The organism is Mycolicibacterium peregrinum (genome assembly GCF_001665625.1).
Lineage (GTDB): Bacteria > Actinomycetota > Actinomycetes > Mycobacteriales > Mycobacteriaceae > Mycobacterium > Mycobacterium peregrinum_B.
In genome coordinates this window covers 1-56509 of the sequence record NZ_LZSY01000087.1, presented here as the reverse complement: position 1 = coordinate 56509, position 56509 = coordinate 1, and the positions used below count along the sequence as shown (strand labels likewise).

Genomic DNA, 56509 nt, shown 5'->3' with positions numbered 1-56509 from the left:
GCCCACTTCGCCGCCGACGGCTTCGACGCGTCCGACGCGTCCTCGCTGGCGGTCATGTGCATCGCAGCACTGGAGGGCGCCGTGGTGCTGTGCCGATCGTCGAGATCGGTCGAGCCCCTGCACGATGTCGCCCGCCAACTCGAATTCCTGATCAAGTCAAAGGAATTCGTCCTCCGTAACGGCGTCCCGCGGCTCAGCCGGCAGTCTGCGCCCTGACCCAGCGGGCGCAGACGAAATCGCCGTTGAGCGCACTCTCGGCCAATGCCCACTCGGACCGGACCGGCAGTACCGGCGACCCCGCACCCAGCGAACAGGGTGCGTAGCTGACGATCATCTCGTCGATCAGTCCGGCGGTGACGAACTGGGCAGCGACCTGCCCTCCCCCGACCACCCAGATGTCCTTGCCCGCCGCAGCCGACACCAGCTCGGTATGCAGCTCGGCAACGTCACCAGAGAACACCTGCACCGGATGCTCAGCAGCCACGATCTCGGGTCGGTGGGTCAGCACCCACGTCGGCTGCTCATACGCCCACTCATCGGGTTGGTTCTTCACGATCCATTCGTAGGTCGATGATCCCATCGCAAGGGCACCAATGGTTTTGATGAACTCGTCATAGCCGAACGGGCCCTGCTGGTCGATGTTCCGCGAGATCAGCCAATCCAGACTGGCCTCGTTGTCGACGATGAAACCGTCCAGGCTCGACGCGGTGTAGTACACAGTCTTCAACGGTCAGTCCTTTCTCATCCATTCGAGTGGGTCACCCCGGTCGACAGCGACACCGTGCCGGGCCAGCATGCCGCGCGCGAGGGCACGCCGGTGCGCGGAGTACGTCAGCACGTGCGCGATGATCCCGTACAGCTGAAAGGATTCCGGCGGATCGCACAGTGCGTCGATGACGGTGTCCCCCAGCCGTCCCGCCGCCGAGTATTCGGAGATCATTGTGGTCCAGCGCTTTCCGATGTCGGCGTGATGCGCCTCTAGCTGCTCGGCAGACGCCTGGCTGGTCGCGGTCCGGGCGGGGAAGTCCCGGCCTTCGATGGTGGCCAGCCAGACCTCCTTGGTCCACACGATCGCGCCGAGCACCGCGGCGACACTTCCTTCGGGTCCGTCCCAGTCGAGCACTACCTGCGCCGGTGAGATCTCCTGCCCCCATTGCTCTTCGGAGAGCTTGCGGGCGGCGCCGATCAGGTACTCGGTGTCGGCGACGTCGTGCACGAGCATGAACTGCGCGATGTCCGGACCGGTGGCCTCACTCGGGTCGGCGTCACACCACAAGGCCTGCGGCGGATGGAAGTGCACGCCGTTGGGCGCGGTGAGCCGAAATCCCACAGCGCCGGCACGTGACGGCGGCACCCCGAACGCGCGACGGAACGCCCTGGAGAACACCTCGGCCGAAGACCAGCCCTCGGACTCGGCCACCTCGGCCACTCCGGCCCCCTGCTGCAAACGCCACGCCGCATGCTCGAGCATGACTCGACGGCGCAACGCCGCGGGCGGTTCTCCGGTGAGTCTGCGGACCTCCCGGGAGAAGTGAAACTCCGACGCGTAACTGCTGCGCGCCATGTCACCGACGCCCGAGTTCGCGTCGTCGACGACGGCGTCGAGCAGTTCCCGCAACCGGTCACGCCCGTTCGGTTGTTCCTCCACGGTCACCGAGTATGGTCGGCTGCCCGTCCGCGGGACATGACATTTCCTGCTGCGCTCGCGCGGCCCTCAGCTGTCCAGCACCTGTGCCACCCGGGCCTCGACGTCGACGCCGTCGAGATCGGACAGGTTGATCCCGAACCGCCCGGTGAGCGCATCGAGCACCTGCTCGGCGGTGTCGAAGCGGATCTTCTCGGTCCCGTCGTGGTGGTGGATGGCCAGGTTCCGGCCGCGCAGGTTGATCCTGGCATCGTCGGTGACCAGGGCCGCGGTCAGCCCGACGACGAAGATTCCGCCGGGATGCGTTGACACGTACCAGCTTCCGACTTCGAGGTCGATGCGTGGTTGCGGCACGGCGGTGAATCGGTACAGCGGCTGCCACTGCCCGCGGACCTGTGCGGCCAGTTCGTATACCGGTGCGCCCTGGGTGGGCAATTCCATCAACCGGTAGGGCTCGTGGCGGGTCTGTTGCACCGCGGCGGTCTGCAAACGGATAGGGGACGACAATGTCTGCCCGCCGAAACCGACGTCGACCAGGAAGCGTCCGGCCTCTCCCGGCACCGTCACGGCGAGCACGTTGTGGGTGAGCGCGGGCAACGGCGCGTCGGGCTCCTTCATCCAGACCACCCGCCCGGCCAACCGGTCGACGCCGTATCCCAGCTCGTCCAGGACGTGGCCGAGCAGACCGTTGTGCTCGTAGCAGTAGCCACCGCGGCGCCGGGTGATCAGCTTGTCCGCCAACGCCTCTGCACTGAGGTCTGCGACCGGGATGCCCAGCAGGGGGTCGAGGTTCTCGAAGGGGATCGAGCGACCATGCGCGGCGACGACGTTGCGCAGCGTCTCCACATCGGCTGACACCGGACCCGCAAGGCCGATCCGGTCGAGGTACGCAGTGAGGTCTGATCCCATGATCGCAATGGTGCCTCAACGGTGGTCGTGGTCAATCTCGGAGGACACTGGCCCTATGGCTGCACATCTCACCGAGCGACTGCGGGAAGACCTGCTGGCCCGCTGGTCCGAATCGCACCGGAAGCACCACAACGTCGCGCACCTGCGGGAAGTGCTCGACGCGATCGGCGTCCTTGCCGAGGACGGACTGCAGTTCGACCGGGAAGCGGTCGAACTCGCGGCGTGGTTTCACGATGCGATCTACGAGATCGGTCGCGACGACAACGAAGACCGCTCCGCGGCGTTGGCCCGCCAACTGTTGGCCGAATCGCCCGACAGCGGCGAAGTCGCCCGACTCGTCCTGGCCACCAAGTCGCACAAGGTCGAGCCGGAGGACGTCAACGCGGCGGTGCTGAGTGACGCAGACCTGTCGGTACTCGCAGCGCCGGCACTGCGCTACCGGCAGTACGCCGACGCGGTCCGCGAGGAGTACGCATCGGTGCCCGACGACGTGTTCCGACCGGCGCGGGCGCGCGTGCTCGCGGCGTTGCTCGACGGACCGATCTTCCACACCGAGGCGGGCCGGCAACGCTGGGAAGCCCAGGCCCGGCGCAACGTCGGCGAGGAGATCAGTGAGCTGGACTCATAGCGACACCGCGGACCTGTGGTTTTGAGAGGATTGACCGCGGCTACTCGGCAGTAGGTGAACGACCCTGCGAAGCGAATGGGTTTTTCGCCCTCGACCTGGGTACACTAGCAAAAATAGAACACGTTCCAATCCACATAGGGGGACCCTGTGGCCGCGACCGACATCGACCCGTCCGAAATCACCAAGTGGGATCCGAGCCTGACCGAGAAGGTCATGGGCTTGCTGCGGCCGCTGATCAAGGGCTACCACCGTGCCGAGGTGCGCGGGCTGGACAGCTTCCCCAACGGGGGCGCCCTGGTGGTGTCGAACCATTCCGGTGGCCTGTTCGCCCTGGACGTGCCGGTGTTCGCGACGGGCTTCTACGAGAAGTTCGGTTACGAGCGCCCGGTCTACACCCTCAGCCACGACATGCTGATGACCGGCCCGACCGCGGCCTTCTTCAAGAAGACCGGCTTCATCCGGGCCAACCACGAGAACGCCGACGAGGCGCTGCGCTCGGGTGGCGTGGTCGTGGTGTTCCCCGGCGGTGACTACGACGTGTACCGACCGACCCTGTCGGCGAACAAGATCGATTTCGCCGGGCGTACCGGTTACATCAAGGCGGCGATCAACTCCGGCGTCCCGATCGTGCCCATGGTCGGCATCGGTGGCCAGGAGACCCAACTGTTCCTGTCCCGCGGCACCGAGATCGCCAAGGCACTCGGCCCGATCGCGCGGATGGCCCGCACCAAGATCGTGCCGGTGTCGTTCGGCTTCCCGTTCGGCCTGTCGGCGGTGTTGCCGCTCAATGTGCCGCTGCCGTCCAAGATCGTGATGAAGACGTTGCCGCCGATCGACATCGAGGCCGAATTCGGCGAGAACCCCGACATCGACGAGGTCGACGCGCACGTCCGCCGGGTCATGCAGCGCGCGCTGGACGAGCTGGCCGAAGAGCGCCGCTTCCCGGTGATCGGCTGAGCACCGGTGAATCCGCTTGATCTGCTGACTGGACCGGTGGACCGAGTGTCCGACGTCGCAGGCCTGGTGGCCACCATGCGCAGGGCCGGAATCATCACCGTGATGCGCCCGGACAAGTACCTGCGCATCGCGTCGGCCATGGCCCGCGAGAACATGAGTGTCACTTCGGGTTTCGCGGCCTCGGCACAGCGGTGTCCGAACCGGCCGGGCCTGGTCGACGAACTCGGCACGCTGACCTGGCAGCAGGTCGATCAGCAGGCCGATGCCCTGGCCGCCGGCCTGCAGGCGCTGCCGGGCGGTGAACCCAAAGTGCTCGGCATCATGGCCCGCAATCACCGCGGCTTCGTGCTGTCACTGATCGCGGCCAATCGCATCGGCGCCGACGTGCTGCTGCTCAACACGTCGTTCGCCGCGCCGGCCATGGCCGAGGTGGTCAACCGCGAATCCGTCGACGCGGTCATCTACGACGAGGAGTTCACCGACACCGCCGCCTTGGCCCTCTCCGACCGGCCCGAGGCCGCGCGGATCGTGGCGTGGACCGACACCCACGCCCACGACCTCACCGTCGCGAAACTGGTCGAGCAGCACCGCGGCGCCGAGCCGCGCCGTGCCACCGAGAAAAGCAAGGTCATCTTGCTGACCTCGGGCACCACCGGAACTCCCAAGGGCGCCAAGCATTCCGGTGGCGGCCCCGAGGTGCTCAAGGCGATCCTCGACCGGACCCCCTGGCACACCGAAGAGCGGGTCGTGATCGTGGCGCCGATGTTTCACGCCTGGGGCTTCTCCCAGCTGGCCTTCGCGGCGTCGATGGCCTGCACCATCGTGACGCGGCGCAAGTTCGATCCCGAGGCCACCCTCGAGCTCGTCGACCGGCATCGGGCGAAGGGCCTGTGCGTGGTGCCGGTGATGTTCGACCGGATCATGGACCTGCCCGAGAACGTCCTGAATCGCTACGACGGCCGCACGCTGCGGTTCGCCGCAGCGTCCGGCTCGCGCATGCGTCCGGACGTCGTCACCGCCTTCATGGACCGGTTCGGCGACATCATCTACAACAACTACAACGCCACCGAGGCAGGCATGATCGCCACCGCGACGCCTGCCGATCTGCGCGCCGCACCTGACACCGCGGGTAAACCGGCCGAAGGTACCGAGATCCGCATTCTCGACGCGGAATTCCGACAGGTTCCCGCCGGCGAGGTGGGCACCATTTACGTCCGCAACTCCACGCAGTTCGACGGCTACACCTCCGGCAGCACCAAAAACTTCCACGAGGGCTTCATGTCTTCGGGTGATGTCGGTTACCTCGATGAGGCAGGCCGGCTGTTCGTGGTGGGTCGCGACGACGAGATGATCGTCTCCGGCGGCGAGAACGTCTATCCGATCGAGGTCGAGAAAGTGCTGGCCGGCCATGCCGATGTCGCAGAGGCCGCGGTCATCGGTGTCGACGACGAGCAGTACGGCCAACGCCTGGTGGCGTTCGTGAGGGTCTCGGGCGCTGCCACGCCCGACGACCTGAAGGCGTATGTTCGGGAGAACCTCGCCAATTACAAAGTGCCGCGGGAGATCACCGTGCTGGCCGAGTTGCCGCGCAACAGCACCGGCAAGATCGACCGCCGTCAACTGCAGGAGATCGTGAGTGGCTGACCGCCAACCTGGACCAAGAAGGCGGCTGCTCCTTGCCGCCGCCGAGTTGCTCAACGCTGCCAACGCGGTGAAACCGCTCGGACGTAGGGGCTACACCACGGTCCAGTCCTTCGCGTTCGGCTGGCCGACCTCGGAGAATGCCCCGCTGGTGATCACCGTGTCGGCCCTCGATGCGCTGCGCCGCGCCATCCGCGGCGACTACCGCTCCGCGGGTGGCCGAATCTCGTTGCTGCTCAAGGCCATTTCCTGGGGCCTGCTGGTGCTGGTGCACCGGCGCGGTGTGCAATCACGGCCCTACTTCGAAAATCCGGTGCACGAAGCCCTGGCCGACGAATACCCCACGACAGTGCGGCCCCTGCGTCGGGGTGAGGTGTACTCCACCGCGATGAGCCGGCGCCGCTACGCCCGCAAGACCGTCCACTACGGCCCGCACCGGGCCAATCTGGCCGACATCTGGATGCGCCCGGACCTGCCGCGCGACGGCAAAGCACCGGTGCTGCTGCAGGTCCCGGGCGGGGCATGGATGATCGGGATGCGCAGGCCGCAGTCGTATCCGCTGATGAGCCACCTGGCCGAGCAGGGCTGGATCTGTGTGTCGATCGGTTACCGAATCAGCCCGCGCCACCCGTGGCCCAACCACATCATCGACGTGAAGCGCGCGTTGGCCTGGGTGAAGGAGAACATCGCCGAGTACGGCGGTGACCCGGACGCGGTGTGTATCACCGGCGGTTCGGCGGGCGGGCATCTGACCGCCTTGGCCGCGTTGACGCCCAACGATCCCAAGTGGCAGCCCGGTTTCGAGGACGCGGACACCTCGGTGGCGGCGGCGGTACCCGTCTACGGTCGCTACGACTGGTTCAGCACCACGGGTCCCGGACGTCAGGAGTTCATGGAGATCCTGGAGCGGCTGATCGTGAAGTTGCCGCTCGCCACCAATGATCAGGTGTACCGGGACGCCTCACCGATCACTCTGGTACACCCGGACGCACCGCCGTTCTTCGTCCTGCACGGGACCAACGACTCACTCATCCCGGTGGTGGAAGGCCGCGATTTCGTCGCCGCCCTGCGCCGGGTGTCGAATTCGCCCGTGGTCTACGCCGAGATCCCGCATGCACAGCACGCCTTCGACATCTTCGGCTCACCCCGCGGGCACTACACCGCCGATGCCGTCGCGGAATTCCTGACCTGGGCGCGGGCCCGGGCTCAGCTCACCGCGAGCTCCGCTGCCGGTCGGTAAGCTCCTGAAAATGTCCGCACCGGACACCGAGATCGCCACGCTGGCCGCCGACCTACCCGACGGCGCGGTACTCACCGACCCGGCCGTGATCGAGGGATATCGCCGCGACGCCGCTCTCGATCCCGAGGCTGGGGTGCCGCGAGCCGTGGTGCGGGCCACCAGCACCGAGGACGTGCAGGCCGTGCTGCGGTGGGCCAGTTCGCGCCGTGTCGCCGTGGTGGCCCGAGGCGCGGGTTCCGGGCTCGCCGGCGGCGCCAACGGCGTCGACGGCGGCATCATCCTCAGCACCGAACGGATGCGGCAGATCCACATCGACACCGCGAACCGCACCGCGGTGGTGCAACCCGGCCTGCTGAACTCCGAGGTGAAGAAGGCCGCCGCCGAGTACGGCCTCTGGTACCCGCCGGACCCCGGCTCTGTCGAGATCTCTTCGATCGGCGGGAACGCGGCGACCAATGCCGGTGGACTGTGCTGCGTGAAGTACGGGGTCACCAGTGATTACGTACTGGGCATGCAGGTCGTGCTGGCCGACGGCACCGCCGTCCGGTTGGGCGGCCCACGGTTGAAGGACGTCGCCGGACTGTCACTGACCAAGTTGTTCGTCGGCTCCGAGGGAATTCTCGGGGTGATCACCGAACTCACCCTGCGGCTGATCCCGGCACAGCCTCCGGCGTCGACGGTGGTCGCGGTGTTCGCCTCGGTGGAGGACGCCGCCGACGCCGTCGTGGCGATCACGGCCAAAGTTCGGCCCGCCATGTTGGAGCTGATGGATCACGCCACCATCAATGCAGTCGAGGACTACCGCCGCATGGGCCTTGACCGTTCGGCGCAGGCACTGCTGCTGGTCCAGTCCGATGCACCGGGCGCGGCGGCCGAGGAGATCGCCCACATCGTCGAGGCCTGCGAGAAGTCCGGGGCCACTGAGGTTTACGCGACCGACGATGCCGAGGAAGGCGCTGCCTTGACGGCGGCCCGGCGGCTGGTGGGCCTGGCACTGATGCAGCTGGGCACGTTCTATCTCGAGGACGTGACGGTGCCGGTACCCGACCTACCCGCGTTGGTGGCCGGTATCAAACACATCGCCGAGGATTGCGACGTGCTGATCTGCGTCGTCGCTCATGCCGGCGACGGCAACACCCATCCGGTGGTGGTGTTCGACGCCGACGATCCGGATATGAGCGAGCGCGCCCGTCAGGCGTTCGCCCGGGTGATGGAACTGGCCATCGCCATGGGCGGCACCATCACCGGCGAGCACGGTATCGGCCGACTCAAAAGGGATTGGCTGCCACTGCAACTCGGCGATGACGTGATCGAACTGACCCGACGCATCAAGGATGCCCTCGACCCGCTCGGCATCCTCAACCCGGGCTCAGTGCTGCGCTGAACCGACCTCCGCCGAGACTACGGTTTCTGATGCGGTCAGCCGAAATTGCGTCACAAACCGTAGTCTCGGCGGCGATTTCAGCTTTCGGCCAGCGCCCCGTGCAGAGCCTTCTTCGCCTCGGTGATCGCCGCGAGCAGGTTCGTCCGAACCTCACCGAGCTTGGCCTTCTGCTCGTCGGTCCCCGTGAACGCGATGGTGCGGGCCAGGCCCGCCACCTCGTGCAGGCCGGCACGGATCTTGATGACGTCGGCGAACTTTCCCACCTTGCCCAACAGCGCGTGCGCGGTCTCGCTGGTGACACCACGCCAGGCCAGCAGCTGGGTGCCGAATTCGGTCAGAGTGGCGACCCCGTCGGAGACGGTGACCACACCGCGGCCGGCCAGTCCTGAGATGGCCAGTTCGACGATGTCCAGCGGCGGGGTCAAGGCGCCGCCGGTGGCCTCGGTGGTGCGCTCGACGATCTGCTCGGCCGTGGCCGGCCCGTCGAGCAGCAGAGCCGCGGTGCCGATCGCCGCACGCTTGAGCGCGAAACCCGGGCCGAAACCCTTACCGAACCCACCGCCGCCGAAACCTCCGCCGAAGCCGCCCGCGCCGAACGCTCCCGGACCGAAACCGCCCTGTCCTTCATGGCCGCAGCCGCCGCCGAATCCCGCCGGACCCCAGCCGCCACCAAATCCTCCAAAACCCATGTCACACATCCTTTTCCAGGTTTAAGCCGGACCGCAGGAGTGCGGTCCAACAGGTGTATCAAGTTCCTTGATACGCTCGAGTCGGGGCCAATTCAATGAGATCTGGCTGAGAACTGGTTGAGCTGTGGGCGAAACGGCGCGGTCGATCCGGATGGCCGGCGGGGTCGGCGCATGTGAAGATGCCAGCTATGACTGCCTCGGACGGGGAGCCGCTGGGATATCTGCTGCACCGAGTGGCCGCGACACTGCGCCCGGAGGTCGCCGCAGTTCTCGCCCCGATCGGACTCGGACTGGCGGAGTTCGTGTGCCTCCGGATCATCTCGCTGAATCCCGGGCTCACCAGCGCCGAACTGGCCCGCTTCACCAATGTCAGCGCGCAGGCGACCAATCAGTTACTGCACCGACTGGAAGCCGCGGGCGCTGTTCACCGACCCGATACCGCGGCGGCAGGTAAAGCACTGCCCACCGAACTCACAGCGTCCGGCCGGGCGTTGCTCACCCGTGCCGAGGAGGCCGTGCACACCGCCGATCAGCGGGTACTCGACCGGCTGACACCCTCCGAACAGCGACAACTCAAGACGTTGTTACGCAAAGCCGGACGCGACGACAATGCGTGGTGTTGATCAACTCCTCACGCCCGTCACCGTGGCTTCGGAGCAGCCAGTTCTGCCAGTGCGGACAAGAACAACTCATCCATCCGCGGGCTCAGCTCCGACAACGTAGCGGCCCCGGCGTGACTGGCCGACCCGAAGACCCGATCGAGCGCGTCAGGATCGGCAGGTGCGCCGATGGACAGGCACAGGCAGGCCACGCCGTCGGCCCGCAGTTCTTCGAGGGCCTTGGCGGCATCGGCCTGGGCATATCGTCCCTCGTAGCCGTCGTCGTACGGATACCCGTCGGACAGTACGAGCAGCAGCCGGTGTGGCGTTCCCGCTTTGGTTTTGAGGATCTCACCAGCTCCACGGATTCCGGCGCCCAGGCGGGTGTAGCCGAAGGGCTGAAGCTGGCTGAGCCGGGACCGCTCGGCGGCGCCGAAGCGTTGACCGAAGGTCTTGACGGCGAGCAGGTGCACCGCGCGGCGGCCCTGCGAACGAAAACCGTAGACGGCCACGCGATCACCGAGTTCCTCTAGCGTCGCAGCAAGCGTCGCAGCGGCGCGTCGTTGGTGCTCATGGACGGCAAGGCCTTCGCCGTCGGCGTCGGTCGCCGATCCCGATGCGTCGACGAGGATGAGCACACCGAGATTGCGCGCGAGTCGACGGCGCTCGGTGTACACATGCTCGGGCGGTGAATGGCCTGAGCGCAGATCGACGAACAGGTCGATCATGGCCTCGATGTCCACGTCGTCACCGTCGGCGCGGGCGCGTAACACTTTGGTTCCGAGGCCGACTCGTGCCAGCCTGCGTCGCAGCACGGCGTCGCGCGCCACGCGAACGGCCGAGACATCCGCCGGGACGGTGATCGGATAGTCGATCACGCGGCACCAGTTCTCCCGATACCGGTCGCCGAAAACGTTCCATTCCGGATACAGGGCGCCGCCGACAGTGAGAGCCGAGCCAGGCCTGCCGGCACCGATGAAGTGGATCGGGGTCGGTGCCGGCCGCGCATTCACCCCGGCGTGCGAAGTCCGTCGTATCGAGCCGACCCCCACTTCAGCCCCGGCGCCCTCACCTCCGGGCGAGCGAGAGCTGCCGAAGAGCGTGCGCAAGAACTTCGCGGGCGCCTGCATACCGAGCGGAGCCTCGAAAAGTTTGAGAATCCAGCTCTTCTCGGACGGTCCGTCGTCGTCATCGTCGTCATCGTCGTCATCGATTTCCGACGCGTCGGGATGCTCGGTGATCATCGGGACATCGGTATCGGTCGCCGGAGAGCCAGATTCGCCGCGGCCGCGGATCAATTTGGTCGGTTTGATCGTCCCGAACCAATCGGGAGTCGCGTCTAGTTCGGTTCTGCCCAGGGCGATCTGCAGCGATTCCTCGCAACTGGCCGACTGTACCGCCGGGGCGGGGGCGACCGATGCCGCCAGTGCGATCCGCGGGCCGAGTTCGGCCAGGACACGATAGCCTTCGAGCCCCAGATAGCGGCGCGCAACCGACGGCCGCGCCCGCAGTCGCCTGACGTACTGACCATCGAGGCTTCCGGCTCCGAGGAGTGCGCTCTGGACCAGCACCTCGCGGCGCTGCCGGTCCCGATCGGCGTTCGCCGACACGAAGACGACCCGCCCGTCGGTGTACGCGGGCTCGTCCGTGTGGCCCACGGCCACCTCGATCGGGCGCCCGGCGAGGAAACCGGCCAGAAACCGGAAGTGATGCGGTTCCGGGAGGCCGGTGCTCACTGCGGCAGCAGGACTGCGTCAACCAGTTCCCCGAGGCTCCGGATGATGTCGCGATCGTCGGACAGCACCTCCACCACCGCGGACTGGACAGCATCGCGCAGGTTGAGTCCTTCGGCGGCAAGACCACCGGCGAGAATCAGCATGCGGGTCGAGGCCACCTCGCTCAGCGCCGAGCCGTCGAGACGCCGGATGGCGTTTCCGAGGACGACCAGCGATGCCGCGGTGGATGAGTCGATTCCAGCCTCGGAGGCGACGATCTCGGTCTCGACCTCAGCTGTCGGGAAGTCGAGGCTGATCGCCACGAAGCGTTGCCGGGTCGAGTCTTTGAGGCTCTTCAGGATGCTCTGGTAACCGGGGTTGTAGGAGATCACCAGTTGAAAGCCGGGCGCCGCGGACAAGGTGGTGCCCAGCCGGTCGATGGGCAGCTCGCGCCGGTGGTCGGCGAGCGGATGGATGACCACCGTTGTGTCCTGACGCGCCTCCACGATCTCGTCGAGATAGCAGATGGCGCCGGCGCGCACCGCTCTGGTCAACGGGCCGTCCACCCAGACGGTTTCGCCGCCCTTGAGCAGGAAGCGCCCCACCAGATCCGCAGATGTCATGTCCTCGTGGCCGGCGACGGTGATGAGTTCGCGACCGAGTTCGTGAGCCATCGCCTCGACGAAACGGGTCTTGCCACACCCGGTGGGGCCTTTGAGGAGCACCGGCGCGCCGCGGCGGGCGGCCGCCCGGAAGGTCTCCACCTCCCGGCCCGCGGCACGATAGAACGGCGGCCGTGTCCCTGATTCGGCGGACGGCCGAAACTTGCTGACCGTCGTCACTTTTCGGGCCTTTGGATCGGCACCACGGGCGGGATGCTCACCCCATCCGGCAGCACCAGTTCGCCTTCGTGGTTCACATACCCCGAGTGCTTGGTCGGCAGCGGCAGATCAGGATTCGGACACGGCCGGTCGGTTCCCTCGCCGCAGATCCCGGGGTTGAAGTACGAGCGCTTCTGGACATCTTCGGGCCACGCATCTCCGTGCATGCCCAGCCAGGTCGCGGGAACGTTGTAGAAGAGGAAGAAGCACGCGCTGACACCACCGAAGATGGCGAGGAAGCGGACGAACTGCTGTTTCACGAACCCGCCGCGGACCCGGTCGATCCCCCGTTCGACCACGGTGCGGCCACGGTCATCGGTGAAGAAGCGCAGGCAGACCAGCGCCGTCTGGACACCGCCCCACATCAGCCCCTCGTAGATCGGCCACTGGTAGTAGGTGCCGGCGTTGAACGACAAGGACTGGATGGCACCGGGATAGGAGTAGAACCCGATCGGCAACATGATCAGGGCCTCCATGACGAAGTCGAAGACAAAGGCGATCGCATAGGTGACCAAGACCAGCCGCAGATTGCTGATCCCAGGCCAACGGTTCTTGATCTTTCGCATGATCGCGCAGCCGACGATGGTGAGCAGCAAGACACCGTACGCATAGCCGGGGATGTTGGTCAGCAGCGGTTCGGGCACCGTGTGGCCCGGTTCCTCGTGTGCCACCCAGCCCGGAATGTACGGCGCCCACGACCCCTGGTTGAACAGCCAGGCGTTGTACGTGCACCAGGTGCTGTAGTAGTTGAGCATCGGATCCTGGAACATCATCAGGCCCATCGACACGAGCAGCATGCCGTCGAGCGTGATGCGCCGCTCACGCATCCAAGGCCGAATAATGAAGAACCACAAGGCAAACGGCAGACCCACCCAGAGCACCACAGCATTGGCCATCAGCGGGATCTTCATATACATCGGTGGCTCGCTCGGGCCACCCGACACCGGCTCGAAGTAGGGGCCGGTCACCCACCGGGTGAACACATACAACGTCACCAGCAGAAAAACACCGCCGACGGTCGCCCAGATTCTGTACGCATTCGACGACGGCGGACCTTGCTTCTCGAGTTCGGCGACGCCGCCGATCGATTCGGTGACAGCAGGCTTCTTGGACAGATCACTCATGTTCGGATTCCCCTTGGCGATCGTGGAGCAGCCGGTGGTGCCAGGCCCGGCCAACGGGTGCAAATATACTCATGGGTATCTGAGATTCCAATAGGTCACTCAGATTCTGTGGCAGAATTCTGCCATGGCGGAGCGCTGGACCCGAGAACGCAGACTGGAGCACACCCGCTCAGTACTGCTCGACGCCGCCGAAGAGGTATTTGCCGAAAAAGGTTTCGCGCCAGCCACACTGGATGACATTGCGCGAGCCGCCGGTTACACCAAGGGCGCCATCTACAAGCACTTCACGACCAAGGAAGACCTGTTCCTGGCCGTGAGTGACCGCTACTGGCGGCGCTACTTCGACAATTTCGCCGAGGTGATGTCGAGCGCGAAACAGGTCGGCACGCGTGAACGCGACGAGATCGCAAAGCGCTGGAGGCAATTGAGCCAAGATCGCGGTGCCGAGCACGCCGCCTTGGGGCATGAGTTCACGCTCTACCTCCGGCGAAACCCGGAGTCACGGGACCGCGTCGCCGCCAAGCGTTCGGAGGTAGTCGACGCGCTGGCAAAGTTCATCGTCAACGGCATCGAGCAATTCGGCGGCACCCTGCTGATACCGCCGAAGACGTTCGCCCAAGTTCTCATCGCCACCAGCGACTCGGTGGTCCTGGGCAGCGAACTCGACGATGTCGACCTCTACCGGCCCATGGTCGAGATGTACGTATCGGCGATCAAATTGCCCTAGGACTCGGCAGCGCGCCGATCAGCCTGCCACTGCACTGAACCCAGTCCGGTCAGCAGCGAGCTGACCGCGTCGACGATCAGATCGTCGTCGAGCGGGTCGATCATCCGATTGGTGGCCATCGTGGCCAGTCCGTGCACGGTGGCAAAAATCAGAGTGCCCACCCGGCGCACGTCACCGGCCGCCAATTCCCCGGTGTCCTGACCCCTTTCGACAAGATTTCGCACCGGGGCGAATGCGGCGTCACGCGCGTCGGTCAAGGCGTCGGAAGCATCCGCGAGATAGCGACTGCTCGCCATCAGATCGAGCAGCGCCGGGTTGTCGCCGGCGAATCGAATATAGGTGTTGGCAACGTTTTTCAGCCCATCGACGACCGAATGTCCAGGCTGCACCGCATCTTCCAGCGCCCGGTGTAGCCGATGAAATCCATCGGCGACGAGCGCCTCCAGCAGTGCCGCCTTGTCCTCGAAATGCCGGCGGGGCGCACCATGACTGACCCCGACCGCGCGCGCCAGTTCGCGCAGGGAAAGCCCGTCGACACCCGACACGCGCAGCGTCTGGCCGGCCTGCGCCAGCAAGGCCGCCCTGAGATCGCCGTGGTGGTAGCGGCCGGTCGACATGCCAGGAACCCTAGCAAGAATGTTGCCATTGACAGCATTGTTGCCACTGACTACATTCCGTTCGGTGACCTGGATCACGGGACCCGACCCGTCGGCGACCACGACGCGCGACGCGGTGCGGACGGTCAAGAGCTTCTGCCGTATCTGCACGTCGGTGTGCGGGATCCTCATCGACGTCGAGGGCGACACCGTGACCCGGGTTCGCGGCGATCGGGACCACCCGCTGTCGAAGGGTTACGCATGCCCGAAGGGCCGCGCGTTACCGCAGATGCACCACCATCCCGACCGGATCGAACGGCCGCAGATGCGGATCGACGGCAGGCTGCAGGACACCTCCTGGACAACGTGTCTCGATGATCTCGGTGCTCGCCTCGAAGGCATCATCGACCGCCACGGGCCCGCATCGGTCGGCATCTTCTTCGGAACGGGTGTCGGCATGGACGCCACCGGAACCCGGGTGGCCGAGGCGTTGCATGCCGCCATCGGCACCCCGGCCCGGTTCAGCCCACTGACGATCGACGGCACCGCCAAGCCGTTGATCTCGGATCTGGTGGGCGGATTCGTGGGACTGTCCGGCCGGCCCGACTACGACAATGCCGACTTCGTGGTTTTCATCGGCACCAATCCCGTGATCTCGCACGGCCATGCCATCGCCGTGCCCAATCCGACCGGCACGGTGCGCGATATCGCCAACCGCGGCCAGGTGTGGGTCATCGATCCACGCCGGACCGAGACCGCGCGGCTGGCAACTGGCCACCTGGCACCGCGCCCCGGCACCGACCATGCGGTGCTGGCCTACCTCGTACGCGAAATCCTGTTACGTGGAATCGATCCCGATGTGCGGGTCCAGGGCTGCGATCGGCTGGCCGTCGCGGTTGAACCGTTCACGCTCGAGCGCACCGCCGAACTGTCCGACCTCCCCCCCGAGCAGCTGCGCGGTTTCCGGCAGGCTGTGCTGGCCGCACGAAGGATCGCGATCGAAACGGGCACCGGAGTCACCATGACCGCGGACAAGGCCAACGTCACCCAGTGGCTCGCCTGGGTCATCATGATCCTCACCCGCTCGATGAACCGGCCCGGCGGATTCTGGTTTCATCCCGGCTTCTCCTATCAGCTCGAGATGTTCGAACTCCCGATCTCCCCGCCGGACGGATCGTTCGGTCCGGGCCCGCGCAGCCGGCCCGAGACACAGTCGTTCATGAACGAATGGCCCTGTGCGACACTGCCCGACGAGATCGAGGCGGGCAACATCCGCGCGTTGATCAACCTCGGCGGCAGCCTGCTCACCTCGTTCCCGAACACCACCGCGCTCAGACCGGCGCTGGCGAAGCTGGAGGTGCTGGCCACCACCGAGATCATCGCCAACGAAACGGTGGCGATGTCGACCCACGTATTGCCGACCAAGGATCAGTTGGAACGTCCGGACATCACGATCTGGGATGCGCTCAGTTCGCGGGTGTCCGCCCAGCACACGCCGGCCGCGGTGCCCGCCGTCGGGGACCGCCGATCAATGTGGTGGTTTCTGGCCGAACTCGGGCGACGACTCGGCCACGACATCGCCGATCCCGGCCAGCCTGATGACACAGTGCTCGCCGGGTTGACGGCGGCGGCCCGCTGCGACTTCGAGGAGCTGGCTGCGACCGGCTGGGTGGATGCCGGCCGCGAACTGCCCGCGCCCTGGGTGGACCGGCACATCGAGCGGATGGGCGGATGGCGGGTGGCACCACGGCTTCTCGTTGACCGGTTGGCGCAACTGAAGGATCCGGCGGCACTGGTGCTGATCCCCCGTCGACAGATGCGACGGCTCAACGCGCAGCTGGACTTTCTCGGCGATACCGCCGACGTGCTGATCAACCCCGATGACGGGGCCGCCGCCGGCGTCGTCGACGGCGCGGCCGTGACGGTACGTAACGCCCACGGACAGATGACCGGGGTCGCGAAACTCGATCCAGGGATCCGACGCGGCGCAGTCTCGGTGCCGCATGGCCATGTGGAGGCAAATGTGAACGAACTGACCGACAAGGACGACATCGACGTGGTGACCGGCATGGTGCGCTACTCCGGTGTGCCCGTCGGCCTGCACACGGTCCGATGAGCGCCGACCTGAAGGTGGTGCAGTGGGCCACCGGGAACATCGGTCTCAAGGCCCTGCGAGAGGTCATCACCCATCCCGCGATGACCCTGGTTGGCGTCCACGTCTACGGCGCGGACAAGATCGGGCGCGACGCAGGTGAGTTGTGCGGCGTGGCACCGATCGGCGTGCGGGCCACCGGCGGCATCGAGGACGTGCTGGCACTGTCCCCCGACTGTGTGCTCTACATGCCGCGCACGTTCGACGTCGACGATGTGTGCCGGCTGCTGGAGTCGGGCATCAACGTGGTGGCGACCTGCGGCCAGTTCCATCACCCCGCGAGCATGGACCCACACCTGCGGGACCGGGTGGAAGCCGCCGGTCAGGCCGGAAGGGCATCGGCGCACAGCACGGGCAGCAGTCCCGGGTTCATCTCCGAGGCACTTCCGCTGGTACTCACCTCGATCGAGCGCCGACTCGATGGCCTCGTGATCGAGGAGAACGCCGACCTGTCCAAGCGAGACTCCCCCGAGCTGCTATTCGATCTGATGGGATTCGGCCGCGACCTGGCGCCCTTCGACCAGTTCCGCGCCGACTATCTGGCAGCCAGTTTCGGTCCCTCGCTGCGTCTGCTGGCCGATGCGGTCGGACTGCCGCTGGAGCAGGTGACCGCACGTGGCGAATTGGCCGCCACGCCAAGGGAAGTCCACATCGCCGCCGGCACCCTCAAGGCTGGAACCGTTGCCGCACAACGCATCACCATCGCGGGAAGACGTGGCGGAAAGGATCTGCTGGCCTTCCGCGCCACCTGGTACTGCACCACCGACCTCGAGCCGGCCTGGGAGGTTCGGGAAACCGGCTGGCATGTCTCAGTGGCCGGCGACGCGCCACTGGAAGTCACCCTGCGGATGCCGATACCCCTGGAGCGGATGGCCGAGACCACACCGGGATACACCGCGAACCGCGCGGTGAACGTCGTCGCCGCGGTATGTGCAGCGGCTCCGGGCATACGATCGACGCTCGACCTGCCGCCCGTGGTGACGAAGTTCGCCTGAACGTCCTAGAAGACCCGAACCTGCCCCTCGAGCACCGGAACAGTCTCGGGCAGCTTGTAGGTTTCGATGCCATTGCGGAACATGATGGGCTCGCGGGCATGTTCGGGCAGATGCTTGACCAGCCAGCGGGGATCGTCGAACGTCCAGTGCGGGTAATCGCTGGAGAACAGCAGGATCTTCTCGCACTCCATCCACTCGAATGCCCGGGACAGTTCGGTCTTGTCCTCGGGGTAATCCAGCGGCTGGGTGGTGAACTTGATGTGGTCCTTGACGTATTCACTGGGCTTGCGCTTGATGTCCATCCAACCCTTGCGGGCCGCGTAGATGGCATCCATCCGCCACATCAAGGGAAGGATCCAGGTGAATGCATGCTCGACGAACACGATGCGCAGCGTCGGGAACCGGTCGAAAACCCCGTCGAAGATCAGGCTCATCACCTGGTTGGCCGCCAACAGTGAGTACGTGACCATGAAGTCGTGGTTGTAGCTGGGCAACCCGACCGGAGGGAGGGGGAGTTCATCGTACTCGCCGCGGGACAGGTGGCAGCTCACGGTGATGTCGTGCTTGGTGGCCGCGGCCCAGATCGGGTCGTACTTCGGGTCACCCCACGACGGACGCGGCTCGGCCTTGATCAGGATCTGCGCCATGTAGGGATGACCGGCCCACCGCTCGATCTCCTGCGCCCCCAACTCCGGCGCTTCGACCGCCAGGCAGATGGATCCGCGCCAGCGTTCATGCCAGTTGTTGTGGCTGTCGAGCCAGTGATTGGCCTGCCAGTCGTTCAGCGCGCAGTTCATCACATGGTTGGCCTCGGGAATGTGGGCCGAGTATGCCGCTGGTTCCAGGACGGCGATATCCGCTCCGGCCTCCATGATCAGCTGCCGGAACGCGAGATCGGGGTCGCTGCCGGCGAATTCGCCGTCGGACGGGAAGGAATCGGTGCGCATGGCGTAGGCATGCGCATAGTCGGGAGCGTCGTAGTAGATCAGGTCGCCGACATCGTGGGAGTTGAAGTATCGGGACCGCCACGGCTCGGGGATGTACTGACCGAGCTCGCCCCGTCGGGGCACCGGATGCACGTCGGAATCGACGCATCGCACCGCGATGCGCTCGGCGGCAGGAATCCTGGGCGACGTAGTAGTGGTCATCGTCATTCCCTCTCGATCACCGGGTGGCCGCGACGGCGATGGACTTGGTCTCGAGGTACCCGTCGAGCCCTTCACGGCCGAGTTCGCGGCCGTAGCCGCTGTCCTTGATACCGCCGAACGGTGCAAACGGATCCATGGTGTACCCCTGGTTTACCCCGAAAGTCCCCGTTTGTACACGCTCGGCGATCCCGATTCCCCGGTCTGGATCGGCCGTCCACACCGAGCCGGCCAGTCCGTAGTCGGAGTCGTTGGCAATCGCGACGGCCTCGTCCTCGTCCCGGTATGCGATCACTGTGAGGACGGGACCGAAGATCTCTTCGCGGGCAATGCGCATCGAGTTGTCGGCGCCGGCGAACAGGGTGGGCCGGACGTACCAGCCGGTGTCCACACCGTCGGGCAGATCGGTGCCGCCGCAGACCAGCCGGGCACCCTCGCGCCCGCCGAGGTCGATGTAGTCGCGCACGCGCTGCTGTTGGCGTCGGGACACGAGTGGCCCGAGCTCGGTGGCGGGATCGGCAGGATCGCCCACGACGAGTGCGTTCATCCGGTCGGCCAGGGCGTCGACGAATTCGCGTTCCCGAGAGGCCGGGACGACGATGCGGGTCAGCGCATTGCAGATCTGGCCGCTGTTGGACAGGCTGGCCGAGCGCACCCCGGCCGCGACCGTCGCCGGGTCGGCGTCATCGAGGATGATCGCCGCCGACTTTCCACCGAGCTCGAGGCTGACCTTGGTCAGGTTGGCCGCGGCGGCGGCTGCGACGGCCCGGCCCGCGGCGCTGGAGCCGGTGAACGAGACCTTGTCGACGCCTGCATGACCGACCAGGTGCGCGCCGACGGCGGCATCCCCCTGGACGACGGAGACGACGCCCTCGGGCAGGCCGATCTCTTTGAGCATGTCGCTTAAAAGCAGTGCATCCAACGGGGATTCGGGTGCAGGCTTGAGCACCACCGCACAGCCGGCCAGCAGCGCCGGCACCAGTTTGGTGACGATCAGGAACTGCGGCATGTTCCAGGGCACGACGGCGGCGACGACGCCCACCGACTGTCTCTGGATACGTATGTCCGATCCGAAGAACCCGGTGCGGGTCTCCTGCCAGGGGTAGGTCTCGGCCAGCTCGCTGAACGCGGACATCATCATCGTCGGCAGTCCGACCTGCGCCCGTTGGGCGAAAGTGATCGGCGCACCCATCTCGGCCGAGATCAGTTGGGCCATCTCGCCGCGTCGCCCGGCGTAGACCTCGGCGAGGCGCCGCACCGCCGCGATGCGCTCCGCCGGATCGAGGCGTGGCCACGGCCCGTGGTCGATGGCCGCACGAGCGGCCGCGACGGCCGCATCCACCTCGGCGGGCCCGGCTGCCGCCACCCGGGCGATGGGTTGCTCGGTGTGCGGGGAGATCACCTCCACGGTGTCGGCAGCGTCGCCGTCGAGCGACCAGTCGGCCTCGATTCCGAGATACTCCCCAAGATGTTGATCCATCCAGACTCTCCCGCCTCAGTCGAACTCAGAGTATCAACTACTTGTCATTGATGAAACCGGCGTCTACCGTCGAGCCTGAAGCCCCTGGCCGGCATTGCAGCCCCATGTCGGCATCATCGGTCGAACCACACCTCAGAGGAGCGGGCATGGCTCGGTTTCCCAAGCCGGCTGAAGGCAGCTGGACTCAGCACTACCCGGAGCTCGGCACCGGGCCGGTGTCCTACGAAGACTCGATCAGCCCGGAGATCTATGAGCTGGAACGCAAGGCGATCTTCAAACGCGCTTGGCTGAATGTCGGCCGGGTCGAACAGCTTTCACGCAAGGGCAGCTACTTCACCCGGGAGATGAAGGCGGCCAACACCTCGATCATCGTGGTACGAGGCAAGTCCGGAGAGGTCAAGGCCTTCCACAACGTCTGCCGACACCGCGGCAACAAGCTGGTGTGGGACGACATGCCGCTGGAAGAGACCAGTGGAGTGTGCCGGCAGTTCACCTGCAAGTACCACGCCTGGCGCTACGACCTGGACGGTGAGCTGACCTTCGTCCAGCAGGAGGCAGAGTTCTTCGACCTGGACAAGAGCCGCTACGGCCTGGTTCCCGTGCACTGCGAGGTGTGGGAAGGTTTCATCTTCGTCAACTTCGCGAAGGTGCCCGAGCAGTCACTGCGCGAATTCCTGGGCCCCATGATCACCGATCTCGAAGGCTACCCGTTCGACAAGATGACCTCGAGATTCACGTATCGCTCTGAGGTGAAGGCGAATTGGAAGCTCTACATGGACGCCTTCCAGGAGTTCTACCACGCACCCATCCTGCACGCGAACCAATCCCCCACCGCTTACTCCAAGGCCGCCGCGGAGTCCGGTTTCGAGGCCCCGCACTACCGGATCGAAGGGCCGCACCGGCTGGTGAGCACGTCTGGCGTGCGCGCCTGGGAGATGCCGGACGAGATGCGCAAGCCCATGGAAGACATCTGCCAGAGCGGACTTTTCGGACCGTGGGAGAAGCCCGATCTCGGCGAGATGCCGGCCGGGCTGAACCCCGCCAAGTGCGATCCGTGGGGGCTGGACTCGTTCCAGTTGTTCCCGAACTTCGTCATCTTGTTCTGGGGACAGGGCTGGTATCTGACCTACCACTACTGGCCGACGTCGTTCAACACGCACACCTTCGAGTGCACGCTGTACTTCCCGCAGCCACGCACCCCGCGCGAGCGGTTGGGCCAGGAACTGGCCGCGGTCTCCTTCAAGGAGTACGGCCTGCAGGACGCCAACACCCTGGAAGCGACCCAGACCTCGATCGAGACCCGGGTGGTCGACGAGTTCCTGCTGTGCGATCAGGAGATCCTGCTGCGTCACCTGCACAAGGAGACGGCGTCGTGGATCGAGGACTACCAACGCAAGACCGCGGGAGTGTGAACCGATGAGCGTCAAACTGCCGGCCGAATTCGCCGACCTCGAACAATTTTCGGACTGGTGCCTGTCCAGCGAGCCGCAGCGCTACAGCAAGCGGTTGGCCAGCACCATGACCGAGATGCAGGCCTTCTACGACGCGATCACGCCGCGGGCCGAGGAGGCGATCAGCTTCTGCGACAAGTTCAGCCTCGACGCCTTGCCCGAGGACGTGCTCAACCTGATGCACCTGCTGTATTCGATGATCACAGTGTCGTTCCCGGTGGAGTGCTGGAAACAGCCACGGGTACCCGACTCCGGTGCCACATCGTTGGACTGCGTCGCCGAGCCGGTGCCGTGACCCAGACCGACAACGTGAAAACGACAGTCCTTCGCGCCGCCCGTTGGATCGACGTGGCTGCCGGCCAGGTCCACTCCCCGGCCGTCGTCGTCGTCGAGGGCAACCGCATCAAGGCCATCAACCCCGAAGAGCCACTACCGGATTCGGCCACCGTCATCGATCTGGGCGACGCCACCCTGCTGCCCGGGCTGATGGACATGGAACTCAACCTGCTGATCGGCGGTCCGGGCAACCCAGGCGGCCTGCCGACCCCGATGCACGGTGTGCAGGACGATCCGGCGTACCGGACGCTGCGCGGCGCGGTCAACGCCCGCACCACGCTGGACGCCGGGTTCACCACGGTCCGCAACCTGGGCCTGATGGTCAAGACCGGTGGCTACCTGCTCGACGTTGCGTTGCAGCGGGCCATCGACCAGGGCTGGCACCAAGGGCCGCGCATCTATCCGGCCGGCCACGCCGTCACCCCCTACGGCGGACACCTCGACCCCACGGTCTTCCAGCGGCTGGCGCCGGGCATCATGCCGCTGTCGATCGCCGAGGGCATCGCCAACGGGGTTCCAGACGTCATCGCGTGCGTGCGCTACCAGATCCGCCACGGCGCCAAGCTGATCAAGGTGTCGGCCTCCGGTGGCGTGATGTCCCACAGCACCGCGCCGGGCGCCCAGCAGTACTCCGATGCCGAGTTCGCCGCGATCGCCGACGAGGCCCATCGCGCAGGCGTCAAGGTCGCTGCCCATGCGGTCGGCGACACCGCGATCCAGGCCTGCATCCGCGCCGGCATCGACTGCATCGAACACGGATTCCTGGCCAGCGACGAGACGATCCAGATGATGGTCGACCACGGCACGTTCCTGGTGTCCACCACCTATCTCACCGATGCCATGGCCATCGACCGCATCGCCCCCGAGCTACGCAAGAAGGCACTCGAGGTGTTCCCCCGGGCAAAATCCATGCTTCCCAAGGCCATCGCCGCCGGGGTCCGGATCGCCTGCGGCACCGACGCCCCGGCCGTCCCGCACGGCGAGAACGCGAAGGAATTGTGCGCGCTCGTCGAGCGGGGCATGACCCCGATGCAGGCGTTGCAAGCCGCGACCCTGGTGGCCTCGGAGTTGGTCGATGCCGCCGACGAGCTGGGGCAGCTGGCCCCGGGCTACCTGGCCGACGTCATCGCCGTCGCGGGCGATCCCAGCGTCGACATCGCGACGACGCTCGACGTCCGGTTCGTGATGAAGGACGGCGCGATCTACAAGCACGTCTGAGCGGCTCGCCGCGAACCAGGTGACGTGCGCTAGCGTCGAAAATGACAGGCACGGCAGGAGACGAGAGCATGGACCTCACCGAGAACACCTTGTGGTGGCTCAAACAGGCGTTCTACTTCTCGCTCACCGAGGTCAACGAGTCGGTCAAGGACCACGGGGTCACCACGGCCCAGATCGGTGTCCTGCGCCAGCTGACCAATCAACCGGGTTTGTCGGGCGCCGAGTTGGCTCGTCGCCTGCTGATCACCCCGCAGGGCGTGCAGCTCGCGCTCACCGCGCTGGAGAAGCGTGGCCTGGTCGAGCGCAAACAGGATCCCCAGCACGGACGCATCCTGCAGGTCTTCCTCACCGACGAAGGCCGGGCGGTGGCCTCGGCGGTGGTCGCCGACGCCGTCGCCGCCCATGAGCGGGTGTTCGGCGTGCTCAGTGACGACGAGCAGGAGCAACTGAAGGCGCTCCTGCGTCGGGTGATCGAACAGGGGACGGGCAACACCCCTCAGTCCGATCACATCGACCCGTGACATCTCCGCCTCCCGACGAGGCGATCGCCTATTTGCGGCGTCGCCGGCCGATGCTCAGCATCCAGTCGGGAAACGCCAACCCGTGGATGATCCGCTGGGTCCGGAAGTACTGGCGCGGAAGCGACGCCGTGTTGTAGGGCAGGTCGTACTTCTCGCACAGTTCCCGTACACGAACGCTGACCTCTGGAAGGCGGTTGCTCGGCAGGTCAGGGAACAGGTGATGCTCGATCTGGTAGCACAGGTGACCGCCTGAGAACGCCAGCAGCCGGCTCGCGTTGAAGTTTGCGGTCCCGACCATCTGCCGCAGATACCACTCGCCTTTGGTCTCATCCTCGACCACCGCCGGATCGAAAGTTTCGGCGCCGTCGGGGATGTGCCCGCAGATGATGTTCACGTACACCCACAGGTTCCGGACCACATTCGCGGTGATGTTGGCAGCCAGGGTCCGACGCCACCGGCGCAGGCTCAGGGCGGGCAGGACCACGTAATCCTTGCTCAACTGGCGGGCGATCTTGCCGAAGAACTTCCGCTTTTCCACGGCGAGGCCGTCTGGCGTCTCGTGCCGCAGACGCTCGGAGTGCAGGCCGTGCAGGGCGATGCCCCATTCGAACATCGCGGCCAGCACCAGGTTTCGCACCGGTGTCGCCAAGTGGACCCAGCGCCACGGCTGGTCGGTGGTGACCCGATGCAGGCGGTAGCCGATGTCCTCGTCCATCCCGAGCACGTTGCTGTACACGTGATGCCGGTAGTTGTGCGAGTACCGCCACTGCGCGGAATGTCCGACCATGTCCCACTCCCAGGTGTTGGAGTGGATCTCGGGGTCGTTCATCCAATCCCACTGGCCATGGGAGATGTTGTGGCCGAGCTCCATGTTTTCGATGGACTTCGCATATGCCAGTGCGCACGTTCCCACCAACCATCCGGTCTTCGACCGGGTGCCGGCGATCATCAGTCGTGCCGCGACGTCGAGCGCCCGCTGGAAGTGGATGACCCGCCGGATGTAGGCCGCGTCCTGCGCCCCGAGCGACTCCTCGACGTCTCGGCGGATGACCTCGAGTTCATAGGCGATCTCTTCGACATCCTCCCTGCTGAGATGCAGGTAGGCGGGAACATCGGCGATCGCCATCAAGGTGTCCTCGGGGTGTGTGCGGCAGGTAGAGCGGCACAATCACCGCGAGCGTCAGACCGCAGCCTAGAGCCTCAGACTTACCGACAGGTAATCGAGGTGCACCGAACAGGCGAAATGGTGGTGCGGACGTATCGCCTGCGCACCTCTACGGGAGTGGGTCATGCCCCCGCACCGTCGTCGATATCTACCACTTGAGATTAATGACAAGTACTTGATATTGTTGACCGCGATGGAGACATCTACGACGACGCCCCGCACGGAATCCGCCGACGTGATCGACGCCGACGGGTTCACTCCCGTGCGGATCAAGCAGGTGATCCGGGAGACCTCCGACGCGGTATCCCTGGTACTCGACATCCCCGAGCCGGCCAGAGACCGATTCCGTTATGCGGCGGGGCAATTCATCACCATTCGGCCGAGAATCGCCGGGGCCGAACATCGCCGGTGCTACTCGATGTCCTCGTCGCCGACCGTCGATCCCGATCTGCGGATCACCGTCAAGCGTGATCGCGACGGCCTGGTCTCCAACTGGGTCAACGACACCGTGAGCATCGGCGACGAACTGCACGTCGCACCGCCCGAAGGCCGCTTCGTCCTTACTGCAGGCGAACGCAACATCGTCACCTTCGCCGGCGGCAGCGGCATCACCCCCGTGTTCTCGCTGGTGCAGTCGGCACTGGCCGCCACCACCCGCAGGACTCGACTGTTCTACGCCAACCGGAATCTCGACTCGGTGATCTTCCGGGAGGCGCTGGCCGCCCTCGTCGACAGCCACAGCGAGCACCTTCAGGTGCACCATCACCTCGACGATCTGGACGGCGTCGTCTCGCCGCAACAGATCGCCGATTTCATCGCCAACGACAGCCACGCGGCTACCGATTACTACGTCTGTGGACCCGCCCCGTTCATGGACACCGTCGAACGGGTCCTGCTCGACACCGGGATCCCCAAACAGCACGTGCATCTGGAGCGGTTCAGCGTCGCTGCGATCCCGCCGCCCGACGCGGACGAACCTGCGGTCACCGAAGAGGTGACGATCGAACTCGGCCGCAGCACCGTCACCGCGCCGTACCGCGCAGGTAACACCCTGCTTCAGACCGCGCGGCTGGCCGGCCTGAAGGCGCCGTCCTCCTGCGAAACCGGTTCGTGTGGAACCTGTATGGCTCAGGTGGTCGAGGGCAGCGCGCGCATGCTCAACAACGACGCCCTCGACGACGACGAGATTGCCGAGGGCTGGGTGGTGACGTGCCAGGCACTGCCCACCAGCCGCACAGTGAGAGTGGTCTATGAGTAAAACCAGTGTGAACAGGGTGGCCGTGGTGACCGGCGGGGCATCAGGCATGGGCGAGGCGACGTGCCACGAGTTGGGTCGGCGTGGACATCAGGTCGCCGTGCTCGACGTCAATGCCGATGCCGCCCAACGCGTCACCGACGACCTGCGATCGGCCGGCGCCACCGCCTTCGCGGTCGGCGCCGACATCACCGACCGGGCTGCGGTGGAAGAGGCCTTCGGCAAGGTGCGCAGCGAGCTCGGGCCGGTCGGCATCCTGGTGACCAGCGCGGGCATGTTCGGGTACGCCTCGTTCGCGGACATCACCGAACAGTCCTGGGCGCAGATGATCGACGTGAACCTGAGCGGGACCTTCCGCTGCTGCCAGGTGGCACTGCCGGACATGGTCGAGGCGGGGTGGGGTCGCATCGTGATGATCTCCTCGTCGAGTGCGCAGCGCGGCACCCCGTTCGCGGCCCACTACGCCGCCTCCAAAGGCGCCCTGCTGACCCTGACGAAATCGCTGGCGCGCGAGTACGCCGCGCACGGCATCACGGTCAACAACATCCCGCCATCGGGTATCGAGACCCCGATGCAGCACCACTCGCAGGCTGCGGGTTACCTGCCGCCCAACGAGACGATCGCCGCCAACATCCCGCTCGGCCGACTCGGTACCGGTGCGGATATCGCTGCCGCCGTGGGGTTCCTGTGCTCCGAGGAGGCCGGATTCATCACCGGTCAAACCCTCGGGGTGAACGGCGGCGCAGTGATGTAACGGCTCCCGAGCCGTCCGAGCAGTCCGAAATCGCACTAGTCACTACGGAGGTTCACATGGCAACCAAGTGGCCCAAGCCGGCTGAGGGCTCCTGGACCGAACACTATCCCGATCTGGGTACCGGCCCGATCCCGTTCCGGGACTCCATCTCTGAAGAGTTCTACGCTTTGGAACAGGAGGCCATCTTCAAGCGGGCCTGGCTCAACATCAGCCGGGTCGAAGAGACGCCCGAGGTCGGCAGTTTCATCACCCGGCAGATCGAGGCCGCCGAAGCGTCGCTGCTCCTGGTGAGAGACCACGACGGCGGTATCCGCGCCTTCCACAACCTGTGCCGTCGACGCGGGCACACGCTGGTGCCACCGGACTTCCGCGCCACCGAATTACGCAGTACCGGAGCCGAGTTCGAATGCCGGCACTGCGGCTGGCGTTACGGCCTGGACGGACGGCTGATATCGCTGCCCGACGCGGACCGTTTCAGCGACCTGAACCCCGATGACTACGGACTGGTGCCGGTGCACTGTGACGTCTGGGCGGGCTTCGTGTTCGTCAACTTCGACCGCGAACCGCGCCAGAGCTTGCGCGAGTTCCTCGGCCCCATGGTCACCGCGCTCGACGACTACCCGTTCGACAAACTCACCGAGCGATACGACTGGGTGGCACACAACAACAGCAACTGGAAGATCTTCGCCGACGCCTTCCAGGAGTACTACCACGTGCCCTCGCTGCACACCCAGCAGGTTCCGCCCGAGGTTCGGGATCCCAACGCCGGCTTCACCTGCGGCCACTTTCAACTCGACGGTCCGCACCGCCTCGTCTCGACGGCCGGCACCCGACGCTGGCTGCTGGCACCGGAATACATGTACCCGATCGAACGGGCCACCCAAAGCGGGCTGGTGGGTCCCTGGCGGACTCCCGACATCGGCGAACTGCCGATGCACGGACTCAACCCGGGCAACATCGATCCCTGGGGGATCAGCAACTTCCAGATCTTCCCCAACCTCGAGATCCTGATCTACGGCGGCTGGTACCTGCTCTACCGTTACTGGCCGACCTCACACAACACCCATCGGTTCGAGGCGTTCACCTATTTCCACCCGGCACGCACGGTGCGGGAACGCGTCGAGCATGAGGTAGCCGCCGTGGTGCTCAAAGAGTTCGCCCTGCAGGACGCCGGCATGCTCGGCGGCACCCAGGCCGCGCTCGAGTACGACGTCATCGACGACTACCCGCTCAACGATCAGGAGATCCTGGTACGGCACCTGCACAAGATGGCGGTCGACTGGGTCGAGGCCTATCAGCGCGACCGAGCACCGGCAGGAGTGTGAGCATGGCCTCCACAACCTCCACGGATTCCCCGCGACTCCCCAGCGCCTTCGCCGAACTCGAGCCCTACGCCGAAATCTGGTGCCTGCCAACGGAGACCGAACGGTGGGATCGTCGCCTCGCCAGCACCATGCCGGAGATGCACCAGTTCTACGACGCTTTCTTCCCGCGCGTCGAAGAGGCGATCGAGTACTGCGACAAGTTTCCGCTCGACGACGTTCCCGACGATGCGCTCAACCTGCTGCACCTGGTCTATTCGCTGATCATGGTCGCCATGTCGGTGGAGATCATGCACCAACCAGCTCCGACCGATTCCGCCGACGCCGTGATGATCCGCACCGGCGAGCCACGGCCGTAACACCACCGAACCCTGAAAGGACGCACCCGATGAGTGTGTTGACCATCAACAAGCTGACCACTTCGGTGGGCGCCGAGGTTGTCGGCGTCGACCCCGAACGCCTGGGAACCGACGACAGCCTGGGAGCCGCGGTGCTCGACGCCCTGGAGGACAACGGGGTGCTGGTCTTCCACAACCTGCATCTGGATCCCGAAGCCCAAGTGGCTTTCTCGCAGCGCCTCGGCGAGATCGACCGCTCGGCAGATGGCCATCACCCGGTCTCGGGTATCTACCCGATCACGCTGGACAAGACGAAGAACAAGGCCGCCGAATACCTCAAGGCGACGTTCGACTGGCATATCGACGGTTGCACCCCCATGCACGACGAATGCCCGCAGAAGGCGACGGTGCTGTCAGCCCTGGAGGTCGCTGCCCGGGGAGGTGAAACCGAGTTCGCCAACACCTATGCGGCCTACGACTCGCTCGATGAGGCCGAGAAGGAGCGCTATCGCGGGTTGCGGGTGGTCCACTCCCTGGAAGCGTCGCAGCGGCGGGTCTATCCGGATCCGACACCCGATCAGCTGAGCCGTTGGCAGGCCCGACCTACCCACGAGAACCCGCTGGTGTGGACGCACCGCAACGGGCGAAAGTCGTTGGTACTGGGCGCTTCGGCGGACTACATCGTCGGGATGGACCGCGACGAGGGCCGGGCCCTGCTCGCTGAGCTCCTCGCCCACGCCACCACCACAGACAAGGTGTACAGCCACAAGTGGTCGGTCGGTGACACCGTCATCTGGGACAACCAGGGTGTCCTGCACCGGGCCGCGCCGTACGAACCCAACTCACCCCGGCACATGCTGCGGACCACGGTGTTGGGAGACGAGCCGATCCGGTAGCTCACTCACCCACCACCGCGAGCGTGCGTGTTTGTCGCCCGACACGCCTTGAAACGGCCGCATTATGCGCACGCTCGCGGTGTGCGGCTTCAGCTGCCCTCGACCACCCGGATGATCGTCTTGCCCGCGACGCGTTTCGCCGGGTTGAACGCCGACACCGCATCCGAGAGCGGAAGGACCGCACCGACAGTCGGCCGCAGTTTGCCGTCGCGCAGTTTGCGCTCGAGCATCACGAGTTGCGTCCGGTCGGGTTCGACGACGAAGAAGACTGCCCGAGCGTCCGCCGGTTGAACCCGGGGTGGTTCGGCGATGGTGACCAGGGTGCCACCCGCCCGCACCAACTGCGCTGAGCGATCCAGGATCTCACCGCCGATCACGTCGAACACCACGTCGACCTGGCCGACGGCCTCTTCCCACCCGCCTTCCAGCACGAGGAAGGCATCGGCCCCCAGCTCGAGCGCGGCGTCCCGCTGCGCTGCCCGACCGGTACCGATCACCCGGGCTCCGCGTTCGCGCGCCAGCTGCGCCGCGATCGATCCGACAGCACCGGCCACGCCGTGGATCAGCACGGTCTGCCCGGCCGCAAGGTGCCCGTGGTCGAACAATCCCTGCCAGGCTGTCAGTCCCGAGATCGGAAGTGCTGCCGCAGTGGTGTGGTCGACACCGGCCGACAGCGGCGCAAGATTTCGCGCCTCGACCGCGACGTACTCGGCGAGAGTGCCGTTGCGGGCCCAGTCGGTGACCCCGAAGACCCGTTGCCCGACCGTGAGGCCCGTTGTGCCATAGCCGAGTTCGACAACTACGCCCGAGACTTCATGACCAGGCACGGCGGGCGTCCTGTCCCGCCCGGCGCGATCGACCCAGGTTCCCGGCCAGTCCAGCTCACCGGGAGTGAAAGCGGCCGCGTGCACCGCGACGATGACGTCGTTCTCGGCCGCATGCGGGTGGGGGATCTCGGACAGCGACAGTCCGTCGGCGCCCGCAGCGCGGTCGCCGGTGATCAGGGCTTTCACGGTTGTTTCCTCGTTCCTCGGTCAGCCGATGTTGATTTGACGCGCGTCCGGATGACGCAGGTGGTCGCGGGCCTGGATCTCGTCGGGACCCAGCATGGTGATCATGTCGACGCCCGGAGCGCAGATGCAGACCGCCAGGAAAACAGCGCGGTGGTGCGGGTCCAGATTCGCGACCTGGTAGTGGACCACATCTCCACCGGGCTCCCAGAACGCCTCTCCCGCAGCAATGTTCCGGGGTGCCTCACCCTCCAGCTCGAAGAGGATCGTCCCCTCCAGCGCGTAGCCGAAGACGGGTCCGGAGTGACGGTGCGGCTGCACGCCAGGGTCGGCCGGCGGGATCTCGATGATCTGCGTCATCGCATGCGCGCCCTCGGGAATCCGGGGCGGGGTGACGCACAGCAGATCGGTGACCGTGACATTGCCTGCAGCCAGCATGTTCACTTCCTTCGTTCGAATCTTGCCCTTCCATCAGACCAATGCCAATCCATCAAGTCCAACGAACAATATTGATCATCTCTATCGCGAAACGAGATACTCGAGGTCATGGAACTTCGCCAGCTTGAGTACTTCATCGCGGTCGCGAGTGAGATGAGTTTCTCCCGGGCCGCGAACCAGACACACGTTGTCCAGTCGGCCCTGTCCACGGCAGTGGCGAAACTGGAGAAGGAACTCGGAGTGGATCTGTTCGACCGCTCCAAACACCAGATCAGGATCACACCTGCGGGAGAGCTGTTCCGTGAGCATGCCCGCCGAGTGGTCCAGTCCGCGCGACTGGCAAAGGACGCGGTGAGCGCGTACCACGGAGAGCTGACCGGAACGGTCGACCTCGGGTCGCTGATCTCGTTCGGCACGCTCGACGTACCTGAGATACTCGGCGACTTCCACCGCGAGTATCCGCTTGTCCGCATCAGGTTGCGGCAGAGCCAAATTGGTTCCATGGCCTATCTTTCGGCGATCACCGACGGCTCACTCGACCTGGCTCTGGTATCGGCACCGGACCGGTTCCCCGCGCGCGTTCAGATGCAGTTGCTGTGCCGAGAACCGATGGTGTTCGTCTGCCGCAGGGATCATCCGTTCGCAGACCGCAATGACGTCGAGGTCGCTGAACTCTGCGACGAGGATCTGATCGGGTTTCCGCGCGAATTCGGCCTCAGACGTCTCGTCGACACCGCTTTCGCGGCTGCCGGCGTCGACGCCCGGGTGTCTCACGAGGTGGCTCTCGAATACTCGATTGCCGGCCGTCTGGTCCGACACGGCCTCGGCACCATCGTGATGCCCGCCAGTGAGGCCGCGCACTATCCGGACCTGCGCGCCATCGAGATACGACCGGCGATCATGTGGGACATCTACCTCGCCTCAGCCGAACAGTCACGGCTCGGCCCCGCCAGCGCCAAGCTGGCAGAATTTCTCCTCGCCTCCGCCCCGGCGTGAGCGGCGAGCAAAGTCACACTCCGAGTAGGAGATCCGCAGCGCGGTGCGCGATCATCATGGTGGGCGCGTTGGTGTTGCCCGAGGTCAGTGTCGGCATCACGGATGCGTCGATGACGCGGAGTCCGTCGATGCCGTACACGCGCAACTCGGGGTCCACGACCGACGCGTCATCGGTACCCATGCGGCACGTTCCGACCGCGTGGCCGATGCTGGTCTCCCGGCGGGCCAGCCATGCGTGATCCTGATCGCCGGTGTTCAGGTACGCACCCGCAATGCCTTTCATGGCCGAGGCACCCTCGACGACGTCACGGGCATGGCTCATCCCCTTGCGCAGCCGATCGATGTCGTCTCCATCACCCAAACGCTCGAACTCGATCCTGGCCTTACCGTCGTGCAGTCCGACCCGGCCCCGGGTCTGCGGATGCATGAGCACGGTGTAGACGGTGAACCCGTCGACGCGCTCGATGGCCGTGCGGCCCGTGCTCCCGTCGAGCTCGTAATGTATGGGGCTGACCGCGATTTGGAAATCGTCGGTGAAGATCTGGGCTTCGAACGGCGACATGGTGAGTACCCCGGTGCCGCCGAGCAGCAGTGAGCCGACACCCTTCAGCGCCCTGATCGGCCCGAGTGTATTTGCCGTCGGCACCTTCGATTCCCAGAACTGAGTGCCGACCAGGTGGTCCTGGAAGTTCTCGCCGACGCCGGGAAGCTCGAGCACGGTGCCTGCCGGTCCGATGCCCGAGCGCAACAGCAGCGTCGGTGAGCCGATGGCGCCTGCGCTCAAGATAACGTCCTGGCGGGCAAGCAGTTTGCGACCCCCGCACTCGACGCCGACAGCTCGACCGTTCTCGATGAGGATCCGCGACACCGTCGTTCTGGCCAGCAGCCGGGGCCGTCGATCTCGGGGTAGCGACCGGAGGAAGCCATGCGCCGAGGAGACCCGCAGGCCTCGACGCTGGTTGACCTGGGTTCGAGATACTCCCAGTTGCGACCGTCCGTTCTGGTCTGGGTTGCGGTCGTGTCCGGCCTCGGCGGCGGCAGCGATGAACGCCTCGTCGACCTCGTGGTGGTGTCCACACCACGACACCGGAATCGGGCCGGCGTCGCCGCGATACTCGTCACCGCCGCCGATCCAGTTCTCGATGGCCTTGAAATGCGGCAGAACCTCGTCGTACGACCAACCTTCGCATCCGGCCGCGGCCCAGCCGTCGTAGTCGGCGGCGCGACCGCGCACGTAGACCATGGCATTGATGGACCCGCTGCCGCCGATGATCCGTCCACCGGGGAAGTGTTCGGCGATGTCGCCCTTACTCGGATCGGGCGCGCACTGATGTTTCCAGTTCGCCGTCAGGTAGAGCGAGGCAATCCCGGTCGGTACGCGAACATCGGGGCGGCGATCCGTGCCGCCGGCCTCGATCAGCACCACATCGGCACCTGCCGACGCCAGTCGCGACGCCACGACCGATCCGGCCGAACCAGCACCGACGACGATGTAATCGGCGACCAATCTATCTGCCACGCAAGCGAGGCTAGCCGCGGCGCAGGGCCGCCCGTGGGCATTCCTCGATCGCTTTAGCGGCGACTTCTTCCAGCCCGGCCGGCACCGGATCCAGTTGGACCACCGAGTAGTCGTCCTCATCGAGTTGAAACAGCTGCGGCGCGAGCTTCTCGCAGATGGCATTGCCTTCACAGCGATCCAGGTCGACTTCGACGCGCACGGTAGCCTCCAGAGGAGTTTATCCAAGTTTCGTTTGTAGAAACCCTACTCCTCAACCGGCGAACAGACGCGCTGAAACGGCCAATCGAGGATGGGGGCGCGTCTTTTGGTGAGTGCGTGTGGATCTCGCCGACGCCGGTCATAACGCAAAGTGCGCGATGTGTAGCTTGGGCGGCATGCACCCGGCGCACGTGTGGAGGGACCTGGCTGAGCCGGGGTCCGATCAACTCCCACTGACGGACGAGCTGCTCGATGCCACCGAAAGTCAACTCGGTGTGCGATTACCTGAGGCGTTGGTCGCCCTGCTGCGTGCAAGGAACGGCGGGGTTCTTCAGCTCCGTTTTCCGCCTGGGCGCAATTACAACACCGTCCACTACTCCATCCGGGGCATCGGCCCGAAATGGCCGCGCATCGAAAAGGACGCCTGGTGGCATGACCCGGAGTGGGGCCCGCCGCGACCCGCCGACGCCGAGTGGTTGATTCCCTTTGACGGCGACGGGCATTGGGACCTCTGTCTCGACTATCGGCGTTCGCCGGTCGATTCGTCCGGCTTGCGGGTGCACCCCGCGATCGTCGTGGTCGATACCGAGGAATTTGAGCCGAACATCGAATCCTTTGTTGCCGAGTCCTTCGATGGCTACCTCGCCCAACTCGTTCCAGACGACGAGTAGCGCGGCCAAGCCGCAACATCCATTGCGACGCCCCGCCGCTAGGCGTTACCGCCGAGTGGTTTCAGCAGACTCCCCAGCCAGCGCATCGGACCCGGCCACGTCCGGCTTTCCCCCTGCACCGATGCCGGGCCGCGGGACGGCAGCGGCTTGCGCCACTCATTGATCCCGATCTCAATTCGCTGGTGGCGTGACCCAGACCAGTACGTAGTCAGACCAAAACTCTCGACCACTGCGACGATTCGCTGCCCCACCATCGTGTCGGTACGGTCCTTCACCTCCTCGGCCGCCGCTTCGTCCCCGTCGTAGGAGGCCTGGACCAATGCCTCCGGCAAGTCGGGATGCGCACGAAAAGAGCTGTATCCCAATGCCAATTTCGGCGGGTATTCACCTAGCCGCAGTGCATCCTGCTCGTGGAAAAAGGTGTAGGCCCACTCGCGGTAGCGATACCAGTCCGGCGGATTCGGATTGAGGGTGCGCTCGTCGTCGATCTCGCTGGTGCCACAGGTCATGCAACAGGAGAAGCACATCCGACCGAGGATGCCCTCCGATTCCAGCTGGGTGAACGTGTCCTTCAACCGACCGTAATCACCGGTGTCGAGCCAGGCGGCCTGCTCGGCCACCCGCTCATCCCACATCGATCCCACCAGGAGCGCCGCGTCGTCAGGCTGCAGCACTTCGGAATCGGATGCCCATTCGAGCAAGTCGTCGTAGTCCCAGAACCCGGCGATCAGTCGAAGCCTGAGCTCCTCCTGCAGTTCGGCGAGATCACCAGTCTCCGAGTCTGGGCTGTCCATTGGCCACATCCTTCCGTTTGGCCGGTTCATCCGGAAACCCGGTTGATGTGCGACTACGCGAGCGTGCGGCAACTGTCACTGTTGCACGGCGAGTAGGCAGACAAACACGCACGCTCGCGGTGCAGAAGTCACTGCGGCATCGCCGACTCGACCACGGTCAACTTGTCCGAAAGTCCTGCGACCCTGCGAATTTCGCGGAACTCGTCGACCATGCCCTCGGTGACCTCGTGCGGATCGTCGACCGTGGCATCGTCGGAGAGCACCGAGATGTTGAGCTGATCGACGTAGCTCCACACCGTGATGTTCAGCCCGCTGCCCGTCGTGATCGGCCCGACCGAGTAGATCTCGGTGACGGTGGCCCCGCCGACCTTGCCGCGTTCCCGCGGTCCCGGCACGTTCGAGATGTTGAGGTTGAGCACCTTGTTCTGACCGTCTTGATGTGACAGCCATTTGAACGCTGCCTCGACCGGCGCCGGCGGCATGTAGGCGGCCCAGCGCGCGATCAGTTCCGGACCGATCAGTTGATGACTTTCCTTCGCCAGCGCGGCTGCATCGTGCGCGCGCTGCACCCGCTCGGCGGTGTCGGCGATATCTACCGGCAACGCCACCAACACACCGCTGAAGCGGTTACCCGAGATGCGGTCCGGCGAGAAGTCGAAGCTCATCGGCACCGAGGCCAGCAGCGGATGGTCGGCCTTGCCGTCGTATTTGAGCGACAACGTGCGCAGTGCCCCCGACGACATGGCCAACACCAGGTCGTTGATCGTCACCCCGAGTTTCTTGCTCGTTTCCTTGACGTCAGCCAATGCCAGTGTGGCCGTGGCGAACAGGCGCTTCTCGTCGAGGATGTGGTTCATGAAGCTGGGCGGCGGGGTGAACGGCCGGGTCAACTCGGGCGACAGCTTGCGGCTGCTGCGTCGAACCCGCCCGAACCCCTTGGCCGTGTATCGCATGGTCCCGGGCAACCGGCCGAGCTGACGCATGTGATCGGCGAACGCGGAGCGCACCAGTTCGGACTTGCTGGGCGCAGGATCGGTGGCATAGGAGTCGTCGTCGCGGTCCGGGCCGTCGCGTAGATCCATCCCGCGGGCCAGGAGATTGGCCGAGGCCACCCCGTCGGCCAGGGCGTGGTGGATCTTGCCGACCACGGCGATGCGCCCGTTTGCCAAGCCTTCGACGAAGTACATCTCCCACAACGGCCGGCTACGGTCCAGCGGGGTACTGCCGATCTCACCGATGGCCTCGTCGAGTTCACGGCGCCCGCCCGGGGCACGTACCCGCCATGGCCGGACGTGGTACTCCAGGTCGACGTCGCAGTTCTCCCGCCACATCGGGTGGTGGAACTTGAACGGGATGTCCACGAGCTGGTAACGGAAGGGGTCCAGCTTGTGCAGCCGTCCGCGGATCACCTCCCGGAACTCGTCAATTCCGAAAGTCCGCTCACCCATGTCTTCGAGCGCGATGACCGCGATCTTCAACGTGTGCATGTGCACGTTGGGCGTCTCTGTATACAGCAGGAACGCGTCCCACCCACTCAACCGCTTCACGGTGTCCCTCCCCAGGTGTGGAAACGTCTATATGACCGCTTTAGCCTCGTCCATCGCCCGGTTTCGGTGAATCTGGTTGAGGAACAAGCCGATTGCCGTAGCCATCGTCCCGGTTCTGGCCCCGTCCGTCATGTCGAAGGCATGTCCGGCGCCGGGCAACTCGATGTAGCTGACCACGGCCCGCGACACCGACCTGAGCTTGTCGACGAAACTGCGTGCCTGCGCGACCGGGATGACACTGTCGCCGGTGCCGTGGATAACCAGGAACGGCGGTGCATCGGGATGGATTTGCGCGATCGGTGAGGCCTTCCGGAAGATCTCCGGATACCGATCGAGCTTGCGGCCCACCACGATCCGTTCCAGGAAATCGACGAACCGGACCCGCTCCTCGGTGGAGCGGTCCTCCCAGTCGTAGCGCCCGTATATGCCCACTACGGCATCGACCGAGGTGTCGGCGCCCTCCGGCAGGTCTCCCTGGAGCTCGGGGTCGTTCGGGGTGAGCCCGGCCAGCGCGGCCAGATGACCACCGGCCGAGCAGCCCGCGAGGGCGACGAAGTTGCGGTCGCCGCCGAACTTGTCGACATTGGCCCGCGCCCAGGCGATGGCGGCCTTGACGTCGGTGATGTGGCGCGGCCAGCGATGATGCGGGGCCACCCGGTAATCGATCGACAGACACACCCAGCCCTGCTGGGCCAGATGTGACAACAGCGCGTAGCCCTGGAGGATCCGGCCACCGTGTACCCAGGCACCGCCCGGCACGAACAACAGGACGGGAGCGGGGGCTGCGCTGGGCAGATCCTTGGACCGCCACACATCGAGCAGTTGGGTCGGGTCGTCGCCGTAGCGCACCGAGGTTCGGTACACGTCGCGCCGGTACTCGTAGGTGTGCCACAACGGCGCCACGCTGTCGGGGGCCGGCCAGTCGATGGCCAGGTCAGCCGGCGAGACCACCCCGCGCAGCGCCTCTTGGGCAACGGCGTTGGTCTGCTCCCGCTCCGCCTGCCGCAACTCGCTGTTGTCCGGGGCGAACCATGACTTCGCCGAGGAGGCGACGAACTCGGGCAGATGGCGGAATCCCCACACGCTCATGGCAGCTAGGGCGCCGAGCGGTTCCAGGTGCTTGCCCACGACCGGCAGCGAAGCTGATGCCACGCTAAGGGCCAGCATATGGTCGGAAGGCTTGGCATGCAGCAACCATTTTGCTCGATCAGCGAGCGTCGGTGCGGGGTACCGGTTATCCGGTCGTGCCGTCATTGCGCGAGCGTACCCCGCAGCCTATTGACTCAGGCGACAACTTCGCCGACTTGTCCACCCGGCGTCGAATTGTGACCTGCATCACGTCGACTTAACCGCGTCAGCCCCGTTAGCTTCGCTAACCATGACTAAGTCTGCGCTGGCCATCACCGAAGAGCACCTGGATCTCGCCGATGCGGCACTCGGGCAGCTGAACCGTCTCGACAGCCGCGCAGCCGCCCGCGCCACCCTGGAGAAGGCAGGCAGCTATCCCGCCGAGATCTGGGCGGCGGGCGCCGCACTCGGCTGGAACGGACTGGCCGTCTCCGAGGAGTACGGCGGCTCCGGGTTCGGTCTGCCCGAGCTGGCCGTGGTGGCCGAGGTCGCCGGACGCGAACTGTCCCCGGGACCGTTCCTGCCCACCGTGTCCGCGGCTGTGGTCATCGACCGGTATGCACCGGATTCCGTTCGCGCCGAACTCCTCCCGGGCCTCGCCGAGGGAACGACGGTGGCAGCACTCGGACTGGCCGGCTCGGTGAGCATCGACGCCCACGGACTCCTCGGCGGACAGGCCCGCGCGGTGCTGGGCGCCCCCGACGCGCAGGTGCTGGTCCTGGCCGCCGGCGACGACGTCGTCATCCTGGACGCGATGGCGGACGGAATCACCGTCACCGCACAGGATTCCCTGGACACCACCCGGAGCATCGGCGCGGTCGACCTGCGTGCCGTGGCCGTCGACGAGAGCCGGATCCTGCGTGGCGCGGCGCGCGGGGCCCGCACGGTGTTCCGCATCCTCGGCTCAGCCGAGGCGGTCGGTGTCGCCTGGGCCGCACTGGACATGGCCGTCGAGTACGCCAAGGTACGTGAGCAGTTCGGTCGCACCATCGGCACCTTCCAGGCCGTCAAACACCACGCGGCCAACATGCTCGTCGACGCCGAACAGACCACCGCAGCAGTGTGGGACGCCGCCCGCGCCGACACTCTCGACGGTGCCCGGTTCGCCGCCGCGGTGGCCGCCGCCCACGCCATCCGGGCCCAGATCTTCTGCGCCCAGACCAACGTTCAACTGCACGGCGGCATCGCCTTCACCTGGGAGCACGACGCGCACCTGTACCTGCGCCGGGCCCGGACCCTGGCCGCAGTGCTCGGTGACGGCGCCGATCCGCTGGTCGACGTCGTCGACGGGCAACGCAGCGGGCAGGCGCACGGGGCGTCGTTCACACTGCCCGAAGACGCCGAGCAGTACCGCCAGGACGCACAGGCCGCCGCATCGGCGGTGCGGGCGCTGCCCGAGGACAAGCGCCGCGACTATCTGGTGGATTCCGGCTACCTGGTGCCGCACTGGCCCAAGCCCTACGGGCGCGCCGCAGATGTGTTGGAACAGTTGGTGATCGAGGAAGAATTCACCGACATCGAGCGCGCAGACATGGGCATCACCGGCTGGGTGACTCTGACCATCGCCCAAGCCGGTACCGACGATCAGCGCGAGCGCTGGGTGGAACCCGTGCTGCGCGGTCAGGTGATGTGGTGCCAGCTGTTCTCCGAGCCGGGAGCGGGTTCGGACGCGGCCGCCGTGCGGACCGCCGCCAAGAAGGTCGACGGCGGCTGGCGGGTAACGGGTCAGAAGGTGTGGACCAGCCTGGCTCAGCACTGCCAGTGGGGCCTGGCCACCGTGCGCACCGACCCCGACGCACCCAAGCACGCCGGCGTCACGATGATGGCGATCGACATGAAATCACCTGGAGTGACGGTGAATCCGTTGCGTGGCCTGACCGGTGACGCACACTTCAACGAGGTGTTCTTCGATGACGTGTTCGTTCCGGACGCCGACGTGGTCGGCGACGTGAACAAGGGCTGGCTGGTCGCGCGGGCCACCCTGGGCAATGAGCGCATCTCGATCGGCGGCGGGTCCGCGGCCCCGACCGGATTCGACGCCGACGAGCTGGTCGCCCTGATCGACGCCGACCCCGACGGCGCGCGGTACGTGCGCCGCGCCGGCGAAGTGATTGCCGTCGGCCACACGCTCCGGTTGCTGAACCTGCGCCGGGTCAGCCGGGCCATCGCAGGCACCGAGCCAGGACCGGAGGGCAACGTCACCAAGCTGCTGGTAGCCGAGCACTCACAGCATCTGACTGAACTCGGTATGGACCTGGTCGGGACGGCCGGGGTGACCGGACAGACAACGAAGCTGACCCGGGCCTACCTCGGCAACCGAGCGATGACGATCGCCGGTGGCACATCGGAGATCACCCGCAACACCATCGCCGAACGCATCCTCGGCCTGCCCCGCGACCCGCTGCTGAAATAGCTCGCGGGCGCCTCTACACCGTCGGGACGGTACCGCCGTCGACGACAATGTCGGCACCCACGATGGAAGAGGCCGCATCCGACACCAGAAACGCGACCACTTCTGCGACTTCGGCAGGCTGGGCCGGCCTGCCGAGCGGGATGCCACCGAGCGCGGACATCAGCGATTCGAGGGCGTCCTCTCGGGATCCGTCGGTGGCCGTGGCAATGCGATCGATCAACGCCTCGGCCGCCGTGGTCTGGATGAACCCGGGTGAAACGGTGTTGACCCGAACACCTTTGGCCGCCAGTTCATTGGCCAGGCCCTTGCTGTAGGCCCGCAGCGCCGCCTTGGCCGCGGCGTACCCCAGGGTTCCGTCGTAGAGCGGCATCCGGCTCTGGATCGATCCGACGTGCACCACCGCACCCCGGCCGTCGTCGATCATCGTCGGCAGCAATGCCCGGTCGAGCCGGACCGCCGCCAGCAGGTTCAGGTTCAGCTCGTCGGCCCAGTTCCGATCGCTCAGCGATGCGAACCCTCCGGGTGGTGCGCTGGAGCCGCCCGCCGTGTGGACCACGATGTGCGCGCCGCCGTTCTGACGGATGTGCGACGCCAGGTCGGCGATGTCGGCCGCCGAGGTGAGGTCCGCGGCGAGGAAATCGTCTGCCGCCGCGGCGCCGTCACGGTCGGGGCGACGAGCCACCGCGGTGACGTGAGCGCCGGCGGCCCGCAGTCGGTGGACGATCGCCGCGCCGGCACCCTTGGTACCGCCGGTGACCACCGCGCGCCGCCCGTCGAGGGCGTTCATGCGTCGGCCCGAAAGACCGGCCAGCACAGAGTGGTACGCCACTGCGCGGAATCATCTGTGTCCCAGACGAATCGCTCGTAGTACTCGCGCAGCGGACCCTCGACACTGATCTCCCGCTGTGTCGCATACTCGCCGAGTGCGCTGTATGCCAGGTCCACATCATCGTGGGGACCACGGTGGTTCACCACCGCGAGTTCGGCCGCCGGGACGGTCTGCCGTTCGACCCGGCCGACCGGGCGAACGCGGCCGTCGACCGGGATGAAGACCGTCGCGGCGCCGCGGTCACCACTGAAGATGTCGAACCCGAACAACGCGCCGGGTGCGCCGGTCGCCACCAGCCCGGGATCGGCGTGGACCGTGGCGCGAAGTTCCCCGACGGCGCCCTGCCACCAGGCCGGCAGATCGTCACGATCCACCGTCGCCGTGATCGCGGCGGCCGCAACCGCCGGGACACTGCGGTACTCGATGCTCGACGTCTCATCCGGCGGCTCCAGGATGGCCCGCAAGGACTCGACGGCGCTGCGGGTGGCGGTAAGCCGATCCTCCAGCCGTCGCAGATGATCACTGATCAACGCATTGCGCTCGGCCGGTGCGACAGCGAGCACCGCGCGTAAATCGGCGATCGGCATGTCGAGCTGACGCAGGCGGCGCACCACTTGCGCAGTGGCCACCTGCTCGACGGTGTAGTAGCGATAGCCCGAAGAAGAGTCGATGCGGTCGGGTACGAGCAGGCCTACCTCGTGGTAGTGCCGCAGCGTCTTGACCGGCAATTGCGTCATCCGCGAGAAGTCGCCGATGGACAGGGCGATGTTCACGTGCCCAGTGTGGCGTCTCCCCCAGGGGGAGACTCAAGCACGGCGCCGGGGTTGACTCTCCCGCCGCCGACGACGCGAGCCTGACGTCATGTCCCGTGATATCTCAGATCAGCTCCCCGCAGTCGTGCGCCGCTACGTCGACGCAGTCAACGCCTTCGACACCGATGCCGTGCTGGCCACCTTCACGGCGGACGCCGTGGTCAACGACAACCACCGCGAGTTCGCCGATACCGCGGCCATCCGCACTTGGATCGCCCGGGAAATCACCGGTGACCGCGTCACCATGGAGGTCACCGACGCCGACGTACGGCCAGGGGTGATCGTCGTGTGCGCCCGCTATGACGGCGAGTTCGACAAGACGAACCTGCCTGACGAACTGATCCTGACGAACTACATCGTGGTCCGTGACGACGCGATCGCGGCACTGTTTATAGCCTTCAACAACAGCTGACCAGACCGGCACGGTAGAACTGACGGTGTGACCGTCAGCACAGCCTTTCACCCCGATCTCGAACGCATCGCCCGGTTCATCCCGCGCCAGCTGGTGACCAGGCGTTCGCTGCCGTTGCTGCAGCGGCTGACCCGCCTGCAGAACCGGCAGACACCCAAGGACGTCGAGGTGTTGACCCTGAGCTCGGGAGCAGGCGTCCGGCTGTTTCGCCCGAAGGGAGTCACCGAGCCGACGCCGGCGCTGCTGTGGATCCACGGCGGCGGCTACGTGCTGGGTAGCCCGGCACAGGATGACGCCCTGTGCCGGCGGTTCGCCAAGGAACTCGGTGCCACCGTGGCCGCCGTCAAGTATCGGCTGGCGCCGCAGAATCCCTACCCGGCCGGGTTGGAGGACTGCTATGCCGCGCTGAAGTGGCTGGCGGGGCTGCCCGCGGTCGATCCCACCCGGGTCGCCGTCGCCGGTGCCAGCGCCGGAGGCGGCCTGGCCGCGGCGCTCGCCCTGCTGGCCCGCGATCGCGGGGAGGTACAGCTGGCGGCCCAGATCCTGGTGTATCCGATGCTGGACGACCGCTCGGTGGGCCCGGAGCTGGAGAACCCCGGTCATCGGCTGTGGACCCAGGGCAGCAACAGATTCGGCTGGTCGGCCTACCTCGGCGGCGCCGATCCGGCCGTCGCCGTACCGGGCCGCCGCCAGGATCTGGCCGGGCTGCCGCCGACCTGGATCGGGGTGGGCACGCTGGACCTGTTCCACGACGAGGACCTGGCCTACGCCGAGCGGCTGCGCGCGGCGGGGGTGGACTGCCAGGTCGAGCAGGTGTACGGAGCTTTCCACGGGTTCGATCAGATCGCGGCGAAAACCCCCGTGGCCCAAGCCTTCATGGCCAGTCAAGCCGGCTATCTACGGGCGGCGTTCGGCTAGTTCGCGGCGGTGACGCAGGTACACGCAGGCCCGTTCCAGCAGACAGCGGTCGGCTCTCGAGAGGGAACCGGCCCTGGGCACCAGGCACTGGACGGTCCGGGCGAAGCGCAGGCATAGCTGGTCGGTTGTCATACCGAACTCGAGCCAGACGTCGTCCTCGCGCGGACCCCCGTAGGGAGCCCACGCGAGGACGAACTTCAGCAGGAGACGCTCGAAGGAGTCCATCTACCGGTCGAACGCGTCAATCTCGAACAACGTTGTCCTCGAACACGATCCGGCCGATCAACTCGTAGCGGCGCGGATCGCGCAGCTTGAAGTAGGTGGCCATTCCAGCGCCGAGGACGAAGATGCCCACCACGATCCACGGCGTCAGTTTGAACAGCAGGGTGCCGGATGCGGTGCCCGCGGCGGCGTCCTTGTGTTCCCACAGCAGGTACACGACATAGAGCATGCCGATCCCGCCGAGGCCGGGGGCGATGAGCGTCTTGAACCAGTGCTTGGACACCGGGTGGTTCTTCCGGATGTGGAAGTAGCTGATCACCGAGAAGGCACACAGCGACTGCACGATCAGGATCGCCATCGTCCCGAGGATCGCGAGCAGCGTGTACATGTGCACGTAGGGATCCATTCCGGCGAACAGGAAGGCCAGGATGATCACCAGTGCGATACCGCTCTGCACGAACGAGGCGATGTAGGGCGAACCGTGTGTGGGATGTGTTGAGCCGATGGTCTTCTGCAGTCCCTTGGACAGACCTTCGCGACCGAGCGCGTAGAGGTAGCGCGAGGCACAGTTGTGGAATGCCATCCCGCAGGCGAACGATCCGGTGACCAGCAGCACGTTGAACACCGTGATCGCCCATTCGCCGTAGGCATCCCGCACCGGGGCGAAGAAGATCTCCGAGGACGTGGCGGAGTCCTGCGCGAGTTCCACCGCGTGCTGCGGACCGGTACCGGCGATCGCCATCCAGGACACGAACACGTAGAACACACCGACACCGACGACGCTCAGCATCGTGGCGCGGGGGATGATCTTCTTGGGGTTACGCGACTCCTCGCCGTACATGGCGGTCGACTCGAACCCGACCCATGACCAGAATGCGAAGAACAGGCCCAATCCGGCACTCGCACCGGCGATTCCAGCTGCCGGAGAGAAGGCGCCAATCGGGTTGATGGTCTCGGCGATCGCGAATCCCTGCGGCCCGCCGCCTTTGAACAGCACCGCCACCGCGCCGAGCGCCAACATCACGATCTCGGTCACCAGGAACACGCCGAGCACCTTGGCGGTCAGGTTGACATCGAAGTAGGTCAGGGCCGCGTTGATCACCAGCATCAGCAATGCCGGGATGATCCAGTGGATATGGACACCGAGCTGGGATTGCATGAAGTTCTGGAAGAAGAACGAGAAGATCCCGATGAGCGAGGCCTCGAAAACCACGTAGGCCATGGTGATCAGCCCGCCGCTGGCCATCCCGACGATACGGCCGAGGCCGTGGGAGATGTAGCCGTAGAACGCGCCGGTGGTGGTGATGTGCTTGGCCATGGTCGCGTAGCCGACGGCGAAGAGGCCGAGGACGACCGTCGCCACGATGTAGCCGGCTGGAGCGTGTGAACCATTTCCGAAGCCAACTGCGATCGGGACATTGCCGACCATTGCGGTGATCGGTGCAGCCGTCGCCACCGCCATGAAGATCACGCCGACCGTCCCGACGGCGTTGCGCTTTAGTCGCTGTACATCGTGAGCTGCAGATTCGCTCTTTGCGACAACTTGTTCGGTCATCTAGCGGAATACCTTCCAGGTAACAGTGGATGCTCGATGTGGCCTGGGCCACAGTGCGAACCTAAGGCATATTGGCACGACCAAAAGCGGTTCGCAAGCGCTACTTGCAACCATTGACACAAATGGTTGCGACCGTTTACGGTGAGGGCCATCACAGCTACCGGGTAGCTACTCAAGGGAGCCGCATGTACGACTACGGCACGTTCACGTTCGAATCCAAAGCCGAAGTGCTGGATAGGGCGAAGACGTTCTGGAATCCAGACAAGACGCAGTTCTGGACCGATACGGGTGTCGATCTGGTGATCGACCGCAGGGAAGGCTACTTCCTATGGGATATGGAGCAGCGTCGTCTCATCGACATGCACCTCAACGGCGGCACCTACAACCTCGGTCACCGCAATCCCGAAGTGATGCAGGCGATTACCGAAGGCATGCAGCACTTCGACGTCGGTAACCACCACTTTCCCTCGGTGGCCCGTACCGCCCTGGCGCAGCGCCTGGTCGAGACGGCCCCGGCGTCGATCAAGAAGGTCGCGTTCGGGTCAGGTGGCGGCGAGGCCATCGACATCGCGCTCAAGAGCGCCCGGCACGCGACCAAGCGCCGCAAGATCGTCTCGATCGTCAAGGCCTATCACGGCCACACCGGCCTGGCGGTGGCCACCGGCGACGACAGGTTCGCCAAGTTCTTCCTGGCCGACCAACCCGATGAGTTCCTGCAGGTGCCGTTCAACGACATCGCCGCGATGGAGAAGGTGCTGGCTCCCGGTGATGTCGCCGCGGTGATCATGGAGACCATCCCGGCCACCTACGGATTCCCCCTTCCCGCACCGGGATACCTGGAAGCGGTAAAGGCCGCGACCGAGAAGCACAGCACGCTCTACATCGCCGACGAGGTGCAGACCGGTCTGATGCGCACCGGTGAACTGTGGGCCATCACCAAACACGGCATCGAACCCGACATCCTGGTCACCGGCAAGGGCCTGTCCGGCGGCATGTACCCGATCACCGCGGCCCTGCTCGGCGATCGGGCAGCGCAGTGGCTCGATGAGGACGGCTTCGGACACATCTCCACCTTCGGCGGCGCCGAACTCGGTTGTGTCGCGGCGATCAAGACCCTGGAGATCTGTACCCGCCCCGAGGTGCGCTCGATGGTCCATTACATCTCCGACATCTTCGACCAGGGCCTGCGCCGCATCCAGGCCGACCACCCGGACTGGTTCGTCGGAATCCGGCAGAACGGTGTGGTCATCGGTCTGGAATTCGACCATCCCGAGGGCGCGAAGTTCGTGATGCGCGAGCTCTACCAGAACGGGGTCTGGGCGATCTTCTCGACACTGGATCCCCGTGTGCTGCAGTTCAAACCGGGTCTTCTGCTCTCGCGCGAGTTGTGCGAAGACGTCCTGGACCGCCTCGAAGTAGCGGTGAGCCGGGCCAAGACCGCCGCCATCGGACGGAAGGCATCATGACCAGTACTGCACAGGCGGGCCACATGCTCGAACGGGCCAGATGGGCCGCCGCGGCCTACGCCGACTACGACGCAGCCGCGGTGAACAACATCGTCAACGCGGTGGCCGAGGCCGGCTACGCCGAGGCCGAGCGCTTTGCCGCCGAGGCGGTCGCCGAGACCGGCATGGGTGTGGTGGCTGACAAGGTCACCAAGAACCGGGCCTGCTCGCGCGGCATCGTCGATTACTACCGCGGAGAAGACTATGTGTCACCCCGGATCGACGAGGCTCGCAAGATCGTCGAACTGCCTCGCCCCGCGGGGGTGGTGCTGGCACTGACGCCCACCACCAATCCCGTTGCCACCGTGTATTTCAAGGTGATCCTGGCACTGATGACGCGCAACGCCGTCGTCGTCGCGCCCCATCCCCGGGCCAAGCAGTGCTCGGTCGAGGCCGCCCGCGTGCTCGCCGAGGCCGCCGTCGCGGCCGGTGCGCCCGACGGCATCGTGCAAGTCGTCGATGAGCCGTCGATTCCCCTGGTCCAGGCGCTCATGGCCGACGAACGCACCGACGTCATCGTCGCCACGGGCGGCACCGGCGTGGTCCGAGCCGCGTACTCGTCGGGCAACCCGGCGCTCGGGGTCGGCCCGGGCAACGTCCCCGTGTTCGTCGACGCCAGTGCGGACATCAACGCCGCCGCCAAGCGGATCGTGGACAGCAAGGCATTCGACAATTCGGTGCTGTGCACCAACGAGTCGGTGCTGATCGTCGAAGAGGCCGTCGCCGACAAGCTGCGCTCGGCGCTGACCCGGGCCGGGGCGCACATCCTCGACGAGGACGGCGCCCGGCGGCTGCGGGCCTACATGTTCGCCGACGGCCACCTCAACACCGATGTGGTCGGACGGGACGCTGCGTGGATCGCCGGGCAGGCCGGCCTGCGGGTGACCCCGAAGACCCGCGTGCTGATCGCGCCGTTCGACGACGTGATCACCGAGGAGATGCTGGCCCACGAGAAGCTGTCCCCGGTGCTCGGCATGACCACCGCTGCCGACGCCGCGCGAGGGATTCGCGCGGCCCGGGCCGTGGTGCGGATCGGCGGGGCCGGGCATTCGGCCGCCATCCACAGCGAGAACCCCTCGGTCATCACCGATTTCGCCGCGCAGGTTCCCGTGCTACGGGTATCGGTCAACGTCGGAAACTCCACCGGAAGCTCCGGGCTGGACACCAACCTGGCACCGTCGATGACCATCGGCACCGGGTTTGTCGGTCGCAGTTCGATCGGAGAGAACCTGCAGCCGCAGAACCTGGTCAACTGGGCCCGTGTCGCCTACAACAGCGACGCCGGGGTGCCGATGGGCAATTTCGCGGGCATCAACCCGTGGCACTCCCCCGCCGGTCCGGTGCCCGAATATCCCCGCGCCTCCAACGACCGCGACGGCGTACCCGTCACGCCGCGCCGTTCGTACCCGGCTGCCAACCGGTCCTCGGACCCCGGGCTGGACACGCTGCGGGCCGAACTGCGCGCACTGGTCGTCGAAGAACTCGCACAACTGATCAAGAGGTAGGGCTGTGGCTGAACTTCGTTCCTTCATTTTCATCGACCGGCTGCAACCGCAGACCATGTCGTATCTGGGCACCTGGATCAAAGGTGCCCTGCCCCGGGCCGACCAGGCCGCCCAGATCATCGAGGTGGCTCCCGGTCTGGACATCGAGGGCGTCACCGACGTCGCCCTCAAACACGCCGAGGTCAAGGCCGGAATCCTGGTTGTCGAACGGCAATTCGGCTACCTGGAGTTCCACGGCGAGACCGGAGCGGTCAAAGCCGCCGCCGACGCCGCGCTCGACGAGCTGGGCGGCGACACCGGAAGCGCTGTGGCACCGAATGTGCTGGCCTCGCGGATCATCTCGAGCGTCGACCATCAGCACGCATTCCTGATCAACCGCAACAAGATCGGGTCGATGGTGCTGCCGGGTGAGTCGTTGTTCGTGCTGGAGGTCCAGCCCGCGTCGTACGCCATCCTGGCCACCAACGAGGCCGAGAAGGCCGCCGACATCAAGGTGGTCGACTTCCGGATGATCGGCGCCACCGGCCGCGTCTACCTGTCCGGTACCGAAGCCGACATCCGCACCGCGGCCGAGGCCGCCCAGGACGCACTCGCCAGGGCCACGGCATGAACCGTGACGAGCTGCGCGCCCTGGTGCGCGAGGTGGTGCGGGAGGCCGTCCGGGATGCCGGCGCCGCCGCCAAGACTCCGGGGCCGGTGGCTGTCCCCCCACCACCGGCTCCGGCTCCAACAGCACCGCCGACGGTCGCAGCATTGTCGGCACCGCCGACGGTCGCAACCCAGTTCGGTGTGGAACCCACCGGGCCCCGCGCCGTCGACGGCAAGAACCGCACCGAGACCGTGCAGCTGGCCAACGACAGGGACCTCGACACCTTCGTCCGGAAGTTGTTGCGTCTCTTCGAAAGCCCCAAGACGCGCGCTGATCTGAAGGCCGGCCGGCTCAGGTTCCGGCTGGCCGGAGCATCCCGCACGTCGGCCGGCGGGGCCAGCAGGCGCATCGACAGCGGCGCGGTCACCGAACGCCAAATCGCCGACATGGCCGGCGGCACGCTCGTGCTCGGTCGCAAGGCGGTGCTCACCCCGCTGGCCCGGGAGAAGGCCCGCACCTTGGGAATCAAGATTGAAAAGGAGCCAAAGTGCTAGCAGCGACTGTCACCGGCAACGTGTGGTCGACCCGGCGCATCGACGGTATCCCCGCAGGCGCCTTCCTCGAGGTCGAGGTCGACGGCACCGGATCGAAGCTGATCGCCTTCGACGTCCTGGGTACCGGCGTGGGCGAGCACGTCCTCGTGGCCCAGGGCTCGGTGGCGTCGGGTTGGTTCACCGGAACCCCGCCGCCCGTCGACGCCCTCATCATCGGATCCATCGATATCAATACAGACACCCAACCCTGATAGCGAACCCAACAAATAAGGAGAAACACCTATGTCCAGCAACGCAATCGGATTGATCGAAACCAAAGGCTTCGTGGCTGCGCTCGCTGCCGCCGATGCCATGGTGAAGGCCGCCAACGTCACCATCACCGACCGGCAGCAGGTCGGCGACGGCCTGGTCGCCGTGATCGTCACCGGTGAGGTGGGTGCGGTCAAGGCCGCCACCGAGGCCGGCGCCGAGACTGCCTCCCAGGTGGGCGAACTGGTCAGCGTGCACGTCATCCCGCGTCCGCACAACGAGCTCGGCGCACACTTCTCGGTCGCCAGCAAGTAGTCATGCCTACCAAAGCGGAGGAGAGCACGCGGATTCGCACCCAGATCCGCGTCTACCTGTTGGTGGAGGACCTGCAGCGCCAGTTCGCTGCGTACCTCGGAACGCCGACCCGGGCCAGGGGATACCCACCGTACGAGGGCGAGCATGCGCTCATCGTCGAGGTATCCCCCGCCCTGGCCATCGAGCGGGTGATCGATCTGGCCCTGCGTGAAGTCCCCGGCATACAGCCCGGAATCCTTTACGTGGAACGCCAATTCGGAGTCCTGGAGATCCACTCGGCCAACCTGGACGATGTCCGGCGGGCCGGCGAGGCGATCCTGGCCGGCACCGGCAACAAGGCATCCGATCAGTTGCGGCCGCGGGTCCTCTACCACGACATCATCGAGAGCATCACCGATCAGCACGCGGTGATCCTCAACCGCAACCGGCAGGCATCGATGATCCTGCCCGGGCAGTCGCTGCTGGTGTACGAGATGACCCCGGCGCTGTTCGCGGCGGTCGCGGCCAACGAGGCGGAGCGCGCCGCACCCGGGCTTACCGTGGTCGACGTGCAGATGATCGGCGCTGCTGGAAGGCTCTACATCGGTGGCAGCACCGCGGATGTCACGGTGGCACGGGACCGGATCACCGCAGTGCTCGACAGTATCGAAGGACGGGATCACTAATGGTCATCACCGACGAGGTCGATGTCGCACAACTGGCGTTACGCCAGTACGACATCGGGACAGACGCGACCCTGAGGTTGCTGAACCTGTCCGAGAATGCCACGTATCTCGTCGAGGACGGCAGCACCCGGTCCATCCTTCGAGTGCACCGGCAGGACTACCACCGGCCCCACGAGATCGAGTCCGAACTGGACTGGCTGCAGGCACTTCAGACTGACGGTGACGTCACTGTGCCCTCGGTGCTACCGGCCAGAGACGGTCGGCGGCTGGTCACGGTCCAGGGCGAGGAGACCGGCGGAGTCGCCCGGCATGTCGTACATTTCGGCATGGTCGCCGGGGCCGAACCCGACGAGGGGTCGCTGACCCTCGACGATTTCCACACGCTGGGCCGGATCACCGCTGCGCTGCACGACCATTCGCAGCGGTGGGAACGCCCGCCCGGGTTCGGCCGGTTCTCGTGGGACTGGGAGCACAGCCTCGGCGCGAAACCGCGCTGGGGCCGCTGGCACGATGCCGAAGGCGTCGGCCCGGCCGAGCAACAGGTGCTCGAACGCGCCCAGGCACTGCTGCATGACCGGCTGCAGGCGTACGGCACCGGGTCCGACGTCTACGGGCTGATCCACGCCGATCTGCGGCTGGCCAACCTGTTGGTTGACCCTGATCCCGCAGGAACTCCCAACATCACCGTCATCGACTTCGATGATTGTGGATTCGGTTGGCACTTCTATGATTTCGGCACAGCCGTATCGTTCATCGAACACGACCCAGCCCTGCCGGAATGGCAGGACGCCTGGGTGAGCGGCTACCGCACGCGACGCGACCTGCCGGCCTCCGACGAGGACATGCTGGCCTCGTTCGTGCTGCTGCGCAGGCTATTGCTGCTGGCCTGGATGGGCAGCCACAGCCACTCCAGGGAATCGGCCACCAAGGCCATAAGCTATGCCGCGGGTAGCTGTGAACTCGCCGAGCGCTATCTGCGCTCCAACGGCCTCACCTTGACCTGACTCTCAAAGGATCTCAACCATGTTCGCATCGCTTCAGGGCCGCTCGGCCATCGTCACCGGCGGCAGCAAGGGCATCGGCCGCGGCATCGCCCAGACCTTCGCAAATGCCGGCGTGGACGTCTTGATCACCGGCCGTAACCAGTCCGACCTCGACGAGACGGTCTCGGCGCTCGCCGGCACCCCGGGTCGGGTCAGCGCCCTGCGCGCCGACGTGACCAGTCCTGAAGACGCCCGCCAGGTGGTGGACGCCGCCGTCGAACGGCACGGCGGCCTGGACATCGTCTGCGCCAACGCCGGCATCTTCCCGTCCGGACGCCTCGAAGACCTCACCCCCGACGACATCGACCAGGTCCTTGCGGTGAACTTCAAGGGCACCGTCTACATCGTGCAGGCCGCCCTGGCGGCACTGACCGCCAGCGGCCACGGACGCGTCGTCATCACCTCGTCGATCACCGGCCCGATCACCGGATACCCGGGCTGGTCGCACTACGGTGCATCCAAGGCCGCCCAGCTGGGCTTCCTGCGCACCGCGGCGATGGAACTGGCACCCAAGAAAATCACCGTCAACGCGGTCCTGCCGGGCAACATCGTCACCGAGGGGCTGGACGAAATGGGCCCCGATTACCTCAACCAAATGGCCTCGGCAGTACCTGCCGGTCGCCTCGGTTCGGTCGCCGACATCGGTAATGCGGCGTTGTTCTTCGCCACCGACGAGGCCGCCTACATCACCGGACAGTCGCTGGTCGTGGACGGCGGACAGATTCTGCCCGAATCGCACATGGCGATCGCTGAACTCTAGTTCAACCTGGATAGAATTGGCTGGACCAATACACGGGCAGGGGGCCGGGGTGGCAGTTCACAGCGAAGAGTTGCGCAGGCACATCGTCGCCGACATCAACGCGGGCACCCCCGGCGCCAAACTCGGCAGCGAGCGTGACCTGGCCGAACGCTACGGCACCAGTCGCTCCAGCCTGCGCCAGGTGCTGGCCGCGCTGGAAGAAGCCGGGATGGTGCACCGGGTGATCGGCAGGGCCGGCGGCATCTTCATCAGCCACGGTCAGGTGGAGCGGCACCTCTCCGACGTGGTCGGTGTGCCCGCCTTCCTGGCCAACCAGGGATATGTCGCCGGCACCCGGGTGCTCTCGACGCGCATCACCACCCCCGACGACGCCACCCGGAGCGCGCTGCGTCTGGGCGCAGGCGATTATGTCATCGAGATCCAGCGCGTGCGCCTGGCCGACGGCTCGCCCATCTCGCTCGAACACGCCCAGTTCCCCGCAGACGCCTTCCCCGGCCTGCTCGACCAGCAGTTGGGTGGGTCACTCTACGAAATCCTGCAATCCCAATACGGTTTGGTCACCGGCCGGGCCGATGAGCGGATCGAGGCAGTCAACGCCACCAGCAGTGAAGCCACTCTGCTCGGCATCAAGCCCAAGGCGGCACTGCTGCTGATCACGCGGGTCACCTACGACCAGAACGGTTCCCCGTGCGAGTTCTCCCGCGACCTGTTCCGCGGGGACCGCACGGCGCTGGCCGTCACGGCGAAGGGCAGCGGCATCGCCACCCACGCCGATGCCAACACCGCCTCGGTCACACTGCAGCGCCAGGCCGGCTGAGACGGAATTCGCCGCCGCCCGTGCTGATTTCGCCAGCTTCGTCAAGGAGCGGCTGTCAACCGTCCTGAGACTCGTCGTCGGGGCTCACGATCCGGAAGCCGCCAGGCTCGGCGATCGCCTCGTCGACGTCGCGCGCAGGCCCCGGCCCGGCCGGCCGGTCGGGCCGCTCCGCATCCAGCTTGCTCTCGAGCGATTCCGGCTCGCCCGCCCGGTCGGCGCCGTGCCACTGCTCCGGCGGATCGACCACGTCGTCGCCGTCGGCGTTGGCGACTTCGTCGGAATCGGTTGACTCACTCGGCGAGAGAGTGTCGTCCGGGCCATTTTCGATATCGCTCATGGTGGTGGGATGCCCACGGCACCGCCGCGGGAAACTCCGGCAGATCGATCAGGCTGCACTCTGAGCAGGTGCGGCGGTCACACCTTTGACGAAGTCGCCCATGTAGCCGATGGCCTGCCTGCCTTCCGGCAGGATCTCGGCGGCGAGCGGGAAGTCGTGGATCTGGCCGCTCCAGACGTGGAGCTCACACGATGCATGCGCGGCGGCCAGGCGGTCGGCGACCAATTCCGAGTCTGCCAAGAGTAATTCGTCTGCGCCCACGTGGATCATGACCGGTGGCATACCCGTCAGATCCGCCGTGGCCGGATCGATCAACGGCTCGGCGTCACAACGGTTGGGCTCACATTGGCTGCGCCGCACACAGCGGGCGAAGGCCGACAACGCCGCCCCGGTGAACATCGAGCACCGAGAGACGTTGCGGTGAGCCAGTTTTTGCGCGGGGTCCAGATCGATCAACGGCGAGATCGCGGCCAGACCGGCCGCCGGCACCACACCGCGGTCCAACGACCTCAGCGCCGTCCCGAAGGCCAGGTATCCGCCGGCCGAGTCACCGGCGATCACTGTCCGCTCGGCGCCGTAACCCCGCTGTCGAAGCCAGGACAACCCGGCCAGGGCATCCTCGACGGCGTCGGCAAGGCCGCACACGGGCAACATCCGGTAGCCGACGTTGAGCACCAGTGCGTCTGCCGCAGCCGACAATCGAGAAGCCAGAGCACGGTGGGTGTTGAGCCCACAGGTAAGAAACGCCCCACCGTGCAAGTACAGAATCGCGTTACGCCCCGATGTCCCCGGTGCGCGCACCAGTTCCGCCGGGCAATTCGGCAGTGCCACGGGCTGCACCGACACCGACGATCGCCGCGGGACCACTCCGACGAGATGATCGATGGAGCTCAGCGGCCACGCCAGATCAGGCTGCAACGCCCAGGCACGGATCGCGTTCTTCACGGCGAATCGACAGCCGATTCCCAGGACCGCGGCCTCAAGGCTGCTCCTGCGATGCAATACCCGTTTAGCCGCGTATGCCCCGGTCATGTCGATCATCTCCTGTTGTCATGACAACGAATACCCGCACTTGCGCGTGGCAAACGGTTGATCGGGTATTCCACGGCAATGCACAGCGCAGCGCCATTCGTCCCCGAGACACATGAGTTGTCCGAGCTGGCCGGTGCGGCGCGGCACTGTGAAGGCTGTCCGCTATATCGCGACACCACTCAGACTGTTTTCGGGTCCGGACGACCGTCCGCGCGGGTGATGCTGATCGGCGAGCAGCCGGGTGACCAGGAGGACCGGGCAGGAGAGCCCTTCGTCGGCCCGGCCGGCCGCCTCTTGGACAAAGCCCTGGCCGCTGCCGAGATCGACCGCGACGAGCTCTATCTGACCAACGCCGTGAAGCACTTCAAGTTCACCACCAATGAGCGCGGCAAACGCCGTATCCACAAGACCCCCAGCCGCACCGAGGTGGAGGCGTGCCGGCCATGGATCTTGGCTGAATTGGACACGGTTTCCCCAGAGGTCGTGGTCCTTCTCGGAGCGACTGCCGCTAAATCCCTGCTGGGCAATGACTTTCGGGTCTCGCGTCACCGAGGGGAGATCCTCCACGTCGCGGGCCTGATGTCCGGCGGGGACCCCGCGCTGGTAGCGACGATTCACCCGTCGGCCGTGCTGCGCGGACCGTCGGAGACCCGCGACGAAGCGTTCGACGGACTGGTGGCCGACCTTCGCACCGCCTACGCGACGACGCGAACCGTGCGCAGCGAAGGATCGGCGGGGTCCGGCACGTTCATCCCTGCCGCCAGACCGGTACGCAGGTAATCCAGGACTGCCTCGTTGATCCGTTCACCAGGAACCACTGCCGGAATGCCCGGCGGATACGGGGTGATCTGCTCGGCGGAGATCCGGCCGGCCGCCTGCTCCACCGGAACATCCTCGACCCGGCCGAAGAACGCATCGCGGGGCGACGCCACGGTCTCCAGCTCCAACTCCGTCGGCGACGGCAGATCGACCCGCGGCGGCGGGTCGAAATCGTAAGCGGCGTTGCGCCACAGCTTGAGCGCCTCGACCAACCGGCCCGCGGTATCCGGGCCGTCGGCCAACGACATGGTGGCCAGGACCCGGCGATGGTCGGTCATACCCAGGTCGAGTTCACAGCGCTCGCGCAACCAGTCCGACGCCTGGTAGCCCGACGTACCGGTCCCCGACACATCGATCAGCACCTGCAACCGATCCAGATCGTGTGAGGCCTGCTTGCCCAGCAGCTCCTGGTCGAGCACCTCGACGTCGTCGATTTCCTCGATCTCGCGTCGGGTCCGCCCAGCCAGATCCAGTGCGGCGCCCATCAACTCGTGACCGCGCTCGACCATCTGCCGACGCCAGCCGTCAATCGCGCTGTACACCAGTACGTTCGGGCTCGTCGTCATGAGGAGGTCCGCACATGCCGATAACCGGTTCTGGTCCACCAGGTCACCTTGCAGATGAAACACCGAGCCCAGTAGTTATCAGGCGTTAAATTCTCAAAACACGCCTTAAAGGTGTGTTGAAGTGCAGTTTTATCCACGCATACATGTAACCTATTAGGTATGAGCAGCCAAAATTTTGCCGACCGGCAGCGGCGTGGCGCGAGGTTGAGTGTGGGATACCGGGGTAAATGTTTACCCCATGGAACTACACGACGATCCTCAGCAGTTGGTGGAGGAACTCGTCCGGCAGCATGCTCAGGTTTTGGGCGAGGCGCATGGGGATCTGGCTGCGCGGCATCCGGAAGTCCCAGATCGTTTTGTCGATCAGGGCAGCAATGTGCGACCGATCACGGTGTCGTGCTCGGTGTTGGAAACGTTTCTGCTATCGCGGTTACGGCGGGAGACTCCCGATTCGACTCTAAAAGTCAAGGCGGGCAACGGGATGGGAGTTCTTCTGCTCGACGGGAAGGGCTCGCGGATTTATGTGCG

The 56509-nt window shown here is 65.9% G+C and carries 59 protein-coding genes and 1 pseudogene (1 of these 60 cut by a window edge); 36 read left to right on the top strand and 24 right to left on the bottom strand.

Translation table 11 applies throughout. The annotated features are described in order from the left end of the window. Positions 1-216, top strand: the final stretch of a protein-coding gene (locus A5779_RS12050) for a TetR/AcrR family transcriptional regulator (RefSeq protein ID WP_064882092.1). 435 nt of this gene lie to the left of the window's left edge; 216 of the gene's 651 nt are visible here — the last part of the coding sequence; the start codon falls outside the window, past its left edge; its stop codon occupies positions 214-216. On the opposite strand, the gene A5779_RS12045 is transcribed toward A5779_RS12050, so the two are convergent. The 3 genes from A5779_RS12045 to A5779_RS12035 are packed head-to-tail and all read right to left on the bottom strand — an operon-like array spanning position 194 to position 2554. Further along, complete coding sequence (locus A5779_RS12045; RefSeq protein ID WP_064882089.1) at positions 194-727, bottom strand: dihydrofolate reductase family protein; 534 nt, start codon at positions 725-727, stop codon at positions 194-196. The genes A5779_RS12050 and A5779_RS12045 overlap by 23 nt on opposite strands. Positions 728-730: 3 nt before the next feature. Continuing rightward, complete coding sequence (locus A5779_RS12040) at positions 731-1654, bottom strand: helix-turn-helix domain-containing protein (protein WP_064882087.1); 924 nt, start codon at positions 1652-1654, stop codon at positions 731-733. A 60-nt stretch (positions 1655-1714) separates the two neighbouring features. After that, positions 1715-2554, bottom strand: coding sequence for an arylamine N-acetyltransferase family protein (locus A5779_RS12035; RefSeq protein WP_064882085.1), 840 nt, complete (start codon positions 2552-2554; stop codon positions 1715-1717). Between the two features lie 55 nt (positions 2555-2609). Between A5779_RS12035 and A5779_RS12030 the strand changes: the two genes are divergently transcribed. From A5779_RS12030 to A5779_RS12010, 5 genes are all read left to right on the top strand, one after another. After that, complete coding sequence (locus A5779_RS12030; protein ID WP_064882083.1) at positions 2610-3182, top strand: HD domain-containing protein; 573 nt, start codon at positions 2610-2612, stop codon at positions 3180-3182. A 147-nt stretch (positions 3183-3329) separates the two neighbouring features. Next, complete coding sequence (locus A5779_RS12025; RefSeq protein WP_064882081.1) at positions 3330-4139, top strand: 1-acyl-sn-glycerol-3-phosphate acyltransferase; 810 nt, start codon at positions 3330-3332, stop codon at positions 4137-4139. Between the two features lie 45 nt (positions 4140-4184). Next, complete coding sequence (gene fadD12 / locus A5779_RS12020) at positions 4185-5783, top strand: acyl-CoA ligase FadD12 (RefSeq protein ID WP_082941660.1); 1599 nt, start codon at positions 4185-4187, stop codon at positions 5781-5783. Next, positions 5776-7020, top strand: coding sequence for an alpha/beta hydrolase (locus tag A5779_RS12015; RefSeq protein WP_064882078.1), 1245 nt, complete (start codon positions 5776-5778; stop codon positions 7018-7020). Before fadD12 ends, A5779_RS12015 begins: the two co-directional genes overlap by 8 nt. A 10-nt stretch (positions 7021-7030) precedes the next feature. After that, the gene (locus A5779_RS12010) at positions 7031-8404 is read left to right on the top strand and encodes an FAD-binding oxidoreductase (RefSeq protein ID WP_064882076.1); all 1374 of its coding nucleotides are present in this window, start codon (positions 7031-7033) and stop codon (positions 8402-8404) included. Between the two features lie 77 nt (positions 8405-8481). Here the strand turns inward: A5779_RS12010 and A5779_RS12005 are convergent, their stop codons facing one another. Further along, positions 8482-9093 carry a hypothetical protein gene (locus A5779_RS12005; protein WP_064882075.1) on the bottom strand — a complete coding sequence of 204 codons (612 nt, stop codon included), beginning with the start codon at positions 9091-9093 and terminating at the stop codon, positions 8482-8484. A gap of 188 nt (positions 9094-9281) precedes the next feature. Here A5779_RS12005 and A5779_RS12000 point away from each other — a divergent pair, with 188 nt between their 5' ends. After that, a complete protein-coding gene (locus A5779_RS12000; protein ID WP_082941657.1) occupies positions 9282-9716 on the top strand; it encodes a MarR family winged helix-turn-helix transcriptional regulator in 435 nt (144 codons plus the stop codon). A 17-nt stretch (positions 9717-9733) separates the two neighbouring features. Here the strand turns inward: A5779_RS12000 and A5779_RS11995 are convergent, their stop codons facing one another. Genes A5779_RS11995 through A5779_RS11985 form a run of 3 tightly spaced genes read right to left on the bottom strand, consistent with a single transcriptional unit; the run spans position 9734 to position 13412 of the window. Beyond that, positions 9734-11428, bottom strand: a complete 1695-nt coding sequence (locus A5779_RS11995) for a nitric oxide reductase activation protein NorD (protein ID WP_064882072.1) — start codon at positions 11426-11428, stop codon at positions 9734-9736. Beyond that, positions 11425-12249: a CbbQ/NirQ/NorQ/GpvN family protein gene (locus A5779_RS11990; RefSeq protein WP_064882070.1), complete on the bottom strand. Its 825-nt coding sequence runs from the start codon at positions 12247-12249 to the stop codon at positions 11425-11427. Before A5779_RS11990 ends, A5779_RS11995 begins: the two co-directional genes overlap by 4 nt. Continuing rightward, the gene (locus A5779_RS11985; RefSeq protein ID WP_064882177.1) at positions 12246-13412 is read right to left on the bottom strand and encodes a spirocyclase AveC family protein; all 1167 of its coding nucleotides are present in this window, start codon (positions 13410-13412) and stop codon (positions 12246-12248) included. The genes A5779_RS11990 and A5779_RS11985 overlap by 4 nt, the downstream gene beginning before the upstream one ends. A gap of 124 nt (positions 13413-13536) precedes the next feature. Between A5779_RS11985 and A5779_RS11980 the strand changes: the two genes are divergently transcribed. Next, positions 13537-14139 (top strand): TetR/AcrR family transcriptional regulator, encoded by a 603-nt coding sequence (locus A5779_RS11980; protein WP_064882068.1) that lies wholly within the window; start codon positions 13537-13539, stop codon positions 14137-14139. Here A5779_RS11980 and A5779_RS33850 read toward each other — a convergent pair. Next, the gene (locus tag A5779_RS33850; RefSeq protein ID WP_064882066.1) at positions 14136-14756 is read right to left on the bottom strand and encodes a TetR/AcrR family transcriptional regulator; all 621 of its coding nucleotides are present in this window, start codon (positions 14754-14756) and stop codon (positions 14136-14138) included. The genes A5779_RS11980 and A5779_RS33850 overlap by 4 nt on opposite strands. Before the next feature lie 64 nt (positions 14757-14820). Between A5779_RS33850 and A5779_RS11970 the strand changes: the two genes are divergently transcribed. Further along, positions 14821-16851 carry a molybdopterin-containing oxidoreductase family protein gene (locus A5779_RS11970; protein WP_236734746.1) on the top strand — a complete coding sequence of 677 codons (2031 nt, stop codon included), beginning with the start codon at positions 14821-14823 and terminating at the stop codon, positions 16849-16851. Beyond that, positions 16848-17882 (top strand): NAD(P)H-dependent amine dehydrogenase family protein, encoded by a 1035-nt coding sequence (locus A5779_RS11965; RefSeq protein WP_064882064.1) that lies wholly within the window; start codon positions 16848-16850, stop codon positions 17880-17882. The genes A5779_RS11970 and A5779_RS11965 overlap by 4 nt, the downstream gene beginning before the upstream one ends. Before the next feature lie 5 nt (positions 17883-17887). Here A5779_RS11965 and A5779_RS11960 read toward each other — a convergent pair whose 3' ends face one another. Both A5779_RS11960 and A5779_RS11955 read right to left on the bottom strand, forming a co-directional pair. After that, complete coding sequence (locus tag A5779_RS11960) at positions 17888-19030, bottom strand: amidohydrolase family protein (protein ID WP_064882173.1); 1143 nt, start codon at positions 19028-19030, stop codon at positions 17888-17890. A 16-nt stretch (positions 19031-19046) separates the two neighbouring features. Continuing rightward, positions 19047-20507, bottom strand: coding sequence for an aldehyde dehydrogenase (locus tag A5779_RS11955; RefSeq protein ID WP_165609139.1), 1461 nt, complete (start codon positions 20505-20507; stop codon positions 19047-19049). Positions 20508-20653: 146 nt separating this feature from the next. On the opposite strand from A5779_RS11955, the gene A5779_RS11950 reads away from it, so the two are divergent. The 4 genes from A5779_RS11950 to A5779_RS11935 all read left to right on the top strand — a co-directional run bounded on the left by A5779_RS11950 (position 20654) and on the right by A5779_RS11935 (position 24033). Beyond that, complete coding sequence (locus tag A5779_RS11950) at positions 20654-21919, top strand: aromatic ring-hydroxylating oxygenase subunit alpha (RefSeq protein WP_064882062.1); 1266 nt, start codon at positions 20654-20656, stop codon at positions 21917-21919. 4 nt (positions 21920-21923) lie between these two features. After that, on the top strand, positions 21924-22253 hold the full coding sequence (locus tag A5779_RS11945; protein ID WP_064882060.1) for a hypothetical protein: 330 nt from the start codon (positions 21924-21926) through the stop codon (positions 22251-22253). 14 nt (positions 22254-22267) lie between these two features. Beyond that, positions 22268-23512 carry a metal-dependent hydrolase family protein gene (locus A5779_RS11940; protein WP_064882168.1) on the top strand — a complete coding sequence of 415 codons (1245 nt, stop codon included), beginning with the start codon at positions 22268-22270 and terminating at the stop codon, positions 23510-23512. Between the two features lie 68 nt (positions 23513-23580). Continuing rightward, positions 23581-24033 carry a MarR family winged helix-turn-helix transcriptional regulator gene (locus A5779_RS11935; RefSeq protein ID WP_064882058.1) on the top strand — a complete coding sequence of 151 codons (453 nt, stop codon included), beginning with the start codon at positions 23581-23583 and terminating at the stop codon, positions 24031-24033. A gap of 28 nt (positions 24034-24061) precedes the next feature. Here the strand turns inward: A5779_RS11935 and A5779_RS11930 are convergent, their stop codons facing one another. After that, positions 24062-25159, bottom strand: coding sequence for a fatty acid desaturase family protein (locus tag A5779_RS11930; RefSeq protein ID WP_064882056.1), 1098 nt, complete (start codon positions 25157-25159; stop codon positions 24062-24064). A 232-nt stretch (positions 25160-25391) separates the two neighbouring features. On the opposite strand from A5779_RS11930, the gene A5779_RS11925 reads away from it, so the two are divergent. Genes A5779_RS11925 through A5779_RS11905 form a run of 5 tightly spaced genes read left to right on the top strand, consistent with a single transcriptional unit; the run spans position 25392 to position 29763 of the window. Further along, positions 25392-26456 (top strand): ferredoxin--NADP reductase, encoded by a 1065-nt coding sequence (locus A5779_RS11925; protein ID WP_064882054.1) that lies wholly within the window; start codon positions 25392-25394, stop codon positions 26454-26456. Next, complete coding sequence (locus A5779_RS11920) at positions 26449-27207, top strand: SDR family NAD(P)-dependent oxidoreductase (protein WP_174554221.1); 759 nt, start codon at positions 26449-26451, stop codon at positions 27205-27207. The genes A5779_RS11925 and A5779_RS11920 overlap by 8 nt, the downstream gene beginning before the upstream one ends. Before the next feature lie 56 nt (positions 27208-27263). Further along, on the top strand, positions 27264-28532 hold the full coding sequence (locus tag A5779_RS11915; RefSeq protein ID WP_064882050.1) for an aromatic ring-hydroxylating oxygenase subunit alpha: 1269 nt from the start codon (positions 27264-27266) through the stop codon (positions 28530-28532). A 2-nt stretch (positions 28533-28534) separates the two neighbouring features. Continuing rightward, the gene (locus tag A5779_RS11910) at positions 28535-28888 is read left to right on the top strand and encodes a hypothetical protein (protein WP_064882048.1); all 354 of its coding nucleotides are present in this window, start codon (positions 28535-28537) and stop codon (positions 28886-28888) included. A 29-nt stretch (positions 28889-28917) separates the two neighbouring features. After that, the gene (locus tag A5779_RS11905) at positions 28918-29763 is read left to right on the top strand and encodes a TauD/TfdA dioxygenase family protein (RefSeq protein ID WP_064882046.1); all 846 of its coding nucleotides are present in this window, start codon (positions 28918-28920) and stop codon (positions 29761-29763) included. A gap of 89 nt (positions 29764-29852) precedes the next feature. On the opposite strand, the gene A5779_RS11900 is transcribed toward A5779_RS11905, so the two are convergent. Both A5779_RS11900 and A5779_RS11895 read right to left on the bottom strand, forming a co-directional pair. Beyond that, entirely contained in the window at positions 29853-30776 is a 924-nt protein-coding gene (locus tag A5779_RS11900; RefSeq protein ID WP_064882044.1) for an NADP-dependent oxidoreductase, read from the bottom strand. Between the two features lie 21 nt (positions 30777-30797). Continuing rightward, the gene (locus A5779_RS11895) at positions 30798-31211 is read right to left on the bottom strand and encodes a cupin domain-containing protein (protein WP_064882166.1); all 414 of its coding nucleotides are present in this window, start codon (positions 31209-31211) and stop codon (positions 30798-30800) included. Positions 31212-31319: 108 nt separating this feature from the next. Here A5779_RS11895 and A5779_RS11890 point away from each other — a divergent pair, with 108 nt between their 5' ends. Beyond that, positions 31320-32207: a LysR substrate-binding domain-containing protein gene (locus tag A5779_RS11890; protein WP_064882041.1), complete on the top strand. Its 888-nt coding sequence runs from the start codon at positions 31320-31322 to the stop codon at positions 32205-32207. A 13-nt stretch (positions 32208-32220) separates the two neighbouring features. Here A5779_RS11890 and A5779_RS11885 read toward each other — a convergent pair whose 3' ends face one another. Both A5779_RS11885 and A5779_RS11880 read right to left on the bottom strand, forming a co-directional pair. After that, complete coding sequence (locus tag A5779_RS11885; protein WP_064882039.1) at positions 32221-33726, bottom strand: GMC family oxidoreductase; 1506 nt, start codon at positions 33724-33726, stop codon at positions 32221-32223. Positions 33727-33736: 10 nt separating this feature from the next. Continuing rightward, positions 33737-33925 (bottom strand): ferredoxin, encoded by a 189-nt coding sequence (locus A5779_RS11880; protein ID WP_055119589.1) that lies wholly within the window; start codon positions 33923-33925, stop codon positions 33737-33739. 118 nt (positions 33926-34043) lie between these two features. Between A5779_RS11880 and A5779_RS11875 the strand changes: the two genes are divergently transcribed. Then, complete coding sequence (locus A5779_RS11875) at positions 34044-34595, top strand: SMI1/KNR4 family protein (protein WP_236734745.1); 552 nt, start codon at positions 34044-34046, stop codon at positions 34593-34595. 38 nt (positions 34596-34633) lie between these two features. On the opposite strand, the gene A5779_RS11870 is transcribed toward A5779_RS11875, so the two are convergent. The 3 genes from A5779_RS11870 to A5779_RS11860 all read right to left on the bottom strand — a co-directional run bounded on the left by A5779_RS11870 (position 34634) and on the right by A5779_RS11860 (position 38190). After that, positions 34634-35389 carry a DUF6891 domain-containing protein gene (locus tag A5779_RS11870; protein ID WP_064882036.1) on the bottom strand — a complete coding sequence of 252 codons (756 nt, stop codon included), beginning with the start codon at positions 35387-35389 and terminating at the stop codon, positions 34634-34636. 128 nt (positions 35390-35517) lie between these two features. Continuing rightward, positions 35518-36936, bottom strand: a complete 1419-nt coding sequence (locus A5779_RS11865) for a WS/DGAT/MGAT family O-acyltransferase (RefSeq protein ID WP_064882033.1) — start codon at positions 36934-36936, stop codon at positions 35518-35520. Positions 36937-36963: 27 nt separating this feature from the next. Continuing rightward, the gene (locus A5779_RS11860) at positions 36964-38190 is read right to left on the bottom strand and encodes an alpha/beta hydrolase (protein ID WP_064882031.1); all 1227 of its coding nucleotides are present in this window, start codon (positions 38188-38190) and stop codon (positions 36964-36966) included. A 124-nt stretch (positions 38191-38314) separates the two neighbouring features. Between A5779_RS11860 and A5779_RS11855 the strand changes: the two genes are divergently transcribed. Continuing rightward, on the top strand, positions 38315-40477 hold the full coding sequence (locus A5779_RS11855) for an acyl-CoA dehydrogenase family protein (RefSeq protein ID WP_064882029.1): 2163 nt from the start codon (positions 38315-38317) through the stop codon (positions 40475-40477). 13 nt (positions 40478-40490) lie between these two features. On the opposite strand, the gene A5779_RS11850 is transcribed toward A5779_RS11855, so the two are convergent. Further along, positions 40491-41264 (bottom strand): SDR family oxidoreductase, encoded by a 774-nt coding sequence (locus A5779_RS11850; protein ID WP_064882028.1) that lies wholly within the window; start codon positions 41262-41264, stop codon positions 40491-40493. Further along, positions 41261-42079, bottom strand: a complete 819-nt coding sequence (locus tag A5779_RS11845) for a MerR family transcriptional regulator (protein ID WP_082941655.1) — start codon at positions 42077-42079, stop codon at positions 41261-41263. Before A5779_RS11845 ends, A5779_RS11850 begins: the two co-directional genes overlap by 4 nt. A gap of 88 nt (positions 42080-42167) precedes the next feature. On the opposite strand from A5779_RS11845, the gene A5779_RS11840 reads away from it, so the two are divergent. Further along, positions 42168-42530, top strand: coding sequence for a nuclear transport factor 2 family protein (locus A5779_RS11840; RefSeq protein ID WP_064882026.1), 363 nt, complete (start codon positions 42168-42170; stop codon positions 42528-42530). Between the two features lie 27 nt (positions 42531-42557). Continuing rightward, positions 42558-43448: an alpha/beta hydrolase gene (locus A5779_RS11835; protein ID WP_064882024.1), complete on the top strand. Its 891-nt coding sequence runs from the start codon at positions 42558-42560 to the stop codon at positions 43446-43448. Between the two features lie 241 nt (positions 43449-43689). Here the strand turns inward: A5779_RS11835 and A5779_RS11825 are convergent, their stop codons facing one another. Then, positions 43690-45225, bottom strand: a complete 1536-nt coding sequence (locus A5779_RS11825; RefSeq protein ID WP_064882020.1) for an APC family permease — start codon at positions 45223-45225, stop codon at positions 43690-43692. A gap of 185 nt (positions 45226-45410) precedes the next feature. On the opposite strand from A5779_RS11825, the gene A5779_RS11820 reads away from it, so the two are divergent. Genes A5779_RS11820 through A5779_RS11775 form a run of 10 tightly spaced genes read left to right on the top strand, consistent with a single transcriptional unit; the run spans position 45411 to position 53227 of the window. Then, the gene (locus A5779_RS11820) at positions 45411-46691 is read left to right on the top strand and encodes a class-III pyridoxal-phosphate-dependent aminotransferase (protein WP_064882019.1); all 1281 of its coding nucleotides are present in this window, start codon (positions 45411-45413) and stop codon (positions 46689-46691) included. Beyond that, positions 46688-48235: an aldehyde dehydrogenase family protein gene (locus A5779_RS11815; protein ID WP_064882017.1), complete on the top strand. Its 1548-nt coding sequence runs from the start codon at positions 46688-46690 to the stop codon at positions 48233-48235. The genes A5779_RS11820 and A5779_RS11815 overlap by 4 nt, the downstream gene beginning before the upstream one ends. Before the next feature lie 4 nt (positions 48236-48239). Next, positions 48240-48845 (top strand): BMC domain-containing protein, encoded by a 606-nt coding sequence (locus A5779_RS11810; RefSeq protein ID WP_064882015.1) that lies wholly within the window; start codon positions 48240-48242, stop codon positions 48843-48845. Beyond that, positions 48842-49378, top strand: coding sequence for a hypothetical protein (locus A5779_RS11805; RefSeq protein ID WP_064882013.1), 537 nt, complete (start codon positions 48842-48844; stop codon positions 49376-49378). The genes A5779_RS11810 and A5779_RS11805 overlap by 4 nt, the downstream gene beginning before the upstream one ends. Then, positions 49372-49629 carry a EutN/CcmL family microcompartment protein gene (locus A5779_RS11800; protein ID WP_064882011.1) on the top strand — a complete coding sequence of 86 codons (258 nt, stop codon included), beginning with the start codon at positions 49372-49374 and terminating at the stop codon, positions 49627-49629. Before A5779_RS11805 ends, A5779_RS11800 begins: the two co-directional genes overlap by 7 nt. Before the next feature lie 31 nt (positions 49630-49660). After that, positions 49661-49942, top strand: a complete 282-nt coding sequence (locus tag A5779_RS11795) for a BMC domain-containing protein (protein WP_019347921.1) — start codon at positions 49661-49663, stop codon at positions 49940-49942. Between the two features lie 2 nt (positions 49943-49944). Beyond that, positions 49945-50607, top strand: coding sequence for a hypothetical protein (locus A5779_RS11790; RefSeq protein WP_064882009.1), 663 nt, complete (start codon positions 49945-49947; stop codon positions 50605-50607). Beyond that, on the top strand, positions 50607-51611 hold the full coding sequence (locus A5779_RS11785) for a phosphotransferase enzyme family protein (RefSeq protein ID WP_064882007.1): 1005 nt from the start codon (positions 50607-50609) through the stop codon (positions 51609-51611). Before A5779_RS11790 ends, A5779_RS11785 begins: the two co-directional genes overlap by 1 nt. A 19-nt stretch (positions 51612-51630) precedes the next feature. Further along, positions 51631-52410, top strand: a complete 780-nt coding sequence (fabG, locus tag A5779_RS11780; protein ID WP_064882005.1) for a 3-oxoacyl-ACP reductase FabG — start codon at positions 51631-51633, stop codon at positions 52408-52410. Between the two features lie 49 nt (positions 52411-52459). Beyond that, positions 52460-53227, top strand: coding sequence for a GntR family transcriptional regulator (locus tag A5779_RS11775; RefSeq protein ID WP_064882003.1), 768 nt, complete (start codon positions 52460-52462; stop codon positions 53225-53227). A gap of 55 nt (positions 53228-53282) precedes the next feature. Here A5779_RS11775 and A5779_RS11770 read toward each other — a convergent pair whose 3' ends face one another. After that, positions 53283-53564 carry a hypothetical protein gene (locus A5779_RS11770; protein ID WP_064882001.1) on the bottom strand — a complete coding sequence of 94 codons (282 nt, stop codon included), beginning with the start codon at positions 53562-53564 and terminating at the stop codon, positions 53283-53285. A gap of 48 nt (positions 53565-53612) precedes the next feature. Continuing rightward, complete coding sequence (locus A5779_RS11765) at positions 53613-54605, bottom strand: alpha/beta hydrolase (RefSeq protein WP_064881999.1); 993 nt, start codon at positions 54603-54605, stop codon at positions 53613-53615. Positions 54606-54674: 69 nt separating this feature from the next. Between A5779_RS11765 and A5779_RS32955 the strand changes: the two genes are divergently transcribed. Beyond that, the gene (locus A5779_RS32955) at positions 54675-55376 is read left to right on the top strand and encodes a UdgX family uracil-DNA binding protein (protein ID WP_082941654.1); all 702 of its coding nucleotides are present in this window, start codon (positions 54675-54677) and stop codon (positions 55374-55376) included. Here the strand turns inward: A5779_RS32955 and A5779_RS11755 are convergent. Further along, positions 55292-56050 (bottom strand): annotated as a pseudogene (locus tag A5779_RS11755) (Orn/Lys/Arg family decarboxylase); the annotation flags it as partial. The gene A5779_RS32955 and the pseudogene A5779_RS11755 sit on opposite strands and share 85 nt — an antisense overlap. Positions 56051-56219: 169 nt before the next feature. Here A5779_RS11755 and A5779_RS33845 point away from each other — a divergent pair. Continuing rightward, positions 56220-56509: hypothetical protein (locus A5779_RS33845; protein ID WP_131811638.1), on the top strand; the 290-nt coding region annotated here is incomplete at its 3' end.

What these genes read in the sequence shown, in the direction of transcription:
- A5779_RS12035 (WP_064882085.1), bottom strand. Translation starts at nt 2,554, where the DNA reads ATGGGATCAGACCTCACTGCGTACCTCGACCGGATCGGCCTTGCGGGT.
- A5779_RS12030 (WP_064882083.1), top strand. Translation starts at nt 2,610, where the DNA reads ATGGCTGCACATCTCACCGAGCGACTGCGGGAAGACCTGCTGGCCCGC.
- A5779_RS12010 (WP_064882076.1), top strand. Translation starts at nt 7,031, where the DNA reads ATGTCCGCACCGGACACCGAGATCGCCACGCTGGCCGCCGACCTACCC.
- A5779_RS12005 (WP_064882075.1), bottom strand. Translation starts at nt 9,093, where the DNA reads ATGGGTTTTGGAGGATTTGGTGGCGGCTGGGGTCCGGCGGGATTCGGC.
- A5779_RS12000 (WP_082941657.1), top strand. Translation starts at nt 9,282, where the DNA reads ATGACTGCCTCGGACGGGGAGCCGCTGGGATATCTGCTGCACCGAGTG.
- A5779_RS11985 (WP_064882177.1), bottom strand. Translation starts at nt 13,412, where the DNA reads ATGAGTGATCTGTCCAAGAAGCCTGCTGTCACCGAATCGATCGGCGGC.
- A5779_RS11980 (WP_064882068.1), top strand. Translation starts at nt 13,537, where the DNA reads ATGGCGGAGCGCTGGACCCGAGAACGCAGACTGGAGCACACCCGCTCA.
- A5779_RS33850 (WP_064882066.1), bottom strand. Translation starts at nt 14,756, where the DNA reads ATGTCGACCGGCCGCTACCACCACGGCGATCTCAGGGCGGCCTTGCTG.
- A5779_RS11965 (WP_064882064.1), top strand. Translation starts at nt 16,848, where the DNA reads ATGAGCGCCGACCTGAAGGTGGTGCAGTGGGCCACCGGGAACATCGGT.
- A5779_RS11960 (WP_064882173.1), bottom strand. Translation starts at nt 19,030, where the DNA reads ATGACCACTACTACGTCGCCCAGGATTCCTGCCGCCGAGCGCATCGCG.
- A5779_RS11955 (WP_165609139.1), bottom strand. Translation starts at nt 20,507, where the DNA reads ATGGATCAACATCTTGGGGAGTATCTCGGAATCGAGGCCGACTGGTCG.
- A5779_RS11950 (WP_064882062.1), top strand. Translation starts at nt 20,654, where the DNA reads ATGGCTCGGTTTCCCAAGCCGGCTGAAGGCAGCTGGACTCAGCACTAC.
- A5779_RS11945 (WP_064882060.1), top strand. Translation starts at nt 21,924, where the DNA reads ATGAGCGTCAAACTGCCGGCCGAATTCGCCGACCTCGAACAATTTTCG.
- A5779_RS11935 (WP_064882058.1), top strand. Translation starts at nt 23,581, where the DNA reads ATGGACCTCACCGAGAACACCTTGTGGTGGCTCAAACAGGCGTTCTAC.
- A5779_RS11930 (WP_064882056.1), bottom strand. Translation starts at nt 25,159, where the DNA reads ATGGCGATCGCCGATGTTCCCGCCTACCTGCATCTCAGCAGGGAGGAT.
- A5779_RS11925 (WP_064882054.1), top strand. Translation starts at nt 25,392, where the DNA reads ATGGAGACATCTACGACGACGCCCCGCACGGAATCCGCCGACGTGATC.
- A5779_RS11920 (WP_174554221.1), top strand. Translation starts at nt 26,449, where the DNA reads ATGAGTAAAACCAGTGTGAACAGGGTGGCCGTGGTGACCGGCGGGGCA.
- A5779_RS11915 (WP_064882050.1), top strand. Translation starts at nt 27,264, where the DNA reads ATGGCAACCAAGTGGCCCAAGCCGGCTGAGGGCTCCTGGACCGAACAC.
- A5779_RS11910 (WP_064882048.1), top strand. Translation starts at nt 28,535, where the DNA reads ATGGCCTCCACAACCTCCACGGATTCCCCGCGACTCCCCAGCGCCTTC.
- A5779_RS11905 (WP_064882046.1), top strand. Translation starts at nt 28,918, where the DNA reads ATGAGTGTGTTGACCATCAACAAGCTGACCACTTCGGTGGGCGCCGAG.
- A5779_RS11895 (WP_064882166.1), bottom strand. Translation starts at nt 31,211, where the DNA reads ATGCTGGCTGCAGGCAATGTCACGGTCACCGATCTGCTGTGCGTCACC.
- A5779_RS11890 (WP_064882041.1), top strand. Translation starts at nt 31,320, where the DNA reads ATGGAACTTCGCCAGCTTGAGTACTTCATCGCGGTCGCGAGTGAGATG.
- A5779_RS11870 (WP_064882036.1), bottom strand. Translation starts at nt 35,389, where the DNA reads ATGGACAGCCCAGACTCGGAGACTGGTGATCTCGCCGAACTGCAGGAG.
- A5779_RS11860 (WP_064882031.1), bottom strand. Translation starts at nt 38,190, where the DNA reads ATGACGGCACGACCGGATAACCGGTACCCCGCACCGACGCTCGCTGAT.
- A5779_RS11855 (WP_064882029.1), top strand. Translation starts at nt 38,315, where the DNA reads ATGACTAAGTCTGCGCTGGCCATCACCGAAGAGCACCTGGATCTCGCC.
- A5779_RS11850 (WP_064882028.1), bottom strand. Translation starts at nt 41,264, where the DNA reads ATGAACGCCCTCGACGGGCGGCGCGCGGTGGTCACCGGCGGTACCAAG.
- A5779_RS11840 (WP_064882026.1), top strand. Translation starts at nt 42,168, where the DNA reads ATGTCCCGTGATATCTCAGATCAGCTCCCCGCAGTCGTGCGCCGCTAC.
- A5779_RS11825 (WP_064882020.1), bottom strand. Translation starts at nt 45,225, where the DNA reads ATGACCGAACAAGTTGTCGCAAAGAGCGAATCTGCAGCTCACGATGTA.
- A5779_RS11820 (WP_064882019.1), top strand. Translation starts at nt 45,411, where the DNA reads ATGTACGACTACGGCACGTTCACGTTCGAATCCAAAGCCGAAGTGCTG.
- A5779_RS11815 (WP_064882017.1), top strand. Translation starts at nt 46,688, where the DNA reads ATGACCAGTACTGCACAGGCGGGCCACATGCTCGAACGGGCCAGATGG.
- A5779_RS11805 (WP_064882013.1), top strand. Translation starts at nt 48,842, where the DNA reads ATGAACCGTGACGAGCTGCGCGCCCTGGTGCGCGAGGTGGTGCGGGAG.
- A5779_RS11795 (WP_019347921.1), top strand. Translation starts at nt 49,661, where the DNA reads ATGTCCAGCAACGCAATCGGATTGATCGAAACCAAAGGCTTCGTGGCT.
- A5779_RS11790 (WP_064882009.1), top strand. Translation starts at nt 49,945, where the DNA reads ATGCCTACCAAAGCGGAGGAGAGCACGCGGATTCGCACCCAGATCCGC.
- A5779_RS11785 (WP_064882007.1), top strand. Translation starts at nt 50,607, where the DNA reads ATGGTCATCACCGACGAGGTCGATGTCGCACAACTGGCGTTACGCCAG.
- fabG (WP_064882005.1), top strand. Translation starts at nt 51,631, where the DNA reads ATGTTCGCATCGCTTCAGGGCCGCTCGGCCATCGTCACCGGCGGCAGC.
- A5779_RS11770 (WP_064882001.1), bottom strand. Translation starts at nt 53,564, where the DNA reads ATGAGCGATATCGAAAATGGCCCGGACGACACTCTCTCGCCGAGTGAG.
- A5779_RS11765 (WP_064881999.1), bottom strand. Translation starts at nt 54,605, where the DNA reads ATGATCGACATGACCGGGGCATACGCGGCTAAACGGGTATTGCATCGC.
- A5779_RS32955 (WP_082941654.1), top strand. Translation starts at nt 54,675, where the DNA reads ATGCACAGCGCAGCGCCATTCGTCCCCGAGACACATGAGTTGTCCGAG.